This is a genomic window from Halomonas campaniensis, assembly GCF_014193375.1.
GTDB lineage: Bacteria > Pseudomonadota > Gammaproteobacteria > Pseudomonadales > Halomonadaceae > Halomonas > Halomonas campaniensis.
The window spans coordinates 1-48,227 of record NZ_JACHZF010000027.1 but is presented as its reverse complement, the minus strand read 5'-3'; the positions used below and the strand labels follow the sequence as shown (position 1 = coordinate 48,227).

Genomic DNA, 48,227 nt, shown 5'->3' with positions numbered 1-48,227 from the left:
GGTGACGACCTCGACACGCTGCTGCCCTGGCGCTGGAAAGACACGCTACCGGTCTAACTCACGCCGCAACAGATGGGGTTTGTGGAGCGCTTACGAACAACTCGTCTCCAAGGTCTGGAACTATGCCCATGTGTTGCGCGACCAGGGCGTCTCCTACGGCGACTACATCGAGCAGATCACCTATCTGCTGTTTCTCAAGATGGACGAGGAGCGGGTGGAGCTGCTGGGCGAGGAGACCTGCATCCCCAGCCAGTGGCGCTGGAGCAAGCTGGCGGAGAAAGATGGTGATGACCTGGAACTGCAGTATCGCCATACCCTGGAGGGCCTGGCCCGCGAGAGTGGTCTGATCGGCACCATCTTTCGCAAGTCCCAGAACAAGCTCTCCGACCCGGCCAAGCTCAAGCGGGTGGTCAGCCTGATCGACAAGGGAGGCCCCTGGGTCGGCCTGAAGGTCGACGTGAAGGGCGAGATCTACGAGGGGCTGCTGGAGCGCAACGCCTCTGAGGTGCGCTCCGGCGCCGGCCAGTACTTCACTCCGCGCCCGGTCATCGACGCCATCGTGAAGTGTGTTGACCCGCGGATCGACGAGACCGTGTGCGATCCGGCGTGTGGGACCGGGGGATTCCTGCTCTCCGCCTTCGAGCACATGAAGACCCAGAGCCAGGACCGCGAGAAACTGCGTCAGCTCAAGCACAACGCCCTGCATGGGGTGGATATTGTCGATGAGGTGGTGCGGCTGTGTGCCATGAACCTCTACCTGCACGGTATCGGCAACGGTGGCAGCCCCGTGCATCAAGGGGATGCTCTCTCCGGTGACGGTGGCAAACGCTTCGACGTGGTGCTGACCAACCCGCCCTTCGGCAAGAAGTCCAGCTACAAGGTGGTGGGGGAAGACGGCTCGGTGAGCACTGAGCACGAGAGCTACGAGCGCGAGGACTTCAAGTTCTCCACCTCGAACAAGCAGCTCAACTTCCTCCAGCACATCATGACCATCCTCGACACCCACGGCCGCACCGGCGTGGTACTGCCCGACAACGTGCTGTTCGAGGCCGGCCGGGCGGGCGAGGGCATCCGCAAGCGTCTGCTGGAGGGCTTCAACTTCCACACCCTGCTGCGCCTGCCTACCGGCATCTGGTACAGCCCCGGGGTGAAGGCCAACGTGTTGTTTTTCGACAAGCGTCCGGCCAGCCGGGAGGCGCAGACCAGGGAGCTGTGGGTCTACGACTACCGCACCAACGTCCACAAGACCCTGAAGACCAAGCGGCTGACCCACGCCGACCTCGATGACTTCGTGCGCTGCTACCGCGAACGCCAGGAGACCGAGCGCTTCCGCCGCTTTAGCTACGACGAGCTGATCCAGCGCGACAAGCTCAACCTGGATATCTTCTGGCTCAAGGACGACAGCCTGGAGGACATCGATAGCCTGCCGGAGCCGGACGTGCTGGCCACCGAGATCGTCGAGAACCTGGAGGCCGCCCTGGAGCAGTTTCGCAGCGTAAGTGCGGAGCTGGCCGGGGAGGACGAGCGCACATAAGTGTCCTGTCGCTTCATGCTCTCGATGCGCAGGTGATCAAGAACTCCGTCGGCGTTCTCAGGACCCTGCTATGCCCTCGCTGTAAGCTTGGGGTCGCCGACACCGCTCATCCGCATCGGAGCCTGGAGTCTGGCCAGGCTGAGAGATGTCCTATCCTGCGCATACCTCCCTCAAGTGTGCAATGCAGCATGAATTTTGGTAGAGTACCTAGCTTTCCACGGGATGACATGCAATTTCACCGGGCAAGCTCTGGTGCTATGAACGATGTCGATCATCGCGATAGAAGGCTAAAGCACCCCATGACAACCTCTTTCTCAGGGCTGATGACTCCGCCCTAGCGCTCCCCCCCCTTCTGGGCTCGCCCGCCGTCAACGAGGCGACACGCCCGATCCTCACGCTACGTCAAAGGCGTTACCTCTGACCCGATACGTGCGTGACTCCCACATTTCATTGCTTTGCTCTGCACCTATCTGGGTGTCGGGTGGCTGTGTGCGTCATCGCTATCGTGTCACGAGGCTGAACTGATTCATCCCCTGACTGGACCGCAGCATGTACGAAAAAATGAAATTGAGTTGGTTCTCCAATCTCAAGGGCGACACCCTGGCGGGCATCGTCGTCGCCCTGGCGCTGATCCCCGAGGCCATTGCCTTCTCCATCATCGCCGGGGTCGACCCCAAGGTCGGCCTCTACGCCTCCTTCGCGATCTGCGTGATCATCGCCTTTACCGGCGGGCGTTCGGGGATGGTCTCGGCGGCCACCGGCGCCATGGCGCTGCTGATGATCACCCTGGTCAAGGAGCACGGCCTGGAGTACCTGCTGGCTGCTACCCTGCTGACCGGGGTGCTGCAGATCATCGCCGGCTATCTCAGGCTCGCCGAGCTGATGCGCTTCGTGTCGCGCTCGGTGGTCACCGGCTTCGTCAATGCCCTGGCGATCCTGATCTTCATGGCCCAGCTGCCTGAGCTGACCGGGGTGACCTGGCACGTCTACGCCATGACGCTGGCCGGTCTGGCGATCATCTACGGCTTCCCCCTGGTACCGGTGATCGGCAAGACCATCCCCTCGCCGCTGGTCTGTATCGTGGTGCTGACCGCCGTCTACATGATGACCGGCATGGAGATCCGCAGCGTCGGTGACATGGGCGAGTTGCCCGATAGCCTGCCGGTGTTCCTGTGGCCCGAGGTGCCGCTCAACCTCGAGACGCTGATGATCATCTTCCCCACCGCGCTGATGCTGACCGTGGTGGGCCTGCTGGAGTCGATGATGACCGCCACCATCATCGACGACCTGACCGACACCCGCAGTGACAAGAACCGCGAGTGCAAGGGACAGGGCATCGCCAACATCGGTGCCGGCCTGCTCGGCGGCATGGCGGGCTGCGCGATGATTGGCCAGTCGGTGATCAACATCAAGTCCGGCGGTCGCCGTCGCATGTCGACCCTGATCGCCGGCGTGTCGCTGCTGCTGATGGTGGTGTTCCTGGCCGACTGGGTCTCCCAGATTCCCATGGCCGCGCTGGTGGCGGTGATGATCATGGTCGCCATCGGCACCTTCAGCTGGAGCTCCATCAAGGACCTCAAGAAGCACCCGATGAGCACCAACTTCGTCATGGTCGCCACCGTGGTGGTGACCGTGGGCACCCACAACCTGGCCATCGGCGTCTTCGTCGGCGTGCTGCTTGCGGCCATGTTCTTCGCCAACAAGGTGGGCAACATCCTCTACATCGGCAGCGAGGAGGCCGACGAGGGCAGCCGGCGCATCTACCGGGTGGTGGGTCAGGTGTTCTTCGCCTCCTCCGAGCGCTTCGGCGAGGCCTTCGACTTCAAGGAGACGGTGGAGAAGGTCACCATCGACCTCTCCCGTGCCCACTTCTGGGACATCACCGCCGTCCAGACCCTGGACCGGGTGGTGATCAAGTTCCGCCGCGAGGGCACCGAGGTGGAGATGATCGGCCTCAACGAGGCAAGCGCCACCATCGTCGACCGCTATGCGGTGCATGATGACCCCGAAGCCGTCGAGAAGCTGATGGGCGGTCACTGACGCATCGACGGTTGTTCCGTCCCGGTGGACTCGCCGGGGCGGGGCCGTCCGATGACCCGTCATACAGGAGATCTTCCCCCTGTCCGACCTCCCCGGCGCGATGCTGGACTGGTCCGATCCATCCCCACCTCCAACGCCAATGTTGATCACCATGCCCCACGACCAAGCGACCCTCGCCACGCCACGCCCTTCCTCCCCCCGATTGTTGCTGGGGGGCGCCTTCCGCAACTTCCTGGGCAACTCGCCGATCTGGTACAAGATCGCCATTCTTGCCTTTCTCGTCTTCAATGCTCTCTGCCACTGGTCCTTGGGAGAGCAGTCCGGGACCTTGTTGGGCTGGCTGTTGCTGGGCCAGTTTATCTTTACCTTGGCCATGGCCCTGAAGTGCTATCCGCTGTTGCCCGGGGGCCTGCTGGCTCTGCAGGCCGTTGCCCTCGGACTGACCTCTCCGGAGTCGGTGCTCGGCGAGGTGGAGCACAACCTGGCGGTGATCCTGCTGCTGATGTTCATGGTGGCGGGGATCTACTTCATGAAGAACCTGCTGCTCTTCACCTTCACCAAACTGCTGATCCATGTGCGTTCCAAGTACCTGCTGTCGCTGCTCTTCTCGGTGATGGCGGCGTTCCTCAGCGCCTTCCTGGATGCCTTGACGGTGACCGCGGTGATTATCGCCATCGCCGTGGGCTTCTACTCCGTCTATCACAAGGTGGCCTCCGGCAAGAGCTACGACCATAACCACGACCACAACGACGACGCCCCGGTGCGCGCCGAACTGCGCACCGAACTGGACGACTTCCGCGCCTTCCTGCGCTCGCTGCTGATGCACGGCGCCGTGGGCACCGCCTTGGGAGGCGTGGCCACCATGGTGGGCGAGCCCCAGAACCTGCTGATCGCCAAGGAGATGGAGTGGGGCTTTGCCGACTTCTACCTCAATATGCTGCCGGTAAGCCTGCCGGTGCTGGTGGCGGGGCTACTCACCTGCTTGGCCCTGGAGAAGCTGCAGTGGTTCGGCTACGGCGCCGCCATGCCCAAGACCATTCGCAAGATCCTCAAGGACTATGACCACTACAAGGCCAGCAAGCGCACCAATCGGGAACGTGCCCAACTGATCGCCCAGGCCCTGGTGGCCGTCTTCCTGGTGACGGCCCTGGCCCTGCATCTGGCCGAGGTGGGGCTGATCGGCCTGGCGGTGATCGTGCTGCTGACCAGCTTCAACGGCGTCAGCGACGAGCACCAGATTGGGAAGGCCTTCCAGGAGGCGCTGCCATTCACCGCCCTGCTGGTGGTCTTCTTCACCGTGGTCTCGGTGATCCATAGCCAGCACCTCTTCCAGCCCTTTATCGAGATGGTGCTGGCCCAGCCGGCAGAAGGGCAGGCGGGGCTCTTGTTCTTCGCCAACGGCCTGCTTTCGGCGATCTCCGATAATGTCTTCGTGGCCACCGTCTATATCAGCGAGCTCAAGGCGGCCTTCCTGCGCGGCGACCTGGGCGCCGAACAGTTCCGCTTGCTAGCCATCGCCGTCAATGCCGGCACCAACCTGCCCAGTGTGGCCACCCCCAACGGACAGGCCGCTTTCCTGTTTTTGCTCACCTCAGCTATCGCGCCGCTGCTGCGGCTTTCCTACGGCAGGATGGTGATCATGGCTTTCCCCTATGCGGTGGTGATGACCGTGGTCGGGTATTTGGGAGTGACCCACTTGGTAAGTTGAGACCGATGAACTCGAGGCTCCGCGCTTCTGTCGGCAAGCGGGAAGGGGCGAGAATCCAAAAGCCAATCAAAAGGATACATATAGAATGACAGAACAGGTAATGGCCGCCATCGACGGCTCACAGTTTTCCGAAGGGGTCTGCGACTACGCCGCCTGGGCGAGCCTGGCACTGAGCGCCCCGCTGACCTTCTTGCACGTGAACGACAACCATCTGCCGCCGGAGGAGCGAAACCTTTCCGGCAACTTGCTGGCCGGCGGTCGTGAGCGACTGCTCAAGGAGCTCGCCCAACTCGACGAGCAGCGCGCCAAGGTGGCCCAGGAACAGGGCCGGCTAATGATGAAGGCGTCTATCGAGCGGGCCGTCGAGGATGGCGTGAGAGATCCTTCCGGCCGCCAACGCAACGGCACCCTGGTGGAGACCCTGGAGGAGCTGGCCGACGAGATCCGCCTGCTGGTGGTGGGCAAGCGCGGCGAGACGGCCCACCAGGACAGCGGTCACCTGGGCTCCAACCTGGAGCGGGTGGTGCGCACCCTGCACCGGCCGATCCTGATGGTACCGGCCACCTACAAGCGGCCCGAGAAGGTGATGCTGGCCTTCGATGGCAGCAAGACCACCCGCAAAGGGGTGGAGATGCTGGCCAAGAGCCCGCTCTTCGAGGGTATTCCGGTACATGTCGTGATCGTCGGTGCCGAGACCGGCGACAACCGCTCCCAGCTTGAGTGGGCGCTCAAGGCCCTGCGTGATGAGGGCCATGAGGCCGAGGGCGCCATCCGCGCCGGCGAAGTGGAGGCGACGCTCCACGCCTACCAGGAGGACCACAGCATCGACTTGCTGGTAATGGGCGCCTACGGACATTCACATATCCGCCACCTGCTGGTAGGCAGTACCACCAGCGAGATGCTGCGCAAGTCACACATACCGGTGCTGCTGCTGCGTTGAAGTTCCCGAAACCGGCCCACCGCTCCTTTTGGTGTGTGCCGGTTTTTTTCTTTCCAGGCACGCCATTGCCCTGTATAGGACCCGAAAAATTGACGATCCTTCCGCCCTGATTCGCGCTTCCGTTATGCCCCACTCACACCGAGGACCCCTGATGTCATCACCTCTCCTGGCGAGAGGGCAGTACAAGGAAGCGACCCTTGAACAGCAATACCTTTGCTCATTCGGCATTTTTCGATGAAACCTCTTCCTCGCAGCGCTTCGTCGCTGAGCTGCTGGGGAAAGCAGATATCCGCATCAACGGCGACCGCCCCTGGGATATCAAGTTCAACGCCCACGGCGTCATCGACGAGGCACTGGCCCGCGGCAACCTGGGCCTGGGCGAAAGCTACATGAACGGTGACTGGGACGCCGAGCACCTGGACGAGTTTTTCTTCCGCCTGCTGCGCGCCCACCTCCCCGAACAGATCAACCCGCGCAAGCTGGTCTTTCATCACCTGCGCACCCGCCTGATCAACCTGCAGACCGCCAGCCGCGCCTTCGAGGTCGGCGAAGCCCATTATGACCTCGGCAACGACTTTTACGCCGCCATGCTCGATCCGCGCATGACCTACACCTGCGGCTACTGGAAGACGGCGGAGACCCTAGATCAGGCCCAGGAGGCCAAGCTCGACCTGATCTGCCGCAAATTAGAGCTCGAGCCTGGCATGCGCGTGCTCGACATCGGCTGCGGCTGGGGCAGCTTCATGGCTTATGCTGCCGAGCACTACGGCGTGGAGTGCGTGGGCCTTACCATCTCTCGCGAACAGGCCGACTTCGGCAAGAGCCTGATGCAACAGGGCCTGCCGGTGGAGTTCCGTCTCAAGGACTACCGCGACGAGACCGAGCGGTTCGACCGCATCGTCAGCATTGGCATGTTCGAGCACGTCGGTCGCAAGAACTATCGCACCTACATGGACGTCGCGAATCGTTGCCTCAAGGACGATGGCCTCTTCCTGCTGCACACCATCGGCAAGAACGTGCGCGATACCTCGCCGGACCCCTGGCTCGACAAGTACATCTTCCCCAATGGCGAGCTGCCGGCCCTGGGGCATGTCACTGATGCTGCCGAAGAATTGTTCGTGGTCGAGGACCTGCACAACTTCGGCGCGGACTACGACAGGACACTGATGGCTTGGCACGAGAACTTCGAGGCCGCCTGGCCCCAGTTCGCCGACACCTACGGTGAGCGCTTCTACCGCATGTGGCGCTACTACCTGCTGAGCTGTGCCGGTGCCTTCCGCGCCCGCGATATCCAGCTCTGGCAGTTCGTGCTTAGCAAGAAGGGCAAGCTTGGCGGCTATCGCCGCGTCAGCTGATAGTGCGTTACCACTCACTCACCTGGAATTCCCGATGAGCGACTACTCCCTCTTTACCTCCGAGTCCGTGTCCGAGGGGCATCCGGACAAGATCGCCGACCAGATCTCCGATGCGGTGCTCGACGCCATCATCGCCCGCGACAAGAACGCCCGGGTGGCCTGCGAGACCCTGGTCAAGACCGGCGTGGCCATCGTCGCCGGCGAGATCACCACCTCGGCCTGGGTCGACCTCGAGGCGCTGGTGCGCGAGGTGATCACCGGCATCGGCTACACCTCCTCGGACGTGGGCTTCGACGGCGAGACCTGTGGCGTGCTCAACCTGATCGGCAAGCAGAGCGTGGACATCGCCCAGGGGGTCGACCGCAGCCAGCCCGAGGACCAGGGCGCCGGCGATCAGGGCCTGATGTTCGGCTACGCCACCAACGAGACCGACTCCTACATGCCGGCGCCGATCCACTATGCGCACCGGCTGGTGGAGCGCCAGGCCGAGCTGCGCAAGCACGGCCTGCTGCCCTGGCTGCGTCCCGACGCCAAGAGCCAGCTGACCTTCCGCTACGACGCGGCAGGCAAGCCCTGCGCCGTGGATGCCGTGGTGCTCTCCACCCAGCACGACCCGGAGATCGACCAGGAAGAGCTGCGCAAGATGGTGCGCCGCGAGATCATCGAGCAGGTGATCCCCGCCGAGTGGCTGACCGCGACCACCAAGTACCACATCAACCCCACCGGCAAGTTCGTGATCGGCGGCCCGGTGGGCGACTGCGGCCTGACCGGGCGCAAGATCATCGTCGACACCTATGGCGGCACCGCCCGCCATGGCGGCGGCGCCTTCTCCGGCAAGGACCCCTCCAAGGTCGACCGCAGCGCCGCCTATGCCGGCCGCTACGTCGCCAAGAACCTGGTCGCCGCGGGACTCGCCGACAAGTGCGAGATCCAGGTCTCCTATGCCATCGGCGTGGCCGAGCCCACCTCGGTCTCGGTCAACACCTTCGGTACCGGCCGGGTGGACGACGCCCGCATCATCGAGCTGGTGCGCGAGCACTTCGACCTGCGGCCCAACGCCATCACTCGCATGCTCGACCTGCTGCATCCCATGTACCAGCTGACCGCGGCCTATGGCCACTTCGGTCGCGAGCCCTTCGAGACCAGCTACGCCTGGACCGACACCCAGGGCCAGGAGCATATCGAGACCTTCACGGCCTTCCCCTGGGAGGCCACCGACAAGGCCGCTGGCCTGCGCGACGCCGCCAGGCTCTGACCCCCGACGACACGGAGAAACAAGATGTCCCAGAAGCTCTACTGCATCGCCAACTTCAAACCCAAGCCCGGCCGCGAACAGGCAGTGTTCAAGGCCCTGCAGGCGCTCGAGCCCAATGCGCACCGCGAGGACGGCTGCCTCCAGTACACGGTGACCCGGCATATCGATCACCCCAACGCCCAGGGTGCCAGCTACCCCATCGTCTTCCACGAGATCTGGGCCAGCCGAGAAGCCTTCGAGGCGCACTGCAACCGTCGCGAGATCAAGGCGTTCTTCGCCAGCCAGGTCGAGGCTGATGACGGCGACGTGGATCATGCCAATGTCTGCGTCTACACCGACGAGCCCCACGACTACGACGCCCCGGAACTCTGAATCCGGCATAAATGGCACGGGCATGACCGCCCGTGCCCTTGCATACCACAGGAGATCCTCATGACCGAGCAGAAGATGAACGTCGAGAGCTTCAACCTGGACCATACCCAGGTGAAGGCGCCCTACGTGCGCCTGGCCGACATCAAGGCCGGCGAGAACGGCGATCGCATCCACAAGTACGATATGCGTATCTGCCAGCCCAACCAGGACCACATGGAGATGCCCGCCCTGCATTCCCTGGAACACCTGATGGCCGAGCTCTCGCGCAACCACTCCAACAAGGTGGTCGACATCAGCCCCATGGGCTGTCAGACCGGCTTCTACATCGCGATGATCAATCACGATGACTACGCGGGGGTGCTCGCGCTGCTAGAAGGCACGCTCAAGGACGTGCTCGAGGCCACTGAGGTCCCGGCCTGCAACGAGATGCAGTGCGGCTGGGCGGCGAGCCACAGCCTGGAAGGCGCCCAGGTTATCGCCCGCGGCTTCCTGGCTAAGCGGGACGAGTGGGACCAGGTCTTCGCGTAACTCACCTTCTCCACCCGCGCTACAAATTCATCATCAAAGCGGCTACGTTGATTGTTTCGGCCGGTGGATCGCAGCAGAGAGCCAATCCGCCGGCCCCCTTGCCTCGCTGAACGAGGGGATTGAGATGAATCATCCGGAACTCGATATCGAGAAGATCACCCGTCAGCTGGCGGACGCCAAGGCCCTGCTGATCGACCAGAGCTTCGAGAGCAAGGAGAGTCGTGCCACGGTGATGCTGGACCAGCAGTCAGTGGGCCGCCTGTCGCGCATGGATGCCCTGCAGGGCCAGGCCATGGCCAAGGCCGAGGAGGATCGTCGACAGCTGGCGATCCGTCGCATCGACGCGGCCTTGGCTCGCCTGGATCGGGGCACGTTCGGGGAGTGTATCGAGTGCGGTGAATGGATCGCCGTCAAGCGACTGGAGTGGGATCCCACCGTGCTGAAATGCATCGATTGTGCCGAGTGAGGAGAGATGCTGAAACTGACGCAGAATAACGTGACGATAGAGGTCATCCATCGGGAGGGCCTTGATGAAGAGTCCCTGGAGGCCGTGGTGGTGCCAGCCACCGAGGCGCAGCGGCGCAACCTTGGCACGGCAGCAGTGGGTCAGGCCTGGATGGCATGGTCACCCGGTGAGGCCACCCCCAAGATGATCAAGTTCATGCCTCCCTCCCGGGTGTCGGAGGAGGGATGGCGGGAACTCCTCAAGTGCTACCGGTTTGCCATCCGTGCTGCGGATATACACGAAGTCGCATCCCTGGCCTTACCGCTTCCGGAGGAGGTGGGGTTGCCTCCCCTCGAGGATGGCCTCGCAGCAAGGCTATGTCTGACGATCCTGAAGGAAGCCGGGGAGCACCATCACCTGAAGCATCTCCAACTGATTGCCAGCGGCCATGATGAGGCTGTGCTGTATGCCAATCGGCTCGTCGAGGAACAGGGCGCCCGTGCCCCCTGACTTGAACAGCCGTTCAAGGGTTTGTTATCGTAAACGCCTATTTCCCTGACCATCCAGATACCTTGCCGAGGTCGCTGGTAACTGCAAGAGGAGCAATCCGTTGACACAGTTACTCACCGACACCTTCCCCAGTCCGCCCTAGCGCGTTTCCCTCTATTTGCATCCTGTTCGTCGGCATCTCATGTGATGTCGGATCCTAGCGTTTGCCCGACTCCCGGTTTGCATAAACCGTGGGTCGAGAGAGGGAATAGCAATGAGCGGCCAAAGTGCCTTTCTCCCCGACGTTGGTGAGCTCTCCTCAGCGGATGGCTGGATCAGCGTTCACCACTACCTGCCACTCGATTCGCGCACGAGCCTGCTGGTGGTCTACCAGGACATGCACGACGCCGGCGTGACGTCGGCCTCCTTCGAGCGGGGACGTTTCCTGAGCCGAACCAATCGGGCCCTGGTACGAGGCGTTCGGGCCTGGCGTTTCCAGGAGGCATGATCCATGAACACTCTTGATCAATTGTCATCGTCGCGCGTCCAGCAGCTGCTGGAGCAGGGCTACTTGAGCATCGACCAGCAACGTCCCGCGCAGGGTGACTGTGTGGACTACGACCTGTTGTTCATGGGGCAGCGCGTATACGGGCATCGCACCCTGTCAGGGGTGGCGCTAGAGGCTGACCAGGCGCTCAATCCCATCGATGCCGTGCTGCTGATGGGGGCGGGGCCGGGCATCAGCTCGGTGTATTGGCGCCACCATGACCCGGTGCTCGCCGAGCAGGAGTCGGCTATCGCCAGGGAGCCCGCCTGGGATTAGCAACGCGTCGTTTCTCGTGTTGTTCAGAGACTCCCACTTCGCGTTCCCATCAGGTCAACCATGTCATCAAGCGCAACCCTCAAGACTGCCGCCTCTCTCCCGCAGGAGGTGGCGAGACGACGTACCTTCGCCATTATCTCGCACCCGGATGCCGGCAAGACGACGCTGACCGAAAAGCTGCTGATGTACGGCGGTGCCATCCGTTCGGCGGGTACCGTCAAGGGCAAGAAGAGCCAGCAGTTCGCGACCTCGGACTGGATGGAGGTCGAGAAGCAGCGTGGCATTTCGGTGGCCAGCTCCGTCATGCAGTTCGAGCATGACGGCTGCGTGATCAACCTGCTCGACACCCCCGGCCACCAGGACTTCTCGGAGGACACCTACCGGGTGCTTACTGCGGTGGATGCGGCGCTGATGGTCATCGATGCCGCCAAGGGTGTCGAAGCGCAGACCATCAAGCTGCTGGAGGTGTGCCGGCTACGCCGGACGCCGGTGATCACCTTCATCAACAAGATGGACCGCGAGGTACGTGACCCCCTGGAACTGATCGACGAGATCGAGGAGATCCTGGGCATGCCCTGCGCACCGATCACCTGGCCCATCGGCATGGGCAAGCAGTTCGCTGGTGTCTTTGATCTGGATAGCGAGCGAATGCTCAAGTTCACCCCGGGGGAGAGTCGTCCCGAGACCGACCTCGAGGTGCTGGAGGGAGAGGATCATCCCTACCTCGTGGAACACTTTCCGATTGCCCACGCCACCTTCAAAGAGGAGGTGGAGATCGTGCGCGAGGCGGCCGAATCCTTCGATCATGAGGCCTTCCTCGCCGGCGACCTCTCGCCGGTGTTCTTCGGCTCCGCGATCAACAACTTCGGCGTGCGCGACATCCTCCAGGCGCTGGTGTCCTGGGCGCCTCCGCCCCGCCAGCGCGAGGCTCGTCAGCGTACGGTACGGCCCGACGATGGTGCTTTTACCGGCATCGTGTTCAAGATCCAGGCCAACATGAATCCCCAGCATCGGGATCGCATTGCCTTCCTGAGGATCTGTTCCGGGGAGTACCGCCAGGGCCTCAAGGCCAGGCATGTTCGGAGCGGCAAGACGATCCGCCTCGATCACGCCATCACCTTCATGGCCCAGGAGCGGGCCCATCTCGCTTCCGCCTTTGCAGGCGACATCATCGGCATTCCCAACCATGGTCGCCTGCGGATTGGAGACGTGATCACCGAGGGCGAGGTGCTGGAACTCGAGGGCATCCCCCATTTCTCACCCGAGATCTTCCGCATGGCGCGGCTCAATGACCCGTTGCGGGCCAAGCAGCTCAACAAGGCACTGCTGGAGCTGGGTGAGGAGGGCACCATCCAGGTATTCGAGCCGCTGGAGAAGACGGGAATGATCCTGGGTGCCGTGGGGCAACTGCAGTTCGAGACCGTTGCCCACCGGTTGCAGACCGAATACGGGGTCGATGCTGCCTTCGAGAGTGTGCCGGTACACAAGGCGCTGTGGGTCAGCAGTGAGGATGCCGCCGTGATGAAGCGCTTTACCCAGGCCAATGCCAACCGCCTGGCCAGAGATGCCGCCGGGGCGCTGGCCTTCATGGCGCCCAACCGGTCGGTCCTCGATCTGACCATCGAGAAGTGGCCCGAGATCGACTTCAACAGCACCCGTGAGGTGGGCGCGACCTGATCCCCTTACCCCGAATACCGACCTGAACGGACCACGATGAACCAGAAAGCCGATACCCCCGAGCGAGCGGCCGAGCGGCGGCAGCTCGATCACACCCTGGAGCGCATCGAGGCCAACTTGGCAGAGCTCGAGGGGCGTCTTGCCGACTATGCCGAGGATATCCAGGCGCAGAAAGAGTACCTCTGGACGAGCCGCGACGAGATGGACCATATCGAGAAGATCTCGGCACGCGAGTCCATCGAGCAGGCGGTGATGACCGGCGACAACGCCCTGGCACGGCGCCGCAAGCTCGAGAAGCTACGGCATTCCCCTTACTTCGGGCGCTTCGACTTCGCCCGAGGCGGCAAGGCCGAGCCGGTTTACATCGGCATTCACCACTTCCACGACGACCTCGCTGGGGTGAGCCGCGTCCACGACTGGCGGGCGCCCATCGCCTCGCTGTTCTACGACTACGAGACCGGTCCCGCCACCTACGAGAGCCCCGAGGGGCCGGTGGCCGGCGAGATCTCCCTGAAGCGGCAGTTCCGCATCAAGGGCGGCGAGATCGAGCTGATGATCGACAGCGCGGTGCACGTGGTCGACGAGGTGCTCCAGGAGGAGCTGAGCCGCGCCTCCGATGAGGGCATGAAGAACATCGTTGCCACCATCCAGCGCGACCAGAACGCCATCATCCGCAATGACGAGGCCCAGGCGTTGGTCATCCAGGGAGTGGCCGGCTCCGGCAAGACCTCCATCGCCCTGCACCGCATCGCCTACCTGCTCTACCGCTTCAAGGACAGCCTGAGCTCCGAGGACATCCTGATCATCTCGCCCAACCAGGTGTTCTCCGACTACATTGCCAACGTGCTGCCGGAGCTCGGTGAGGAGACGGTCAATCAGGTCGGCATGGAGGAACTGGCCGATGAGCTGCTCGACGGCCAGTACCGCTTCGAGAGCTTCTTCGAGCAGACCACGGCGCTGCTGGAGAAGGACGACGAGGCCATGAAGGCGCGTCTTCGCTACAAGGCCTCGCCGGACTTCCTGACCGAGCTCGACCGCTATGCAGGTCACGTGGAGGCCAACCGCTTCGCCGCCGAGGACCTGTGGATCGCCCGGCGGCTGGTGCCCGCCTGGCTGCTCGAGGAGGTCTTCCGCAAGCATCGTCACCTGCCCACCAATGAACGCCTCAAGCAGGTGAGCTGGGAGATCGAGCGCAAGATCGGCAACCAGTACAACTACGACCTGGAACCCGAGGAGCGCAAGCAGCTCAAGGCGGCCGTCAAGACGATGCTCAGGCAGGCGACCCTGCGCGAGACCTACAAGGGCTTCTACGACTGGCTGGGACGGCCGGAGCTGTTCAGGACCGCCTCCCGGGGGCGGCTGGAGTACGCCGATGTCTTCCCGCTGATCTACCTGAAGATGCGACTGGAGGGCGTGCGCTCGCGCTGGCGCGAGGTCAAGCACCTGCTGATCGACGAGATGCAGGACTACACCCCGGTGCAGTATGCGGTGATCGGCCGACTCTTCTCGTGCAAGAAGACCATCCTCGGCGATGCCTTCCAGTCGGTGAATCCCTACAGCGCCTCGAAGGCCGAGGAGATACGCCGGGTACTGCGCCAGTCCTCCTGTGTGACCCTCAACAAGAGCTATCGCTCGAGCCTCGAGATCACCCGTTTTGCCCAGCGCATCTCGCCCAATCCCGAGCTGGAGGCGATCGAACGTCATGGCGAGGAGCCGGCGGTGCTCAAGGCCCGCACCCGCAAGGCGGAGCTCGCCACCATCGGCGAGCTGGCCCGCGACTTTGCTGCCTCCGAGCACAACACCCTGGGGATCGTCTGCAAGACCCAGAAGCAGGCAAGGAAGGTCTTCGAGGCGCTGGAGAGCGGCGAGCATGGCGACTTCGAGCGGCTGCAGCTGCTCGGCGAGACGAGCAGCGCCTTTGGCCAGGGTATCGTGGTGTGCACCGCCCACATGGCCAAGGGCCTGGAGTTCGACCGGGTCATCGTGCCCGAGGTCACGGCGAAGAACTATGCCACCGACATGGAGCGCAACCTGCTCTACGTGGCCTGCACCCGGGCCATGCACCGCCTGGCGCTGACCCATGCCGGCCCCCTGACATCCTTCCTGGATTCCGCCTGAGGGGCGGTCTCCATTTCATGCAACACACCACCCACCACGAGGACCCTCAGGTGAGTCAAACGATAGCGGTATTGAAAGGTGACGGCATTGGCCCCGAGATCATGGAGGCCACCCTGCGCGTGCTGGATGCGCTCGACTGCGACCTGACCTACGAGTTTCATGATGCCGGCCTTGCCGCCCTGGACAAGCATGGCACCCTGGTACCCCCCGAGACGCTAGCGGCGATCGAGACGCACCGCGTGGCCCTCAAGGGGCCGCTGACCACCCCGATCGGCAAGGGGTTCTCCTCCATCAACGTGCAGCTGCGCCGCCACTTCGACCTCTATGCCAACGTGCGTCCGGCGATCAGTTTTCCCGGTACCCGCTCGCGCTATGACAACATCGACCTGATCACGGTGCGCGAGAACACCGAAGGCGCCTATCTCGCCGAAGGCCAGAGCCTCTCTGAGGATGGCGAGACCGCCCTGTCGAGCATTCGAGTGACCCGCAGCGGCTCCGGGCGTATCGTGCGCTACGCCTTCGAGCTGGCTCGCCAGAAAGGTCGCCAGAAGGTCACCGCGGTGCACAAGGCCAATATCATCAAGACCAGCTCTGGCCTGTTCCTGGAGGTTGCCCGCGAGGTGGCCAGGGACTATCCCGAGATCGAGCTCGAGGAGATGATCGTCGACAACGCCTGCATGCAGCTGGTGATGAATCCCAACCAGTTCGATGTCATCGTCACCACCAATCTGTTCGGTGACATCCTCTCCGATCTGTGTGCTGGCCTGGTCGGTGGTCTGGGCCTGGCCCCGGGGTCCAACATCGGCAGTGAGGTGGCCATCTTCGAGGCGGTGCACGGCTCGGCGCCGGACATCGCCGGCAAGAAGATCGCCAACCCCTGTGCCCTGCTGCTGGCGGCGGCCGACATGCTCGACCATCTGGGGATGGTGGAGAAGGGGGCGAAGATCCGGGGGAGCATCCGCGAGGTACTGGAGAATGACCGCGAGCAGGTCACGCCGGACATGGGCGGCAGCGGTAATACCGACACTTTCGCCGATGCTTTGGTCAAGGTAGTTCGAAGATAGAATGTCTTAGAATGGGGCACGCTTGCTGGCGTCTTTCGCCCGATTTTCCTGCATCGACTGCAAGGGCCCCTGGCCTTTCGAGAACTCGCGCATGACCCATCGACTCCTGCATCGGTGGCGCTGGCTTGGCGCCTGGACCCTGGCCAACCTGCTGCTTGCCTGGGTTATCTCGCTGCGCTATGTCGGCTACATCCAGCCTGAGAGGGCCGAGCAGTGGAGCTACCTGTTGATGGTGTTCCTCGGCCATCTCTCGCTGCTGGTATGGCTGGGAGCCCTGCCGCTGTTCCTTCTGGCCACACTGTTGCGAGGCATCGGGCTATGGCTGGTAACCACCCTGTGGGCGAGTGGCCTGCAGCTGCTGCTGCTGCTTGATACCTTCGTCTACGCTCAGTATCGCTTCCACCTGAGTGGCTTCATCCTCGACCTGCTGCTCAACGCCGGGGGAGACGTGTTCAGCTTCTCATGGGTCGCCTGGACACTGGCCGTCGGTGGCGTGCTGGGCATGTTGGCGGTACAGGGCGGTCTCGGGCTGATGTTCAAGCGACGTCCACCTTCACGGCCTGTGGGCGCAACGCTGGTAGTGAGCTTGTTGGCCCTGCTGGGGGTGCACGGCTGGCATGCCTGGGCGGATGCCCACTATGACCGCGACATCACCGGCATGACGCGCCATGTGCCGGTCTTCTATCCGGCCACTGCCAAGCGTTTCTTCGTCAAGCAGGGATGGGTCGATCCCCAGGCAGTGCGCGATCGGGTAGATCTCGAGGCGACGGAGGGTGAGGCGCAGGACCTGGTCTACCCCTTCGCACCGCTGAGCTGCTCGCCGCCAGTGTCTCCCGACAACCTGCTGCTGGTGGTGCTGGATACCCTGCGTCACGACATGCTCACTCCCGAAGTGATGCCGAATCTTTACCGGTACGCCAACCAACCCGGTTGGTTCAGGGCGCGTGAACATATCAGTGGCGGCAACTCCACCAAGGCTGGCGTCTTCAGCCTCTTCTATGGCCTGCCCGTCACCTACTGGGATGCCTTCAGTGCGAGCCAGACGCCACCGGTGCTGATGGAGCGATTCGAGGCTGCCGATTACCGCTTTCAGGTTCTCTCTTCTGCGACGCTGGTGAGCCCTGCCTTCGACCGTAATGTTTTCGCCGGCCTCAAGGATATCTCGCTGGAGCCAGCACAGGGCGAGCCCTGGGAGCGCGACCAGCAAATCACCGATGACTGGCTAGCCTGGTTGGACAAAGAAGATGCAAGGTCGGATGATCGGCCGTTCTTCGGTTTCCTGTTCTATGACGCCGTGCACGGTTACAGCCATCCGCCTGACTTCCAACGGTTCACGCCCTATTGGGAGCATATCAACCACATGAGCCTGGGGCCTGACTTCGATCCCGAACCTTACCGGAACCGCTATCGCACGGCGGCGCGCTATGTGGACCAGCAATTGGGACGCGTACTTGAGGATCTGGAGCGCCGTGGGCGGCTTGAGGATACTGCGGTGGTGATTACCTCAGACCATGGTGAGTCCTTCAACGAACATGGCAAGAACTACTGGGGACATGGCAGCAACTTCACGCCGGAGCAGGTCCAGGTTCCGCTGGTGATGCATTTGCCGGGACGGTCCGGTGGTGTGCTGGAGCGGCGAACGCACCACGCCGATATTGCACCTACGCTGCTCGAGGAACTGCTCGACTGTGAGTCGGCTCCTCAACGCTACACCCTGGGGCAAAGCCTGTTGGACGTCGAACCCCATCGCGACTGGATGCTCTCGGGCAGCTACATGGGTTATGGCATCCTGATGCCCGACTATCAGGTGGCCGTGCACCCCACAGGGGCCTTCGAAGTCTACGACTACCGCATGAACGAACTCGACGAGATCGAGCCCCAGGCCAGAGTGTCGAACGAAGTACTCAGGGCGCTGTCGAGGTTCTATCGTTAAGGGCACCAGCCATGGAGCATTGCCGGCTTCAGCACACGGAGTAGATCAGCTATGACCCACGCGACCATTCTTCAGCAGGGCACCATTCACTGCTTCCCCGCTGGCCTGCGGGATCAGAAAGGTGACCTGGTCAATGCCGAGGTGTCGGCGGTGGTGTACGACGGCAAGCGATTGATCCTGGCCAGCGACAAGCCGATACCGGGCGAACAACGCTCCGCGGTCTTTGCCTTGCCGATGACCTCACAGGGCCCCGATGACAGCGAGCTTGAGTACTTCACGACACCTCTGATCAAACAGGCCGTCAAGTACGAGGACTTCGCCCTCACCGCTGATGGCCGTCATGTCCTGGCCACCACCGGCTTTGATCGCATCGATGACGTCAGCCATGACCTCAACGCCTACAATCACCTGCTGATCTGGCCGCTGGGCGAACCCGACAAGGTGCAGGTGGTGGATCCGGATCCGCGTGACGGTGTAGCGGGGTCACTGGAGCTGCGCCGCAAGCTCGACCATGCGATCGGCTTCCCGTACTACAAGATCGAGGGGCTGGCGGCGATACCCGGTGAGCGTGGCGATGGCCTGCTGGTGTTCGGAATCCGAGAGCAGGGGCAGTCCCATGATGACTTCGCCTATGTCAGCCGGCTGGTAGGGGCGCACTATGAGATCAGCGATCAGGGCAATCTGGTACTGATCGACGAGATGCATGACCTCTACGCCTTCGAACCGGGCGATCACGAGAGCGTGCGCTTTGAATGTGGCCTCTCGAGCCTGGAATACGATCCCTATCATGCCCGGCTCTATCTGCTGACCAGCTTCGAGACCGAGCAGGACGGTGTCCCCCATATCGGGGGTTACCTGTGGGTGATGGGGCTCGAAGATTTACCTTCGGGTCGACAACCCACGCTGGTGACCACAGCAGAGGGAAGCCCCCTTGAATTCGAGCACAAGGCTGAGGGGCTCGCGGTGCTCGATCATGAGCGGCTCTTCGTCGCCTACGACAATGACCGTCACATGCATCTGGGAAGTGTCGACGAACGAGACGAACGACATGCCTGCGAAGCGCCCTATAGCCTGCTTCATGTCTCCTGACTTCGGCGGTAAGGCATTTTTCTGGGTTTGACGAAAAGGGCCTTGTACCACCCCATCATCAATCCGGCCCGGTATCGACGTCACTGTCGCCCGTTCCGGGAGAAGGTGCGGGGGCGTCCTCACTAGTTCCCGGCCACCAGGCGGGGCCCCGTGCACTCAGTTCTGACCGCACGAGACGTTTGAGCAGACGGCCCCGGTAGCACAGCATTTGCCACTCGGCGCCCAGTCGGCTGCGTATCCTGTCCCATCCGCCATCGTCGGCGTGGGTAAAGGGGCCACCTTGAGCAATGACCTGCCGATACACGGCAAGGCACCGCTCGGCACAATGGGCTTCATCATAGGTCGCGGCCGTCACCAGTGCAGACTCGCAAAGAGGAAGACGGCGCCGAGGTTCCTGCAGACTCACAAGAGCATCGACCATCGCCTCGCCATCGTCACCGTCAAGCAGACGGCCGTTGTCGCCATCGATCACCACCTCACGGATGCCGGGGGCCGACACCGCGACGACCGGCAGGCCGGCGGCCATGGCTTCGGCCACCACCATCCCCTGGGTCTCGCTGTGGGAGGCAAAGGCAAAGACATCCATGGCATGGTAGGCGTCGATCATTGCCTGCTCCTTCAGTCGGCCGGTGAAGTGCAGGCGGTCGGAAACGCCCCGTGAGTCGGCAATGATCGCCATGCTGGATTGAGCCTCACCTTGACCCACCACGAGGAAATGAGCCGTCGGGCAAGCCTGGAGGGCTTGGCTAACCGCCTCGGCAAGAAAAGCCAGATTCTTCTCGTGAGCCAGGCGACCTACGTGCCCAATCACGTAGGCCTGTTGAGGGATCCCGAGACGCTCACGCCAGTAGCACCGATTCCCCTGGGCAAACCGTGCCGTTGCGACGCCACTGGGCACCACGCTGATGGCTGGGTTGCCCTCGCGCTCGAGAAGCAGCTGACGAATGCTCTCGCTGGGGACGATCACGGCATCGCACAGCCAGGTGTACTGCGTCGCCAGGGAGGTAGCGAAGCGCTGCATCCGTGGCGAGTCCCCTGGCACATAGTGGGTGTAGTGTTCGTAGAGGGTGTGGTGCGTGAATACCAGCGGCAGTCCATAGGTCTCGGCGGCGCGACAGGCTGTATCGCCCAGCAGGAAGGGGTGATGGGAATGCACGATATCGGGCTCGAAGGCCTCGATGGCGTCATACAGCTGTCCGGGAATCGGCACCGGCAAGGAAAAGTCGCTGCCATTGAAGTTCTGAACGGCGGCGACTCGGATCACGCCCTCTTCCTCTTTCGGCTGGCCCTCCAGTTTCGGCGCTACCAGCAATACCCTGTGCTCTTGCCCCTGCAACTGTCGCTTTAGGCGCTGCACTGACTCGCTGACGCCACCGACAATCGGCAGGAAAGTGTTGGTGAACATCAGGATATTCACATGGGTGCTCCAAGGTGGGTCTGCGGCGCGATTCTGACGGCCTCACTCAGGATCCTCCAGTCCTGCCTTCATACCAACTTATCGGGATCCGGAACTTCACTGTAGTGACCTGGTCAGGGAGGGGCTTGGCACAAGGCCCTAAGCCGCAGGGCGGCATACCGTTCTATAGCAAGGAGTAGCCTAGATATGAAATATTTAAAATCAGCATGTTATGCAACGATCTTGGTTGTCGCCGGAGGGCTGGCCAGCGCTGCCATGGGCGCAGACGCGGCGACCTATGGCTGGGTGGAGACCGCCACCGTCGAACCCTGGGGGGCCGAGGTCAAGGTAAAACTGGACACCGGTGCGCTCACTTCCTCGATGCAAGCCGAAGAGATCGAGACATTCGAACGTGACGGCGAGGAGTGGGTGCGCTTCACCGTCGAAGTCGAGGATGAGGACACGGATGAGGTAGTATCACGCACCTTCGAACGTGAGGTATTTCGTAACCTGTTGGTCAGTGGCGCCGGTGGGGAGGATCGTCGCCCCGTGGTACTGATGACGATCTGCATGGGCCAGACCCTCCATGAGGAGCAGTTCAGCCTGGAGGATCGCGATGACATGAACTATCCCGTGCTGCTCGGGCGTCGCACTATCCAGAGCCTGGGGGAGGTCGATGTCACGCGCACCTTCGTGCATGACCCCGACTGTGATGAGAATAGCCAACTGATTCGCCACGCCGACCATGATTACGACGAAGACATCGGCATCTGACGGGACGCTGTCATGCCACTCGCGACCATTGAGGAGACGCTGTGCTGTTACCAATTCTGGCCATCATCCTGGGGATCATGCTGCTCCTGTGGAGTGCCGACCGCTTCGTTGAGGGCGCCGCGGCGGTGGCCGGACATCTCGGACTGCCATCTCTGGTAATTGGCATGGTGATCGTCGGGTTCGGCACCTCGGCACCGGAGATCGTGGTATCCATTATGGCGGCCCTGGATGGCAACCCCGACCTGGCCCTCGGCAATGCGCTAGGATCCAACATCTACAACATTGGCCTGATCATTGGAGTGACGGCACTGATCGTGCCGATCGCCGTCCACTCGACGATCATTCGCCGTGAACTGCCGCTGCTGCTGCTGTTTGGGGCCGTGGCCGGGGCACTCTTCTGGAACGGACAGCTCAGCCGACTGGAATCCCTGCTACTGCTGCTCGGGTTCTTCGGTCTCATGGGCTGGACGATCTGGACGGCACTGCGTGGCAAGGGTGACCCGCTGGCCGCGGAGACCGAGCAGGAGCTCGCCTCGCATGCCATGACGCTCGGCAGGGCCATCGTCTGGCTGGTGGTCGGCCTGACGCTGCTACTGGTGAGCTCGCGGATGCTGGTGTGGGGGGCCGTCTCCGTGGCGAGTGCCTTGGGCGTGAGCGACCTCATCATCGGCCTGACCATCGTGGCCCTCGGTACCTCCCTGCCCGAGCTGGCGTCATCGATCGCCGCGGTACGCAAGGGAGAACACGATATCGCCATGGGCAACGTCGTGGGTTCCTGTATGTTCAACCTGCTGGCGGTGGTAGGCATTGCCGGTGTCATCGCGCCGATGGAGGCCCTTTCAGTAGATATCATGCTGCGTGACTGGCCGGTGATGATGGCCATGGTTGTGAGCCTGTTCGTCATGGGCTATGGGTTCCGCGGCGAAGGGCGCATCAATCGCATCGAGGCCAGCGCCCTGCTGCTGGGCCTGGTGGTCTACAACGGCTGGCTGGTCAATGCCGTGCTGACGGTCTGAGCGAAGCCGTCGCAGGCCAGGGTTGGTTTCGGGTAAGGAACTTTGCCACGTGGTCGCTGTATCAAGGGCGCTGTCATGTTTCATGCACTCGAAAGACAGGAGCCCATCGTGATACCCAAGCGCCATTCGCTCTCCTGGCTGATGAGCCTGGCCCTGCTGTTGCTTGTGGCAACGCCAGCCCTTGCCGAGTCACGACTGCCGGATTTCACGGAGCTGGTCGACAAGGCCGCGCCGGCCGTGGTCAACATCTCCACCTCCCGCGATGTCGAAAGGTCCATGACGTCCTCTCGGCAATTTGGTGGGCAGGAGGTGCCGGAGATCTTCCGCCACTTCTTCGGCGACCGCATCCCGATGCCACCTGATGGCGCACCCAACCGAGGTGATACGCCACGCCAGTCATTGGGGTCCGGCTTCATCTTCGATGAAGACGGCTACATCATGACCAACGCCCACGTGGTCAAGGAGGCCGACGAGATCCTGGTGCGCCTCAACGACCGCCGTGAGCTCGAGGCGGAGCTGGTCGGTGCCGATGAAAAGACCGACGTGGCGGTCCTCAAGGTCGAGGCGGACAATCTTCCTACCCTCGAGCTCGGTGAATCCACCGACCTCAAGGTCGGCCAGTGGGTCGCCGCCATCGGCTCCCCCTTCGGCTTCGATCACTCTGTGACGTCCGGGATCATCAGCGCCATCAACCGCACGCTGCCGCAGGACGTCTACGTCCCCTTCATCCAGACCGACGTGGCGATCAACCCGGGCAACTCGGGCGGGCCGCTCTTCAACCTGGATGGCGAGGTCGTGGGCATCAACTCCCAGATCCTGACTCGTAGCGGCGGCTACATGGGCCTTTCCTTCGCCATCCCCATCGACGTGGCACTGGATGTCGCCAACCAGCTTCGCGAAGAGGGTTACGTGAGCCGCGGCTGGCTCGGCGTCAGCATCCAGCCGGTGTCCAAGGACCTCGCGGAATCCTTCGGCATGGAGCAGGCCGAGGGTGCCTTGGTCGCCGAACTCGACCCCAGCGGCCCCGCGGCGGACAGTGGCCTTCAGGCAGGAGACGTCATCCTCGAAGTGAACGGCCAGGAAGTGGACCGCTCCACGACCCTGCCGCGCCTGATCGGTGAGACTGCGCCTGGCGAAGACGTTGAGCTCTCTGTGTTGCGCGATGGCCAGCGCGAGACCATTACGGTGGAAGTCGGCGAGTGGCCGAATGCCGGCCCCGAGCAATCCGATGGCGACTCGGTTCGACTCGGCATCGTGGTCCAGCCATTAACCGAGATGGAGAAGCGCCGGCTCGGTCTCGAGCACGGGGTGCGCATCGCCAAGGTCGACCCGACCGGCCACGCCGCTGCCGCCGGTATCCGCCCCGGCGATGTGCTGGTCAGATTGGGCCAGCAGCCGGTAGAGGGTCCACAACAGCTGAAGGAGATGCTGACCAGCCTGCCGGATGACCGAGCAGTGCCTGTGCTGCTCAACCGAGAGGGCCGTGCTTACTTTGTGGCCCTGCAACTGGGCCATGATGACTGATCACAGCTGAAGTGCATCTCTGCCAGTAGCGCCTCGGCGACGCGTTTCGCCGAGGCGCATTGTCATACCTTCTTGGTGTCGAATACTCTCCCGGCACCTTGCAGCTAGACATCAGTTTGTTCGGCCATGATCAACGCATCGTCGACTTCTATTCCAAGATATCTGACAGTGCTCTCCAGTTTCGTATGGCCAAGGAGAAGTTGCACCGCTCTCAAGTTTTTGGTTTGACGGTAGATGATCGTGGCTTTCGTTCTCCGGAGTGAGTGAGTCCCATAAGAAGATGAGTCCAAACCAATGGATGTCACCCAGTTCTTTACTATCCGAGCATACTGACGGGTAGATAAATGAAGCTGTCTCGATTTTCGACTCGGAAATAAAAAATCATCCATTCCAAGGCTTTCGTTCTTGATCCACTGGCGTAGTGCGCTACGAGTCTTTTCGGTTATCTCGAATTGGACCGGTCTTTGGGTCTTTCTCTGCATTACGATGGCTCGGGAAGATATCATATCTCCGTGAGAGACGTCTCGGACATGCAATGCGACCAAATCGCAGGCTCTTAGCTTGCTATCAATGGCTAGTTAAAACAGCGCCAAGTCACGTTGTCTATTATTGATTTGAAGCCTGACACGAATAGCCCAAACGTCTTTCAATCGGAGTGGGTGCTTTTGGCCAACCAGCTTGCCCTTGTTCCACGGGGAGTGATGTTTTTCAGAGGGAGTGTTCATGGGGCGCTCTCCTAGGGTCAAATCTCTAGGATGGCCCAAAATGCTTCTGTCATTATTAATTAAGGGTAATGGATGTTTTTAGAATTCCTATTTTAGGGAATTATGATTGTCCGCTTTTGGCCGAAAGCAGCCGGCCTGCCAACTACTGGCAGGCCGGCTACGAGAGTATTAGTCCTCAGTCCTGACGAGCCAGCTTTCTACGGTCTCGGCACCGTACTCCTCCTTCCACGCCTTCAGCGTCTTCTGGTTGCCGCCGCGGGTCTCGACGACTTCGCCAGTGTTCGGGTTCTTGTAGATCTTCAGCTTGCGCTTGGCGCGGCCGGTGCTCTTGGCGCTGCTGGAGCTCTTGTCAGCGGTATGCGTTGGATCCAGAAGCTTGATGACGTCAGCGGCTGACTTGTCGAACTCGCGCATCAGGTCTTCGAGGTGATTTTTGAAATCTAGCTCGGTCTTCAGGCGGTCGTCGTTCTTCAGCCTGTCGAGCTCTTCCTGGAGCTGCTTGAGCTGCTGTTCCTTCTGCATGTAGGTGTTGAGAATGGACATGAACTTCCTCGTGGTGGGTGAGTGTTGGGGAATATTATGGTGGTGGTTAGGGAATGATTCAATGTTTCTTGTCATTTAAAATGATGAGTTGGGTTGCGATATTGATAACCCGATGGGGTGGCCTTTGGTGACGACCCCAGAAAACACCTCTCAACGGAATTAACATTTCTTGCTGTCTCTCTGGATGTACCTGGCAATGCTATGCCAGTTCCTTGATCTATTGGAGTGGCACGCATGGAGAGACACCACCCACGCCGCTGGCTGGCTGCCTTTAGCCTATCTGCCTGCCTGGTAGGCCCCGTACTCGCTGAGCCAGCCATCGAAGTCTTTACCACCGCCGGAGAACCGGTGATCAATGTGCCGTCTGGTGCAGCGGTCATCGAACTCGATGTGCCTGGACGACTGGATGCCCTGCTGTCTCAGCAGTTGCCCGCAGATCCTGACGTTGCTGCAGCCTTGATGCGCGAGCGCATGACCACGCCCGCGTGGCAGGAAACTGCTGACCGCTATGCCGATAGCTATCTCGGGCTGGCCAGGGCCTGGCAGCTGGGTGTCGAGAAAGTGCCCGCCGTGGTGATCGATGGTCGCCATGTGATTTACGGCCAGCCGGACGTCGCGCAGGCATTGAACGAAGCCGATCGCCTGCTGAGTCAGGAGAGCCGCCCATGATGCGCTACAGGACCTTGGGCGCTCTGTTGATTGGCGCTGTGCTGAGCCTGGGCGTAATTGAGAGGCCCGCCCAGGCGCTAACAACACCAGAGATTGTGGCGTCGTCGATTTCTACTCAATGCCTGGACTATCAGGTCATCGGTATCTGCGTCTGGCTCAACTGTTCCTGGTCGGGCTGCTCGATACGCACCTCGGTGCAGGTGCGCCATTACATCCCCGAGTTGGTGGTCTCCAGTTACGAGAACACTGGCGACAACCCCTGGTGGGAAGTGGCCACCCTCTCGCCACCCTTGGGTAAGGCCTTGGCCGGCGGGCAGAGCACCTCGGATGCCAACCGGGCTCGGCACGAGCACCTGCGCTTCAAGAACGTGGACGCCATCGGACACCCGGCCGGCGGTGCCTTCAGCAGCTTCGCCAGCGCCTTCGGCATGTCGTGCGCTGGGGCAGCGACACCCTTCCAGCCCTACCACCTCTCGACCCTGGACGCCCTGGCGTGGCGCAGCGGGATTCCCGAGTCGCTCTACCCGGAGGCGCTCACGCCCGGCATGCGTGAGCTGGGCCAGCCCGGCGACCTGTGGGGCAACGTCTATCCGCGCAGCGGCTTCCTGACCCAGGTGCATGATTACAAGACCGCGGCGACCACTGCCCAGCGCTCTGCCGACATCGTCACCCGCACGGGTCAGCCTCACGTCTACACGCCGCTGGTGGCGGAAAGCCGCGACGGCTACTGGCCGCCCGGGCCGGTCAAGGAGGGTGACCCCTCTACTCATCGCTGGCAGCGCCTGACGCCCGGCATGAGCAAATCCTGTCGGGTGTGGCCGGACCGTGGAGTCACCGACACTTACGGTGACCGCCTGGATACCGGCGGTGACTACGCCTGGTCGTTGTGGCTCCCCTATCGTTGCTGCAAGCGTCGCGGCCAGACCCTGCTGTATGCAGTCCCCTGAAGGAGAGAAGCCGATGAAAGGAATTCGTATGCGACGCTTCGCCCTTGCGCCGCTGGCCGGCGCCCTGGTGGTGGGGCTGCTGTCTACCCATGCTGCCCAGGCTCAGGCGCAATCCGCCGATGCCCTTTACTACCAGATCGGCGGCGCTTCCCCCTTCAGTGTCTCCGCCGGACGGGGCTACAACCCCAACAGCCGTGGAATCGGCATCAGCTGGAACATGAATGCCACCTGCGGCAACTTCGATATCGGCGCCACGGTCTCCAACCAGCTCAACGGCATCACCAACGGCTTCCAGAACCTGATGGGGACGGTGGTTCAGAACGCCCAGAGTGCGGTGGCCTCGTTGCCTGCCATGGTCATCCAGCGGGCCAACCCGGGGCTCTATGACCTGCTGAGCAACGGCGTGCTGCAGGGGCGGGTGGACTTCGACCGGGCGTCGATGTCCTGCCGCAAGATGTCCGAGCGCATGGCCGATATGGTCACTGGCCAGGGGTGGCAGCAGGTGGCCGCGGCGGAGAGCTGGCAGAGCGCGGCCCAGTCCAACGCCGATGTCGTCGCGGCGCAGGAGCAGGTCGATCAGTCCGGTGGCAACCAGGGCGTGACTTGGGTGGGGGGCCAGCGCCGCGGTGGCCAGAGTCAGGCGCCGATTCGTGTGGTCGAGGACACTGCACGCGCTGGCTACAACCTGCTGCATGGGCGTACCGATACCACCAGCACGGCACCCATCGCCGGAGGCGGTGGTGGCTGGGGGTCGGTGGCCACCAACGAAGGCAGCTGGATCGGCGGCGGCGGGCTAGCCGGCACTTCCGGTGGGAGCGGTGGCGGCTCGGGGCCAGGCAGCGGGACGGGAAGCTGCCTGGGCGGCATGTGCACGGTCTGGCAGAGCCCTGAGGAGGCCGCCGAGTGGACCCAGACGGTGATCGGTGAACAGTCGATTCGCACCTGCGACGGCTGCGAGCGAAGCGAAACCCAGGCCGGCACGGGGCTGGTGCGCGAGCTGGAGCGTGAGCAGCAGGAGGTCTACGGCAAGCTCCTGAGTCTGGTCGACGGCAGCGAGCCGCTGACGCCGGAGAACCTGCGCCAGGTCTCCGCCGGTGACGGCCTTACCGTGTCCCGTGGGGTGATCGAGTCCCTGCGCACCGATCCCGAGGCCTCGCTGCTGATCCATCGTCTGAGTGGCGAGATGGCACTGGCCCGGACGCTGACCAAGGCGCTGTGGGCGCGCCGGCTGCTGCTGGCCGGCAGCAGTGACCCGGGCATCGCCGACAACGAGCAGGGCATGTCGGCGCTGGACCGCAAGCTGGTGGCTCTGGATCGGGATATTGAGTCGCTGCGCTCCGAGATGGAGATCCGCCAGGCGCTGGGCAACAGTGCTGCCGGCATCGCCCTGGAACGGGCCTCCCGGCGCAGTCAGGGTGCCTCCCAGGGTGAGACCTTCCGCCCGGATGCGGCCCTGGATGGCCGCGGCCGCCCAGCCGGCGAGGGGGGCAGCGACTGATGGCTCGACGCGCTTTCTCCTGGATGAATCCGGCCCGCTGGCCGTCGCTGCTGGTCGCCATGGTGGTGCTGGTCGTCATGTTCCTGCTGAGCGGTGCCATTCTGGTCATCAGCGTGCGGCTGCTGGGTGGGTTCGAGGCCCACCATAGCGCCTGGCAGGCCACCTGGCCGTGGCTGCTGGCCTGGCGGCTGAGCCTCTATGCCGCCCTGGCCCTGGTCTGGTGGCGCAAGTTGCGCCCCCGGGCGGTGGCACGGCTGCGCCAGGATCATTACGACGGCCGACAGGCGCTCGCCAAGCTCCGGCGGCTCGAGGTGATGGCCCTGGGCATCCTGGGCCTTATCGAGGTCACCAACCTGATCAACCGGCTGGGAGGTGCCTGATGGGAGGCCTGCTCACCGCGCCGCTGGTGGTGTTCGACTACTTCTCGAACGCCATGACGCTACTCGGCTGGATCATCAACAACGCCATCTGGAACGTCATGGTCGGTACCGGCATCGCCGCGGTGCCGTTCATTACCCTGGTGCTCTCCGAATGGTTCAAGGCCCGGCAGGAGGGCGACGAGGCCGGGACCAAGGGCATCTTGACGGTTAACCGCATCGAGACCCGACTCTACGCCATGATCCTGGCTTACGCCTTCACTTGCCTGCCGTTGCTGCAAGTGCAACTGGCCACCGCCGAAATCGACGAGAACCGCTCGCTGGAGTGTGGTACTCGCCAGTTCGCCTCTGGTGGCTGGTCCGAGGGAGCCTTCGGTGCGACCGAGAATAGTATCGGTGGCCGTCTGGCACGGCTGCCGCTGTGGTGGGCGGGCGTGCATGCGGTATCGCATGGGGTCACAGCGGCGGCCGTTCACGCTATTCCCTGCTCGACGGACTTCGAGTCCATCCGCATGGAGCTGGACCTGCACAGTATCGAAAACCCGGGGCTGCAACAGGAGGTGGGAGAGTTCCAGCGCCAGTGTTTCGGCCCGGCGCGAAACCGGCTGCTGCAGGAGGGCGGCAGCGTCGAGGCGACCCGTGCCATGGACGTGGACTGGATTGGCTCGACCTACTTCCAGACCACCCCCGGCTACTACGACAGCTTCTACGCCGGGCGGCCTATCACTGGATTCCCCTACGATGCCAGCCGGGATGTCTCCCGGCCCAACACCGGCCCGGGGATGCCGGGCTATCCCTCCTGCCAGGAGTGGTGGTCAGCCGAGAGCGTTGGCTTGAGGGCCCGGCTGCATGATGAGGTGAGCACGGGGTTCTGGAACGACTTCCGCAGCGTCTTCACCGGCAGTGACGCCGAGGACTACGTGATACGGCGCCTGGTCAGCCCCCGCTCGGGGGCGGCTAGTGGCAACTTAGACCAGGCGGTGGTGGGTTTCCGCGGCTTGGATGGTGGCAGCAGCTTCTGGGATGCCACCGTTACTGCCGGCTCCGCCATCGGTGGCACCCTGTCGGTCCTGCCCTTCCAGGCCGGCATGGACATGCTCAAGCAGGCGTTGCCCATGGTGCAAGGTATCCTGGTGATGGCGATTATCATCTGTCTGCCGTTCGTGATGGTCATCTCCAGCTACAGCTTCAAGGTTGCCGGCATGGCTACCTTTGGGCTCTTCGCCATGTGGTTCCTGACCTTCTGGTGGGAGCTCGCTCGCTGGATCAATTCGAACCTGGTGGACCTGCTCTACCGCAGTGACGCCGCCAAGCTCAGCTGGCTCTCCGCCGCCAACAACCTGTACGACCGCATGGTGTTGCAGTTTGTGGAGGGGATGATGTTTTTGGTGCTGCCAACGTTATGGGTAGGAGTGCTGAGTTGGGCAGGCTTGAAGGCTGGCGGTGCGATATCGAACAGCATTGGAGATGGCGGGGGCAAGAAAGCTCAAGGTGCAGGCGAAAAGGGCGGAGATAAGGCTCAGTCGGCACGATGAGGCCTATCCTCAATCCATTCTGTTACCGTCTTTTCCGTAGTAGCCGTAGCCGCTGCCAAAGTCCCCCCAGCCAAGATCCTGGTCCTGATTATTTTCCGCTGGCGGCTGGGAGGAGTGGTGGAGCATCCCCTGAGCCACACTGCCAGCCACCACCACCGCTCCGCCAGCCACCTTGCCGGCTCCACGAGCAATGCGCCGCCACCCCTCCTGGGTGGTGGCCGTTTGGGCAGTGGACCTGGCCACGCCAGCGGCGGAGTCGCGCAGCAATCGCAGTGACTCTGTCGTACTCGCCTGGGTGTGCCAGCCGTCAGACCAGCCTTCCTGCTGCCCACCGTCGAGAGCCTTCCGAGCTGCCTGGCGGCCAGCACTGGCGGCTTGGGTCAGAAGCGATTTCAGCGCCATGGGCGTCCCTCCCTGGGTACATCAGCCCCTTAGCATAGACACTTGAAGGGCGAGCCTCCACCGGGCGGAGCTCACAAAGGTGCGAGGGCAAAGGGTGAAAAGCCGAAAGGCCGGAAGGGAAGGGGGCTCAAGGGGAAGGGGCTTGCCCCGAAAGGCTGAGTAAAGTGAGTACAGCAAAGGGAAAGGGCAAAGGGTTGCTGCCGGCGCAGGTCGTTTCTCAATGGGTCGTGGCGCCGCCTGCTTGAAGCGGCGCTGCAGAAAGAAACCGCAGCTTTTGCAGAAAGCCTTCTATCTAATATTACTGATTCTGCTGTTCTTGCAGTATGCACTTCCCACAAGTCGCCACGCCTGTGCAGAATGAAGCGCTGTCTGCATCTACCGAGAAGGAGGTCGCATGGGATTTTGCTTCCAGTGCCGTATCACCCGCGAGCAGTGGCGCAGGATCCACTTCGACAGGCTGGACCAGGCGGATCCGGTAGCGGCCATGGAGGCTTTCATCCTGCGCCGCGACATGACCAAGACCGGCATCTTCCGCGAGATCGAGCCGTTCACGCTGGTATAGGGGCTGCTCTACTCCCCCAGCGACTTCAACAGCGCATCCCGGGCATCCAGGTAGAACTGGATGTCCACCTTGGTGGCCATCTCGTCGGAGAGGTCGAACAACAGCTTGCGGCAGGTGACGGGCATCAGGATGGCCGTGGCGCCTTTCTCCACGGCAATTTCCACCAACGTCACCGGGTTGTGGATCGGCTCGATGGAGCCGCCGAGGTTGATCTCGCCCACTACGATCAGGCCGCCACGCAGGCTGCGCTTGAGTAGGGATGAGCTCATGGCGATCAGCGCAGCGACCCCCAGCTTGGTGCCGGACTTGGCGGCATCGAAGGCGCGCAGCTGAACGGTGAACTCGTGATGGCGTGGCTCCTTGTCGCCGACCAGCTGGCCGGCGCGCGTGTAGAGGTTCTGCTCGGCGTAGCCGATGCTTTCGCGGAAGGCGGGAGGCACCGGCTTGTTGAGGATCTTCACCCCCGAGCCGGGGCCTTCGTTGACCTCGATGCGGAACACGCCCGGATGCTCCTCCTGGCCATTGCTGGCCTGGCCGCCGGGGCTGATGCTCCACACCTGGCCGGGCTCCAGGGGATCGTTGCCGATGCTGTTGTCGCTCTGCAGCTCCGGAGTGGCGACGAACTTCTCCACGCCGTCTTCGCCCATGGTGTAGCTGAAGTGGGTGTTGCGGAATTCGGCGGCGCCGATGCGTTTCTGCTGCTCCTTGACCCGCCGGCGTGCCTCCATGGCGATATGGATCGCCCACTCCAGATCGTCATCGCTGGGTGAGAGGTCATCGCCTGGGTAAAGCAGTTTCAGCAGCCCGCTGGCGGTCTTGTTGACCGCGTTGGTGTCGCGACCGGAGAGGGCGCCGCCGAAGAAGACCCGTCCCTGCCACTGGGAGACGCGGCTCTGGCTACGCAACTGGCTCCAGCACTCCGACAGGAAGTCGCTGACCAGGCCGAAGTGATCGGTGAGCAGCTCCTTGCTGACCTTGGGCACGTCCCAGCCGGGGAGAAAGGCATGGATGCGGTCCATGAAGGCGGTATCGTGGCGCATTTCCTCCGGCAACGGCCCAAACAGGTGCCCTATGCGCTGCTGGTGTTCCACGTCCACATCGAAGTTGCCCACCAGTACGATGGAGCCATCGGCGCGGATACTCTCCTTGCCACGTGAGAACTCGCCGCTCTCCATGTAGCCCTTCATGATGTTGACGCCGTCCTTGTTGTCGAACGAGATGCCAGACACCTCGTCGAAGCAGACCACGTCGTACTGGCACACCAGGCCGCGCTGGCCGTTGGCGTTGTTGACGAACATCTTGGCCACGGTGGCCTTGCCGCCGGAGATCAGGTGGGCGTAGGGAGAGACCTGCTGGAAGAGGTGGCTCTTGCCGGTGCCTCGGGGCCCGAGCTCGACCACGTTATAGTTGCGCTCCACGAAGGGCACCATGCGCAGCAGCATGGCGTCCTTCTGCCTCTCGGTGAGGCCGGCAGGCTCGATGCCGGTAGAGCGCAGCAAGAAGGCCTTCCACTCCTCGGTGGTAAAGTGACGTCGGGCAGCGGCCAGCTCGTCGAGCACGTCACGCTTGGAGAGCTGAATTTCGCGCAGGGCGCGGATGCCGAAGGGTCGCCCGCCTTGCTCCTGGGCGATGCTGGCATCGTATTCCAGAGTCAGTTCGGCGTAGAAGCCGCCGGTCAGCATGCGTTCATGTTCGCTGACCAGGTCATCCGGGATCCGCACGTCGGTCAGGCGCAGGCTGGGCAGGCTGGCCATGTAGGTGTCGTTCTTGGTATCCAGACGGGCCTGGATCAGGTCGATGATCTTGATCTCGCCCTTCTCGCGAGCGCGAGCCTTGAACAGCTCCTCCTCGCCGGCCTTGATGGTGCGCGACTTCAGCTGCCGCTGGACCACCTCTAGCCCTTCCTCGATCTCTTCTGGATCAGTGCTGGCACAGTAGCGGCCAAGCAAGAACTCCACCACGTAGGTGGGCACCGGGAACTGCCGGGCGAAGGTGCGCACCAGATCCTTGCGCACCAGGTAGCCATCCAGCAGCTCGGCCGCCTTGCGATCCAGTTCATCGAGTTCCATGACGTCTCCGTGTATCTGTTCTCAAGGGGGCCTCCATCAATGGCTATTCACTGCCGCCGATGGTGGTGGAGCGCTGGGCGAGCACCTGGCCGGCGGCGTCCAACACCACGGCATAGGCGCTTTCTCCTTCAAGGTCATCGTCCTCGACCACCACCGAGGCCTTGCCACCCACCTTGAACGGCTTGGGCGAGAGCACCAGGCTACTGGCCGGGTCTCCGGCATGGCGACGAACATCGAGCATCAGGTCGTCGCTGTCGCCTTCCACTACCAGGGTACAGCGCAGCCCCTTCCACACCAGGTCATCGATCAGCACCGAGGGCTTGGGGCCGGCACTGCCGGTCACCACCAGTTCCGGCGTGACGCACTCTTGCAGGCTGAGGCCTCCATGGGTGTAGGTCTCACCCGCCTTGAAGCAGTGGATGCTCTCTGCCAGAGCAAAGTGTACCTGTTCGTTCCAGTACCAGGGGAAGCGTGCTGCGTCTGTATGGGCTCCCGTCTTGAGGGCGGCACAGCGCCCCCATTTGGTCTCAACCAGGCTGGCCGGCAGCTCGGTCTTGGGTAGTTCGCCCGGCAGCAGCAGCCAGCCGTGATCGGTCACCACGCGCACCTGGGACCAGCCCTGAGCCAACAGCGCCTGGATGCGCTCTGCCACCTCGGCCAGCATGTCATCCACATGCTGTGCCAGCTTCCAGCCTCGCTCATGGCCAGCGTGATCGATATCGCCGAACTCGCACCAGGCTGGCCGGGAGGTGTCCAGAGTTTCCTTGTGCAGCTGCTCCACCTGGCGACGCTCCAACACCTGCCAGCCGTTATCGCGCAGCAGTTTCTGGAAGATGTGGCGGGTGATGGGGGTGAACTGATAACCGTCCGGTTCCTCCTGAATGGCGTTGTTCCCCAGGATGGGCGCTACGGCGTACTTGCCGGTACCGGTCACGCTGGGCAGTGCCGACCAGGTACTGTGCTCGGCAACGTCCAGTCCGCGGCTGACCAGTCTCTGGGATAGCCGTTTGCCACAGTCCATGCGCAGGCCATCCACGAAGAGCACGCATTCGCCTGGCTGGGCATGAGGCGATGCTTCGCCGCGTTTCAAGCCATCAACCCCCGGTTGCCATACTTTCTGGAGGTGGCGGGCGGCCTCATCGGCCCAGCGCAGGTAGATCGCGCGTATTGCCGTGAAGATCGCCTCCTGTTCACGTTGGCCATTCACCTGGTTCAGTGACCTCAGCAGGGCGTCGTCTGCCTTCCAGCCCTCGTCCAGATACGCCTGGCGCATATCCTCTGTCTGGCCACCTGCCAGGCTGCGTCGGGTTACCCGGGCCAGCTCAGCGAGGGGAACCAACGCCATGGCCAGAGGGCTTTCATCCAGCTCGGCCCATACCCAACCGCGGCGATGGCTGTGCTCCTGCTCAAGGGCTTCCAAACGCTCTCTCGCCTCATGAGCCGGAAGCTGGCCCAGTGCACACAGGTCGTGATAGAGGCGCTCCTCCTCCTGCCGGTTGAGCTGCGGCCATACGGCCATGTCGTCAGGCTCGGGGAACAGGCCGAGATCCGGAGGCGTGAGCTGAGCCAGCTGCTCGATCAACTGTGGGTAGCGGCGAGGAGCCTCACAGAAACGCGCCCAGACTGTTTTCCAGTTGCCCTGGCGCTGAGTGAAGCGCTCCAGGGCATCCAGCACGCTCTGTTTCTCCGGGTGAATGCCATAGCGCGAGTGGCACACCTGACAGAAGGCCTGCCATTCATGCTCAGGCCAGCTGGAGCGCATGGCGTCTGGCTGGTTGAGCCAGTCCAACAGGTCACGCACCGGGTCGCCCCCGGTGAGAAGGGTATTGAAGGCCTCGGCATCCAGGTGGCGGCCTTGAAGATCAGCGAGCGACTCCCGGAGCAACCGGGGAAGGGCGGCGAGCAGCGCCTGTCGTGTGGCAGCGTCACCGGCCACGTCCAGGCCCAGCCCGCCCTGCTGGGACGAGAGGAACGCCCGCGGCGTCCAGTCCTTGGCGTTGACCTGAGACCAGAGTGTGCCGCGGTACTGCAGCTCGGCCAGCGGCTTCAAGGCTTCCGGGCACTCGCTGACGGCACGCAGGTCCTGGCGGCCCACACCGGGTAGGTAGAGGATAGGAGGAGTCTCATCGTCCAGTTCGATGCCTTCCACGGTGCCGGCGATGGCACAGCGCACCCAGATCGCTGGGCCGCGACGCTGCTCCGGGGCGTAGTCGCCCAGCACCAGAAGCTCAGGCAGCTCAGCCTGGACCTGGGCAATCACCGGCTCCCATAGCCGCTCGCGGTCAGGCCACAGGATGCAGGCGGGAGCCGCCTGCACATCCGGGTTGTAGGCAGCGGCGCTGCGTAAGCAATTTACAAGGTGATAAGTAATACTCATGCATCACCCTTCTTGTTCACAGAGAATCAGTCCATGCTGTGTTGCAAGGTCTTCATTCATGACAGCTACTGATGTCGGGGAAAATGACCAAGTTTTTAGAGTGGGACGAAGTGCAAGAGCAAGCGCTTCCTGCAACGGCGGCAACCATCCCTCTTCATGTCCTTTAATCACTAATATAAACCGCGCGCCCGCGTTTGAGAAATCAAGTTCTTGTATTTTTCTAGGGAGTTCAGGCTCTGCTTTTTCATGGCGTTTCAGGCAGGACGCTAAGCTCAGAGAAAAAGCATTAATCAGCTTTTCACGAATTTCCTCTATAAAATCATCGAAATTAGGCTGGGTTTCTGGTCTAGGAGAACTTGATTTAGCCTCAACTACCCAAAGAGAAGGCGCCTCCCCTTTATCAGCTTTGATCAAGATAAACTCTGCGATTTTTACACCGTTCTCAATGGATTTGTAAGTGTCGCTTTTCTCAATGTAGAAGCATTGCCCTTCAGGGTATGGGCCAAAGGTCATTCCAGATTCTTTAATAGCTTGTGTTGTCATTTTAGTGCTAGCCCCACTTCTTCCTTGTAGAGCTGAATGGATTCGTTGATAATTTCATTTTCTGGCATGCCATTTTTGAGATTATCAGTTGTCCATTCCCCTTGGTTTTCGCTAATAATAGGTATTGAAACTCCCTTTTCCTGAGCAATAAGGAAAAGCTTCTTTACAACGAAGTAAGAGTGACTGGCCATAAAGAACTGAATCCCTCTTTCTGCTAAAAGAGAGACAATGTCTAGAAGCTGAGAGATGGCCTTGGGGTGAAGTGCCGACTCAGGCTCGTCGATAAAAATAAGTGAGCTAGTATCTAGGTATCGGTTGCCAAGAAGTGTGTCAAGGATTGATATTTTTTTGATCCCTTCAGCTGTAACGCCAATGGGAAATTTTTGATTTCCTTTTTTGAAAGTCCACTTCCCCGTGTTGGAGTCAAAATCTATTTTTCCGCCCAGCATACCTTCTAGACTTTGTCTAGATTTTGAGAACTCCTTGTAATTATTCCCTTTTGTTGTTGATCGGCGCAATGCGCGAGCGAGGTCAAGGTATGTGTCATCGAAACCAAATGACTTGTCTTCTTCTCTGGATTTGAGAATTACTTTGTGGAGCGAAAGAACCTCTTTTGCAGGAAGAAATATCGAGTTACTTTTCCTAGGGGGGACGTCGTTTTGTTGTACGTGGATTTGTTTTGTAGTGTCCTTTCCGAAGCTGTAAGAAAACTTCTTCTCGTCAAAGCAGCACGAGAAAGACAAAGGATGTTCTGTCGATTTGGTTACCAAATCTCCAATCTTTTCCGGTTGGAATGTCCAAAAGAGCTTATCGGCTAGAATTTCTGATGCTGACTTTTGAACGTCACCACGCCTGTGCTCTTCAAGAGTTCGCACCGTGGTATACAGTGATTTTAATAGGAAGGTTTTTCCTGTGCCGTTCCCGCCGATCACTAGATTGATCGGCCCAAGGTTAGGCCATTTTAAACTTTCAAGTGGCCCAAAGTTATTCAGCTCAACATTATTAAACATCCTTTTTCTCCTGTGCCTTCCGCTTCGCCGCCAGCGTGAGGTGGTAGTCGTTGATCCTTGCCCCCTTGGCTTCGCCCAGCTGGGGGCCGAGGTGATACCAAGGGGCGGACTCTACGTCCTTGCCGCGGTCCTTCTTCCAGTGGATATTGGGCTTGTGGACGAGTACACCGGCGCCTTTCTTTTTGACATCGGGGACGGACAGGAAGGGGCGGATATTGAGGCGCACGCCGTCATCGAGGTCGGGATTCCAGCCAATGGGTTGCTCTTCCAACGGCTTCCAGCGCACGAAAATGTCGTAGGGATCCTCGCCTTCGAGGATCAGCTCCAGGCTGTTCTGCAACGCCTCTGCGGCGGCAAGGCGGCCTTCGGCTCCTTCGATGCCCTCATTGATCTGTTTCTTTTGCTGATAGATCCAGTCGCCCAGATAGGTGTAGGTGAGCGTTTCTAGCGTCTTGTAGTCAAGCTTGTGGTAGTTCACCAGTGCGGAGAAACCGTCTTTGAGGCCGTCCCAAACATGCCAAATGAAGGGACGGTTCTGGAACAGCTTGCAGTGCTGGGCGAAAAACTTGTCGCGTAGCCAGCTCTCCAGGTTCTTGCCGGCGTGGCCGACGCTCTCTAGCAGCTTGCCGCGGGTGGTGGAGGACCACTGGTCGCCGTAGGCCTCGGCCAGCAGCGCCTCAAGACGATCCACGGCGCGGCGTTCACCACGCACGGCGGGCAGGCAGACGATGCCGTCGCGATCGGCATGGCCCAGCAGTCCCTCACTATGCTTGGCCCAATCGCGCTGCGCCTCGGCGAGTTCCATTTCAGCGTCCAGCTCAGCCGGCCATCGATAACCCAGCAGCCGGGCAACGGCTACCTGCAGCACGGACTCGTCGGTTCGCAGCGGGCCTTGAGCGGCCCTATTCGCTTCGTCGTCCCAGATCACCGAGCCGCAGGGGTGGCCATGAAAAATCCATTGCGTTGGGTCTACCGCGTATGGTTTTGCTACTAACTTAATATTTTTTGAAGATTTCCTCCATTCGTCAAAATCAACTAAAGCCTTCTCGAAATAACGAGGCTCAACGCTAATTTTTTTGTTAAAAGACCTAACTGAAGACACAAATTCTTTAGAAGAGCAATACTGCCATAACGCCCCTAAATCACTTGGATCATTAGGCACAAGAACACCTATATTTGCAGAGTACTTTTCTCCATTATAGATAGTGGCATGCAACCCTCCCATCAAGTTAACAGCAACACCTTTTCTCCCCCAGTTAGGCTTACCTCGCCGCCAGCTTTGAATAGCGTGATTAAGGTGCTTTAACTGCTCTGCAATACGAGAAATTACTCCGCACTCGCTTTCCCACAGGATGACTTGCTCACGGCCGCCATACGGAGTTGTTTTTTCAGTATCAGATTGGAAATAATCCCACCTTTCACTTGGCACCTCAACTTCCCAGAAAAATCTATTAAACCAATTCACTTCTCCTGTCGATAATCCGCGTAATGCTTCTGCATAGTCGCCAACAGGTTTTTCGTTTGACTTTTTTGCAAAGTTTATTACTGTGGAAGAAGACCCTACAATCTCTTTCTGATCCACCATGACAACATTTTGCTTTTTTATGCTCTCGGCCTTATAATCAGCACCCATTCCATTATCAGCGTCAATAGTGCAGAAAGCATCAAGCTTGTCAGCTTTACTTACCACTCCAAGCATTGCTTGCACGACTTCACCTGAAATGGTGTCAAAAGCACCAGCTCCCAACCTTGCCAAAATTCTCAATGAATAGCTTTCAAGAATCTCATTCCTGAAATGTCTTTCGCGATTTTGGAACGTCCAACCAGAAGTCGTAACAAAGCAGCATAAGCCATGCTCTTCAGCAAGCTCAAATAGCCGCTTCATGAAAACAAAAGCCAAGTCGTTTTTAGCATTCTTATAATTACTTTCAATAAAACTGCGCAAAGAAGGATTAACCCTATTTATTGACAGATAAGGGACGTTAGTTGCAGTTATTGAATACCTTCCACTTAATATGGTCGCAGCTTTGTATATCCCTCTAGCAACTACACCCAACTCACTTTTTTCATAGCTATCTTTGCCTTCAATAGCTTTCTCTAAAAGCGGCTCAACATCTTCCCATTTAAATTCAAAAAGAGAACCTTTTCGCAAACTTCTTTCTGGCTTTATCAGGCTACCCAAAACAGAAGAGCTTTTAAACTGATTATAAAGCTCTTCAAGTGCCATTTTAAGGTTTACATCATCTCCGGCCAACTCCAGCCATTCTTGTTTATTAACACTAATTGACAACCCAGAACATGCCAGATGCAGCTCAGGCAACTTACGGTAGCCCCCGGCATCCGGGTAGCGCCAGGCGGTGAGGGCCAGCGCAAAGGCAGCCAGCTCCACGCAGCGCTGGTCGATCTCTAGGCCGTGGAGGTTGTCGCGCAGCACCGCATCCACGGAGTCGCGGGCGCTGAGGCCCTCCAGCTCCATGCGCATGGGCACCAGCATCAGCAGGGCGGCGACGAGGAAGTGGCCGCTGCCGCAGCAGGGGTCCAGGGTCTTGAGCTCGGCGAGGCTCTGGGGCCAGGCGTCGAAGGTGCCGGCGGCGGGCGTCCAGTGGCCGGTTTCCTCGTCCTTAACGAAGCGCAGGTACTCCAGCCGCACGCCGGGCAGGCTGGCCTTGTCGCGCAGCTCCTGCTCGCTCTCGGCATTGGCCAGATCGGTTTCCGACAGGCGGCGGGCGGCCCACCAGGCGCCCAGGCTGTTATCCAGCAGGAAGCTGACCATATAGGGCTCGGTGAAAAGCTGGGTGACGGCGGGCAGCTCGTCGGCGCCGATCTTCACCTCGGAGCGGTTGATGCGCTCCTTGTTGTCGGTCTGCCAGAACTGGTAGACCCAGCCCAGGCTGTCGCTGGCGTGGAAGACCTCCACCGGCAGGCCGGCCAAGAGCTCCTCCAGCTCGCGCTGGTACTCGGCGGCCAGGGTGAGTTCGAATACGGGGCTGTCGACGCGGAACACCTGGGGCAGCATGGTGCTGGCCAGCCGTGCGGCCAAGGCCCAGCCGCTGGCATGGCCCTCCTCTTCCGCCAGCTCCTCGCACTCCTCCAGAGTGACGGCCACGCCGTCGTACATCAGCAGCTCGTTTTCGGCCAGGAAGCGGGCGAACAGCATGCGGTGCCAATGCTCGTAGGCGATCTCGCCGATCAACCGGGTGACCGCCTGAGCGCCCTCCTTGAGCGGGTCACCTAGGCTGCGGGCGTGGGCGCGCAGCCGGCGGCGCAGGGCGCGCTGGTCGTCGCTCAGGTAGCTGGGCGGGGTCTCCTCGCCGACGCCGAGCTGCTCCAGGGCAGCCTGGGCGGCCTGTTCGGCCACTGGCCTTGCCTTGCGCACGGTGCGGTCGAGCCGGTTGCGGAGTGTCTTGTCGAGTGGCTGCATGTGTCTGTTTTCCATTCCTCGCCCGGTAGGGGTCCGTTAATCGAGGTGCTATTGGTTCTGAACCAATTCCTGAGCCAATTTCAGATAGAATTGGCTCGCTGCGTGGTTCGAATCAATCCCTGGCCAATTCTGGTTCGCTAGCGTGCCAGCGTGCCGCTGGGCCTTTGCCTTCCAGGCGTGCCAGCCCCTGCTGGCGGAGCTCATTGAGATGTCGCTTGGCGGCACTGCGGTTGAGGCCGGTCAGCTCCATCAGCTGGCTGATGGAGCAGGGGCCTTGCTGCAGCAGCTCAAGGAGTGTTTCGCGCTGGGTTTCCGGGTCCTGCGCCGTGAGCGGGGCTGACTGGAACGCCCCTGCCAGCCGCCAGAGCTGCCCCTCACCTTCGCCGGTGGCGCTGGCCAGGTGTCGCTTGGCGAGAGCCTTCAGCACCTCTTCGACTCGCCGCTTACTTAGCTGGGACTCCCAGGCGATGGTGTCTCGGTCGGCAAGCGGGTGCCGGCGAAGCGCATGGACCACCAGAAGCTGGTCGGTGGTCAGCGGGGGATCGTCCAGTTGGGCGATGCGGTGGCGGAACTCAGCATCCAGCGAGGAGCGCAGGAAGGTGACGGTGATCGACTCGCCGAGCTCGCGAATCAGGGGTGGGTGCTTGCCTTCGACGAGAAACGCATCGAACATCCGCGCGACCCCGAGGTTGCTGCGATTGACCAGCCTGAGGCGGGTCAGCGCCTCGACCAGGCATGGATTGCGCGCCGCCGGTGGATGATGAAGGATGTTGTCGGGGCGGATGCCGGCGATGAACCCACCCCCGTTGCTGATCTCTACCTTGTCGGCGTACCACTTCACCATGACGGGGCCGTGCAGACGGTAATCGGTGTGGCAGAAGGCGTTCATCAACGCCTCGCGCAGCGCTATCTCGGGATAGTCGCGGTACTCGAAGTGGTACATGCCGCGCTCGACGGTACTGATGGGGTTATAGGCCCGCGAGAGCTCTTCTAGCCGGGCGATGGCGGACGGGATGGCACTGACTCGATCTTCCCGATTGTCGTAGTGGGTATCTGAACGCATGGCGAGAAACAGCCAGTAGAATCCCGGAAACACTTCGCGAAGGGTGGCTTCGTTGCCACACAGCAGGATCGCGGCGCGCGTCAGCTTGCCCTTCCTGAGCACACCCAGCGCCTCCAGCAGCTTGCGGTCATCCATGCGCAGCAAGTCACCGGGAGCATCCTGCTCCTTGGCCATCTGGCGCAGAGATTCCAGCGCCACGTTGGAGATGGCGTCCTGGAACGTGACCGAAACGCTCTCAGCGGTGTAGTCGGTCTCTCCGGTCTCGACGCCGATCTTGCGCCGTAGCGTGCCGGTGAGCGGCTGGCAGTCCTTGCCGATGCGCACGGTGCCACCGCCTTTGGTGTCGGTGTGGGGCGGCATCCCCGGATGCACCTGCATGATCAGCACCCGGCCGGTGCCCTCCGGCACATGGAGCTCCTCGAATACCGGGGTAATGTGGGGGTCGGTCTGATCATAGACGGCCCGCTTAAGCACATTGATGTCGACTTCTGGCGGAACGCCCAGCACGGCCTGCTCGCGTCCGGATGTACGATCCGCCACGCCGAACACCACGCTGCCGCCACCGCCGTTAGCCATGCAGATGGCCATATCGACGACCTTCTTTACGGCCTTGTCGCGGCTCTTGGTGTCCCACTGCTTGAAGTCCAAGTCCTGGTCTTCCAAGTCATCCGCGACGCAGTGCTCCAGCTCATCCAGCAGTGCCTCGATTTCACGGCGTGATCTCATGATCTTTTGCTAGCTCCTACTGGGTGATCACCGGCCCGTCCTGCAGGGCCTCGCGCAGCTCACGACGAACGTCCTCCAGCCAGGCGACGATATCGGCCTCGCTCTTGAGGGTGCGGCGCGGCAGGTTGACGAACTGTACCTCGGGCTCCATCTCCTCGGCGGCCTTGACCAGCACCTCGTCGAAGCGGCTCGGCAGCGCGGCGATGCGATCGGCCAGGGCGTCGGGGCGCACGTGGCTGAGGGTCTCCAGCACCTGGTCGGTGCCGCCGAGGGTGATCTCGGGCGCATCGTGGGCGGTCAAGCGCTTGGCGGCCAGCAGGTCGTGGCGCTGATCCGGCGAGAGCTGCTGCCAGTTGTCATCCGCCTCCAGGCGCTGCATTCCGGCGGCATGCTCGTCCGCATAGCGCTGCTGCAGGTCGTTGAAGGTGTCACGGAACTGCTGGGTGAGGTTGGCCAGCAGGGGCTGGACGGGATCCGGGTCGTCCAGCAGCGAGCGGTGCTCGCGGATCTGGCTGACCTGGGCCAGCAACGGCTCGGCGTCGGGCAGGCTCCTGGCGTGGTCGGCCAGGCGCTTGAGTGTGCCCCAGGCGGGACGCCGCTGCTGGATCTTTTCGGCGGTGGCCTGCCATTCGTCGATGGCGGTAAGCAGCTCACCCTGGTTGCTGACGATGGCCTTGAGCTGGTCGTTACCGCTGCTGGTACGCACGGCTTCCAGGGCATCCAGACGGGGAGCCTCCGGAGCCGGCGGTTCGCCACTTGCCTGTTCGGCCAGGGTTCGGAGCTTGTCGGCGAAATCCGGCGCCTTGGCGGACTCCTCGCCAGACTTGGCCTGCACGCCGAGCTTCTGCATCACCTTGCGGATCTTGATGCGCTCCCCCGCGGAGATGGTCGTGGCCTCCACGCGGAACTCGGTCTTACCGATGGCGCGACGCTCCAGCTCCTGGGGAGAGGTGCCATCGGTGGTGCGGATCTGGCCGGCGACCAGTAGTACCTGCACGGCGCCATCGATGGCGTCCTGGGACCAGCCGTAATCGCCGTGCTCGAAGTGGTCGCGTATCTCGCTACCCTTCTTGCCGCCGCCGAGGAAACTCAGAACAGCCTTGCATACCGGATGGGCCTGGGGCTCGCCCTCGTAGCCCACGGCCTTGAGGGCGTCGGGAGCGCCCTGCTTGGCCTTGGCGTAGACCCTGTCCCAGCCGGCATGGTCGGCCTGATGAAACTTGGGATGCAGGCGCGCCAGGGCATTCTCGGCGCCTTCCTGAATGGCCTCACGCAGGGAGGCACCGACGATCTCGTTACCGCCGCCCTGGAATACCTGGGCGCCGTTGAAGGCTTCGTCGAGCAGTTCGCGAATGCGCCGCTGGGCGGCATCGCGGGTAGTCTGCATGGCGGCTCGCGCCTCTTCCCCTTCAGGGGTGCCGGGCGTACCGCGGGTCTCCAGGGTAGCGCTGGCGGCCTTGAACTCGATCAGCTGGTTGCGTAGCTCGTCAGCGGAGCGCTTGGGGATGAACACGAACAGGGTGGGGGATTCCGACCCCGCCTGGCGGGCATCGGCACGCACCTGGCTGATGTCATCCGACCAGCCGTTGCGCACCCAGACGTAGAGCTTCTCGGCGGCATCCTTGGGCAGCGTCATGTCGAAGACCGGCGAGAGCGGACGCGGCACCTTGGATTCGCCGTGGTTCACCGTGAGGTTGCCGACCTGCTTGGCGAAGTGCTGGCGGATCAGGTCGTCGCGCTCGGTCTCGATCTGGTGCGTGGCGTTGCCCAGGGTGCTCTTGTGGGCGAGGAAGGCGTCGTTCCAGGCGGCGCTCTCCTCGGTCTGGATACGGTACTCGTCGCCCACCTTGATGATGAACTCGCACTCATCGAGAAGATCCGGCAGGCGACTGCGCAGCGAGCTGCTACCGGCCTTGAGGTCATCGACCAGCAGGTCGGCGATGTTGGCCAGGGTAGGATGCAGGCCGAGCTCGGTGTTGGTACTGGCGACCTTGTTGATCAGGAACACCACGGCACAGGCTCGCGCCATCAGCTGCTCGTCTTCACTGCCGTTACGCCACTGCTGGGTGGCGTCGTGGAGCTTACGCGGCAGCATGCGAAACTGCAGCAGCTTGTCGGTGGCGTCGAAATAGAGGTAGTCACCGGGGATGATGTTGCCCAGCGGGGCGTCCAGGTTGGTCTGGATCGCCTTGTGGATCATGCTGAGCTGGTTGCGCAGCTGGCTGTCGGTACCGGTCTGGTCGAGCACACGCAGGGCGGCGTCCCAGAAGCGACGACGCACCGGCAGGATGGGGTAGTCCTGGGCGAAGTGGCGGGTGTCCTCCTGGCGGTGGGCGATGGAGGTCTCGGCCAGGTGACGGGAGATCTCGCCGAGATTGCTCTCCATCACCTCGGCAACAGGTGTCTTGGCCTCGGGCTTCTTGGCCAGTACCACCTGGCGGATAACGGCGTCGACGTCGGCATCGGAGAGCTCGATGCGAGTGGTGAAGCGGCCCTGCAGGCGTGCCAGGTTGCTGGTACCGGTGATGGCGGTCTGGCCGGTGCCGATGAACATCAGCCGGCTGCCGATCTCCTTGCAGCAGGCTTCCACCGCTTCCTGTACGTCGATGGAGCGCTGCCCGTCGGTACCGATGTACTGCTGCACCTCGTCCAGCACCACCAGGGTGAGCGGCATCTTGCCGTCCTGGCTCAGCGCCTGGCGGATGGCCTTGAGCATCTCGTCGCTGCTGATGTCGTTGACGTGGGGGTAGAGGTGGCTGAGGGTCTCGGCGCAGGACTCCACGCTGCTGAAGATCCTCGGCTTGGCCTGCACCAGAGCCTCGTGCAGTGACTCGGCGACGTAGAAGTTGTCGAGCTCCTCCTGCCAGTCGTCGCCGCGGCTGACGACGTCCTCGCGTACCTGCTCAAGGATGCCCTCGTCGCGCAGCCACATCACGAAGCGGGCGACAGGGTACTGTTGGGGTAGACCGGCGGCGCGGAAGATCACCGAGAGTAGCGCTAGGCGAACGCTCTTATCGCGGGAGCTTGCCCCCAAGGTGCCGGAGGCGGCGAACAGGCCGCCATGGCGTTTGCCCTGGGTGGAGAGCTCCATGAACAGGTCCTGGATCTCCTGGGGCAGGTGGACGAGGCCACGGGCGGTGGCACCATCGTCGAGGGTGACGTCTTCCCACAGGTTGCGCAGCATCTTGGCCATGTGGGATTTGCCCGAACCGAAGAAGCCGCTGATCCACACGCCGGGCTGCTGGGAGGCACCGCCGCTCAGATTGCGCAGGTAGGTGTCCAGAATATCCTGCATGCCTCTGGCGTACTGGCCGTCGCAGACGAAGGTCTCCAGCTCGTAGCGCAGTACCTTCTGGGCGCGGTCGCTTCTGTCGTCGTTGACGTAGGCGACGCCCTCGTTGACCAGGCGCTGCTGGGATGGGTCCTTGGCGTAGATATCGCGGTTGCGCATGCGTCCTTTCCCCTGCGGTAGCGAAGTTCGAATTGGTGCTTGGCGGTGGCTCAGCGGGCCCCGTCTGCAGTAATCGGTGTGGCCAGGTAGTTCCAGCCGTCATAGCCGTCCAGCAGCCGGTAGTTGTTGTTCTCGAAGCTGCCCGGGAATAGCACAGCCAAGCGACCGCTGACGTGGGGAGCCAGGCGGTCCACCACCTCCTTGACCTTCAGCAGGCCAAACAGGCTGCCGACGCCATACAAGGTGACGACGTGGTTGTCGCCAACACCCTGGGCGGATAGCTCCGCGGTGAAGCGGGCCTCCAGCCAGTCCAGATAGCGATGTATCACCGTAGCCAGCTTGGCCGGAGACCTGAAGTACCCTTTGGCATATTTCTGCTCGGCCATCCACAGGGCGAAGGTATCGGTCAGGTCGAACGCCAACCACTCATGGTCGTTCTGACGGGTCACGAGCTCGAATTCCCCCAGGTTGGCACGCAGGCGAAGTTCCTCGGTTTCCGGGTAGACGCAGAAGACGACACGTTGGGCCGCCGCGGCGTCGTCGCGCCAAGGCAGGGCGATGAAGCGGCCGTAGGAGTCGATCAGGCGCTTAACCTTGCTCATGGAAGATCTCCTGCTGGGTGGCAGTGTCGGTCTCAGCGGGCTTCAAGACTTGGGTGACCAGCGGGGCCAAGGCAGGGAAGTCGACATCGATCACGTTGTCGACCCGGCGCATCACCATCCAGCCCTTGGAAGAGGCCTGGGCTGCCAGTTCCAGCAGGCGATCATGGCTGGCGTCCAGCAGCTTGCACCAGGGGCTCTGCAGCAGCAGCTCACCGCGGCCGCCCTGCAGCCAGGCAAGGTAGAGGGCATAGGCGACAGCAGCTGTCGCAGGTTCCAGGTGAACCCGCACTCTCTTGAAGGGGCCTTGCAGATAACCCACCTGGACCAGGCTGCTGTTCACCCGCTGGGCGATGGATTCGCGAGTGACAGTGCTGAAGCGCCCTGGCCAGTGCTGCTCGATGGCCTCTTCGACCGATTCGCGGGTGATCGAGGCGCCCAGCGGCTTGGCGAGAATGGCGGGAGCGAGATCTCGGAGGAGAGAATCACGGGCAGCCGCCGCCAATAGGGCGAGCTGAGGACGTGCGCCCTCGTCCCGCGACCAGAAGTAGCGCAGGCCGGCGTGAATAGGATTGGCAGGGTCGAGCCCATAGAGGTCGGCCAGGTGGCTGGCCGTCAGCTGGCGTGTACGACCGGAGCGCTTGGCGAGGCAGTTGGCATCGCGAATGGCGGCCTGGTACGCATCCTTGTCCGCTTCAGCTGGGACATGGTCGAACAGGGTGCTCAACTCGCTGAGCATCAGGGTGCGGGCTGTGTGGGTACTGCCCTGCTGGGTCATGAAGCCCAGCCGCTTGAGGGTGGCCTGATCACGCATCGGTCTTGTTGCCCTCGCTGGCACCGCCATTGCGAACCCAGTCGTCCACCTCATCGCGCTTGAACTTCCATAACCGCCCGATGCGGTGGGCAGGCATCGCCCGCTCGGAGATCCAGCGATAGACGGTGTCGCGTTTTACGCCAAGGTACTCGCCGATCTCATCGACGGAGAGCCAACGATCTTCCATGTTTCCACCAGTGCAGCGGGCTTTGACTGACTTTAGCAGAGTTTAAGGTGGGTTTGTGCCTGCTACGTCCTTGAGTTGCCTTCCGCAAGCAGAGGCTCAGTGATGTACCCTGACGCCACCGCTTCTGCCACGCCGAGCCACTCATGAGCCAGTCCACCTATCGCCACTATCCCAGCTTCACCCGCCGCTATGTGCGCTCGGTGATGAAGATGATGGGCTTGCCCAAGTAAGCGGCCGTTCTGGCGCGTCGTATCCCGAGGCGGCTTGATCTCCTACGCTGATTCCGTCATTCACCGACGGAGAATCAGTTCCCATGTCGAAGCGACGTCACTCTCGCTATCCTGCCTGGCAATGGCAGGCCTGGATTGACGAGCAGTCCCGCAGCGGCCAGTCCCAGCAAGTGTTCTGTGAACAGAAGGGCCTGTCCAAGAGTTCGTTCCAGCACTGGAAACGCCGGCTGGCTTCAGGAACGCCAGTGACGCCTCCCACTTCCGCTACCAGGTCGGCGCTCTTCGCGCCGGTCTCGGTGCCTGAGGAGGATGCCATCGATGACGAGCCCCGCGGCTGGGAGATCGAGCTCGACCTGGGTGATGGTGTCTGCCTGCGTTTTCGCCGGGGGGCATGATGCG

At 61.8% G+C, this 48,227-nt stretch carries 41 protein-coding genes; 27 read left to right on the top strand and 14 right to left on the bottom strand.

The window, feature by feature from the left end; translation table 11 throughout:
* Positions 1-79: 79 nt before the first annotated feature.
* From BDK63_RS15765 to BDK63_RS15685, 17 genes are all read left to right on the top strand, one after another.
* Positions 80-1,534 carry a type I restriction-modification system subunit M gene (locus tag BDK63_RS15765; protein WP_183333653.1) on the top strand — a complete coding sequence of 485 codons (1,455 nt, stop codon included), beginning with the start codon at positions 80-82 and terminating at the stop codon, positions 1,532-1,534.
* A 549-nt stretch (positions 1,535-2,083) separates the two neighbouring features.
* Positions 2,084-3,574: a SulP family inorganic anion transporter gene (locus BDK63_RS15760; RefSeq protein ID WP_183333651.1), complete on the top strand. Its 1,491-nt coding sequence runs from the start codon at positions 2,084-2,086 to the stop codon at positions 3,572-3,574.
* 151 nt (positions 3,575-3,725) lie between these two features.
* Positions 3,726-5,282 (top strand): sodium/proton antiporter NhaB, encoded by a 1,557-nt coding sequence (gene nhaB / locus BDK63_RS15755; RefSeq protein ID WP_183333649.1) that lies wholly within the window; start codon positions 3,726-3,728, stop codon positions 5,280-5,282.
* Between the two features lie 85 nt (positions 5,283-5,367).
* Positions 5,368-6,222, top strand: coding sequence for a universal stress protein (locus BDK63_RS15750; RefSeq protein ID WP_183333647.1), 855 nt, complete (start codon positions 5,368-5,370; stop codon positions 6,220-6,222).
* A 197-nt stretch (positions 6,223-6,419) separates the two neighbouring features.
* Positions 6,420-7,577, top strand: coding sequence for a cyclopropane fatty acyl phospholipid synthase (gene cfa / locus BDK63_RS15745; protein WP_183333645.1), 1,158 nt, complete (start codon positions 6,420-6,422; stop codon positions 7,575-7,577).
* Positions 7,578-7,611: 34 nt separating this feature from the next.
* Positions 7,612-8,832, top strand: a complete 1,221-nt coding sequence (gene metK / locus BDK63_RS15740; protein WP_183333643.1) for a methionine adenosyltransferase — start codon at positions 7,612-7,614, stop codon at positions 8,830-8,832.
* Between the two features lie 24 nt (positions 8,833-8,856).
* Positions 8,857-9,204 carry a putative quinol monooxygenase gene (locus tag BDK63_RS15735; RefSeq protein ID WP_027960478.1) on the top strand — a complete coding sequence of 116 codons (348 nt, stop codon included), beginning with the start codon at positions 8,857-8,859 and terminating at the stop codon, positions 9,202-9,204.
* Between the two features lie 60 nt (positions 9,205-9,264).
* Positions 9,265-9,732, top strand: coding sequence for an S-ribosylhomocysteine lyase (locus BDK63_RS15730; protein WP_183333641.1), 468 nt, complete (start codon positions 9,265-9,267; stop codon positions 9,730-9,732).
* A 124-nt stretch (positions 9,733-9,856) separates the two neighbouring features.
* The gene (locus BDK63_RS15725) at positions 9,857-10,198 is read left to right on the top strand and encodes a TraR/DksA family transcriptional regulator (RefSeq protein WP_183333639.1); all 342 of its coding nucleotides are present in this window, start codon (positions 9,857-9,859) and stop codon (positions 10,196-10,198) included.
* 6 nt (positions 10,199-10,204) lie between these two features.
* A complete protein-coding gene (locus tag BDK63_RS15720; RefSeq protein WP_183333637.1) occupies positions 10,205-10,687 on the top strand; it encodes a hypothetical protein in 483 nt (160 codons plus the stop codon).
* Positions 10,688-10,940: 253 nt separating this feature from the next.
* On the top strand, positions 10,941-11,174 hold the full coding sequence (locus tag BDK63_RS15715) for a hypothetical protein (RefSeq protein WP_183333635.1): 234 nt from the start codon (positions 10,941-10,943) through the stop codon (positions 11,172-11,174).
* 3 nt (positions 11,175-11,177) lie between these two features.
* A complete protein-coding gene (locus tag BDK63_RS15710) occupies positions 11,178-11,489 on the top strand; it encodes a hypothetical protein (protein ID WP_183333633.1) in 312 nt (103 codons plus the stop codon).
* Between the two features lie 60 nt (positions 11,490-11,549).
* A complete protein-coding gene (locus tag BDK63_RS15705; protein WP_183333631.1) occupies positions 11,550-13,166 on the top strand; it encodes a peptide chain release factor 3 in 1,617 nt (538 codons plus the stop codon).
* Positions 13,167-13,202: 36 nt separating this feature from the next.
* Positions 13,203-15,284 (top strand): HelD family protein, encoded by a 2,082-nt coding sequence (locus tag BDK63_RS15700; RefSeq protein ID WP_183333629.1) that lies wholly within the window; start codon positions 13,203-13,205, stop codon positions 15,282-15,284.
* Positions 15,285-15,334: 50 nt separating this feature from the next.
* Complete coding sequence (locus tag BDK63_RS15695) at positions 15,335-16,348, top strand: isocitrate dehydrogenase (protein ID WP_183333627.1); 1,014 nt, start codon at positions 15,335-15,337, stop codon at positions 16,346-16,348.
* Between the two features lie 91 nt (positions 16,349-16,439).
* Entirely contained in the window at positions 16,440-18,281 is a 1,842-nt protein-coding gene (locus BDK63_RS15690) for a DUF3413 domain-containing protein (protein WP_183333626.1), read from the top strand.
* A 51-nt stretch (positions 18,282-18,332) separates the two neighbouring features.
* Positions 18,333-19,370: a hypothetical protein gene (locus BDK63_RS15685; RefSeq protein WP_183333625.1), complete on the top strand. Its 1,038-nt coding sequence runs from the start codon at positions 18,333-18,335 to the stop codon at positions 19,368-19,370.
* A gap of 58 nt (positions 19,371-19,428) precedes the next feature.
* Here the strand turns inward: BDK63_RS15685 and BDK63_RS15680 are convergent, their stop codons facing one another.
* Complete coding sequence (locus BDK63_RS15680; RefSeq protein ID WP_343065332.1) at positions 19,429-20,787, bottom strand: glycosyltransferase; 1,359 nt, start codon at positions 20,785-20,787, stop codon at positions 19,429-19,431.
* Positions 20,788-20,973: 186 nt separating this feature from the next.
* Between BDK63_RS15680 and rloA3 the strand changes: the two genes are divergently transcribed.
* The 3 genes from rloA3 to BDK63_RS15665 all read left to right on the top strand — a co-directional run bounded on the left by rloA3 (position 20,974) and on the right by BDK63_RS15665 (position 24,080).
* A complete protein-coding gene (gene rloA3 / locus BDK63_RS15675; protein ID WP_106232398.1) occupies positions 20,974-21,540 on the top strand; it encodes a retropepsin-like aspartic peptidase RloA3 in 567 nt (188 codons plus the stop codon).
* Positions 21,541-21,581: 41 nt separating this feature from the next.
* Positions 21,582-22,556, top strand: a complete 975-nt coding sequence (locus tag BDK63_RS15670) for a calcium/sodium antiporter (protein WP_183333624.1) — start codon at positions 21,582-21,584, stop codon at positions 22,554-22,556.
* Positions 22,557-22,697: 141 nt separating this feature from the next.
* The gene (locus BDK63_RS15665) at positions 22,698-24,080 is read left to right on the top strand and encodes a DegQ family serine endoprotease (protein ID WP_246386210.1); all 1,383 of its coding nucleotides are present in this window, start codon (positions 22,698-22,700) and stop codon (positions 24,078-24,080) included.
* Positions 24,081-24,184: 104 nt separating this feature from the next.
* Here the strand turns inward: BDK63_RS15665 and BDK63_RS18705 are convergent, their stop codons facing one another.
* Both BDK63_RS18705 and BDK63_RS15655 read right to left on the bottom strand, forming a co-directional pair.
* On the bottom strand, positions 24,185-24,652 hold the full coding sequence (locus BDK63_RS18705) for a tyrosine-type recombinase/integrase (protein WP_343065333.1): 468 nt from the start codon (positions 24,650-24,652) through the stop codon (positions 24,185-24,187).
* Positions 24,653-24,973: 321 nt separating this feature from the next.
* Positions 24,974-25,348: a histone-like nucleoid-structuring protein, MvaT/MvaU family gene (locus tag BDK63_RS15655; RefSeq protein WP_095623360.1), complete on the bottom strand. Its 375-nt coding sequence runs from the start codon at positions 25,346-25,348 to the stop codon at positions 24,974-24,976.
* Between the two features lie 234 nt (positions 25,349-25,582).
* Between BDK63_RS15655 and BDK63_RS15650 the strand changes: the two genes are divergently transcribed.
* Genes BDK63_RS15650 through BDK63_RS15630 form a run of 5 tightly spaced genes read left to right on the top strand, consistent with a single transcriptional unit; the run spans position 25,583 to position 30,374 of the window.
* Complete coding sequence (locus tag BDK63_RS15650; protein ID WP_095623359.1) at positions 25,583-26,017, top strand: TIGR03757 family integrating conjugative element protein; 435 nt, start codon at positions 25,583-25,585, stop codon at positions 26,015-26,017.
* Positions 26,014-26,964 (top strand): TIGR03756 family integrating conjugative element protein, encoded by a 951-nt coding sequence (locus BDK63_RS15645; protein ID WP_425485963.1) that lies wholly within the window; start codon positions 26,014-26,016, stop codon positions 26,962-26,964. The genes BDK63_RS15650 and BDK63_RS15645 overlap by 4 nt, the downstream gene beginning before the upstream one ends.
* A 13-nt stretch (positions 26,965-26,977) precedes the next feature.
* Entirely contained in the window at positions 26,978-28,462 is a 1,485-nt protein-coding gene (locus BDK63_RS15640; RefSeq protein ID WP_246386204.1) for an integrating conjugative element protein, read from the top strand.
* Complete coding sequence (locus BDK63_RS15635; protein ID WP_183333622.1) at positions 28,462-28,842, top strand: hypothetical protein; 381 nt, start codon at positions 28,462-28,464, stop codon at positions 28,840-28,842. Before BDK63_RS15640 ends, BDK63_RS15635 begins: the two co-directional genes overlap by 1 nt.
* The gene (locus tag BDK63_RS15630; RefSeq protein ID WP_183333621.1) at positions 28,842-30,374 is read left to right on the top strand and encodes a conjugal transfer protein TraG N-terminal domain-containing protein; all 1,533 of its coding nucleotides are present in this window, start codon (positions 28,842-28,844) and stop codon (positions 30,372-30,374) included. Before BDK63_RS15635 ends, BDK63_RS15630 begins: the two co-directional genes overlap by 1 nt.
* Before the next feature lie 9 nt (positions 30,375-30,383).
* On the opposite strand, the gene BDK63_RS15625 is transcribed toward BDK63_RS15630, so the two are convergent.
* Positions 30,384-30,776: a hypothetical protein gene (locus BDK63_RS15625; protein ID WP_183333620.1), complete on the bottom strand. Its 393-nt coding sequence runs from the start codon at positions 30,774-30,776 to the stop codon at positions 30,384-30,386.
* 394 nt (positions 30,777-31,170) lie between these two features.
* On the opposite strand from BDK63_RS15625, the gene BDK63_RS15620 reads away from it, so the two are divergent.
* Positions 31,171-31,338 (top strand): hypothetical protein, encoded by a 168-nt coding sequence (locus BDK63_RS15620; protein ID WP_245598314.1) that lies wholly within the window; start codon positions 31,171-31,173, stop codon positions 31,336-31,338.
* An 8-nt stretch (positions 31,339-31,346) separates the two neighbouring features.
* On the opposite strand, the gene brxL is transcribed toward BDK63_RS15620, so the two are convergent.
* The 10 genes from brxL to mads1 form a co-directional block, all read right to left on the bottom strand.
* The gene (gene brxL, locus BDK63_RS15615; RefSeq protein WP_183333618.1) at positions 31,347-33,407 is read right to left on the bottom strand and encodes a protease Lon-related BREX system protein BrxL; all 2,061 of its coding nucleotides are present in this window, start codon (positions 33,405-33,407) and stop codon (positions 31,347-31,349) included.
* A gap of 43 nt (positions 33,408-33,450) precedes the next feature.
* Positions 33,451-35,784 carry a BREX-1 system phosphatase PglZ type B gene (gene pglZ, locus BDK63_RS15610; RefSeq protein WP_183333616.1) on the bottom strand — a complete coding sequence of 778 codons (2,334 nt, stop codon included), beginning with the start codon at positions 35,782-35,784 and terminating at the stop codon, positions 33,451-33,453.
* 3 nt (positions 35,785-35,787) lie between these two features.
* Complete coding sequence (locus BDK63_RS15605) at positions 35,788-36,327, bottom strand: hypothetical protein (protein ID WP_183333614.1); 540 nt, start codon at positions 36,325-36,327, stop codon at positions 35,788-35,790.
* Positions 36,324-37,337: an AAA family ATPase gene (locus tag BDK63_RS15600; protein ID WP_183333612.1), complete on the bottom strand. Its 1,014-nt coding sequence runs from the start codon at positions 37,335-37,337 to the stop codon at positions 36,324-36,326. The genes BDK63_RS15605 and BDK63_RS15600 overlap by 4 nt, the downstream gene beginning before the upstream one ends.
* Entirely contained in the window at positions 37,330-40,758 is a 3,429-nt protein-coding gene (locus BDK63_RS15595; RefSeq protein WP_183333610.1) for an Eco57I restriction-modification methylase domain-containing protein, read from the bottom strand. Before BDK63_RS15595 ends, BDK63_RS15600 begins: the two co-directional genes overlap by 8 nt.
* A 112-nt stretch (positions 40,759-40,870) precedes the next feature.
* The gene (locus tag BDK63_RS15590) at positions 40,871-42,547 is read right to left on the bottom strand and encodes an RNA-binding domain-containing protein (RefSeq protein WP_183333608.1); all 1,677 of its coding nucleotides are present in this window, start codon (positions 42,545-42,547) and stop codon (positions 40,871-40,873) included.
* Between the two features lie 16 nt (positions 42,548-42,563).
* Positions 42,564-45,998, bottom strand: coding sequence for a BREX system P-loop protein BrxC (gene brxC / locus BDK63_RS15585; RefSeq protein ID WP_183333607.1), 3,435 nt, complete (start codon positions 45,996-45,998; stop codon positions 42,564-42,566).
* Positions 45,999-46,048: 50 nt separating this feature from the next.
* Positions 46,049-46,600 (bottom strand): BREX protein BrxB domain-containing protein, encoded by a 552-nt coding sequence (locus BDK63_RS15580; protein ID WP_183333605.1) that lies wholly within the window; start codon positions 46,598-46,600, stop codon positions 46,049-46,051.
* Positions 46,587-47,411 (bottom strand): hypothetical protein, encoded by an 825-nt coding sequence (locus BDK63_RS15575; protein ID WP_183333603.1) that lies wholly within the window; start codon positions 47,409-47,411, stop codon positions 46,587-46,589. The genes BDK63_RS15580 and BDK63_RS15575 overlap by 14 nt, the downstream gene beginning before the upstream one ends.
* Complete coding sequence (gene mads1, locus BDK63_RS15570; RefSeq protein ID WP_027962110.1) at positions 47,404-47,598, bottom strand: methylation-associated defense system helix-turn-helix domain-containing protein MAD1; 195 nt, start codon at positions 47,596-47,598, stop codon at positions 47,404-47,406. Before mads1 ends, BDK63_RS15575 begins: the two co-directional genes overlap by 8 nt.
* Before the next feature lie 313 nt (positions 47,599-47,911).
* Between mads1 and tnpA the strand changes: the two genes are divergently transcribed.
* A complete protein-coding gene (tnpA, locus tag BDK63_RS15565) occupies positions 47,912-48,223 on the top strand; it encodes an IS66 family insertion sequence element accessory protein TnpA (RefSeq protein ID WP_183333601.1) in 312 nt (103 codons plus the stop codon).
* The last annotated feature ends 4 nt before the right edge of the window (positions 48,224-48,227 follow it).

Bases quoted from the DNA above. Each gene is read 5' to 3' on its own strand.
- BDK63_RS15760 (WP_183333651.1), top strand. From the start codon at position 2,084: ATGTACGAAAAAATGAAATTGAGTTGGTTCTCCAATCTCAAGGGCGAC.
- BDK63_RS15580 (WP_183333605.1), bottom strand. From the start codon at position 46,600: ATGAGCAAGGTTAAGCGCCTGATCGACTCCTACGGCCGCTTCATCGCC.
- BDK63_RS15705 (WP_183333631.1), top strand. From the start codon at position 11,550: ATGTCATCAAGCGCAACCCTCAAGACTGCCGCCTCTCTCCCGCAGGAG.
- BDK63_RS15730 (WP_183333641.1), top strand. From the start codon at position 9,265: ATGACCGAGCAGAAGATGAACGTCGAGAGCTTCAACCTGGACCATACC.
- BDK63_RS15710 (WP_183333633.1), top strand. From the start codon at position 11,178: ATGAACACTCTTGATCAATTGTCATCGTCGCGCGTCCAGCAGCTGCTG.
- BDK63_RS15715 (WP_183333635.1), top strand. From the start codon at position 10,941: ATGAGCGGCCAAAGTGCCTTTCTCCCCGACGTTGGTGAGCTCTCCTCA.
- BDK63_RS15685 (WP_183333625.1), top strand. From the start codon at position 18,333: ATGACCCACGCGACCATTCTTCAGCAGGGCACCATTCACTGCTTCCCC.
- BDK63_RS15725 (WP_183333639.1), top strand. From the start codon at position 9,857: ATGAATCATCCGGAACTCGATATCGAGAAGATCACCCGTCAGCTGGCG.
- BDK63_RS15575 (WP_183333603.1), bottom strand. From the start codon at position 47,411: ATGCGTGATCAGGCCACCCTCAAGCGGCTGGGCTTCATGACCCAGCAG.
- rloA3 (WP_106232398.1), top strand. From the start codon at position 20,974: ATGAAATATTTAAAATCAGCATGTTATGCAACGATCTTGGTTGTCGCC.
- BDK63_RS15635 (WP_183333622.1), top strand. From the start codon at position 28,462: ATGGCTCGACGCGCTTTCTCCTGGATGAATCCGGCCCGCTGGCCGTCG.
- BDK63_RS15700 (WP_183333629.1), top strand. From the start codon at position 13,203: ATGAACCAGAAAGCCGATACCCCCGAGCGAGCGGCCGAGCGGCGGCAG.
- BDK63_RS15605 (WP_183333614.1), bottom strand. From the start codon at position 36,327: ATGACAACACAAGCTATTAAAGAATCTGGAATGACCTTTGGCCCATAC.
- brxL (WP_183333618.1), bottom strand. From the start codon at position 33,407: ATGGAACTCGATGAACTGGATCGCAAGGCGGCCGAGCTGCTGGATGGC.
- pglZ (WP_183333616.1), bottom strand. From the start codon at position 35,784: ATGAGTATTACTTATCACCTTGTAAATTGCTTACGCAGCGCCGCTGCC.
- brxC (WP_183333607.1), bottom strand. From the start codon at position 45,998: ATGCGCAACCGCGATATCTACGCCAAGGACCCATCCCAGCAGCGCCTG.
- mads1 (WP_027962110.1), bottom strand. From the start codon at position 47,598: ATGGAAGATCGTTGGCTCTCCGTCGATGAGATCGGCGAGTACCTTGGC.
- tnpA (WP_183333601.1), top strand. From the start codon at position 47,912: ATGTCGAAGCGACGTCACTCTCGCTATCCTGCCTGGCAATGGCAGGCC.
- BDK63_RS15640 (WP_246386204.1), top strand. From the start codon at position 26,978: ATGAAAGGAATTCGTATGCGACGCTTCGCCCTTGCGCCGCTGGCCGGC.
- BDK63_RS15620 (WP_245598314.1), top strand. From the start codon at position 31,171: ATGGGATTTTGCTTCCAGTGCCGTATCACCCGCGAGCAGTGGCGCAGG.
- BDK63_RS15630 (WP_183333621.1), top strand. From the start codon at position 28,842: ATGGGAGGCCTGCTCACCGCGCCGCTGGTGGTGTTCGACTACTTCTCG.
- BDK63_RS15590 (WP_183333608.1), bottom strand. From the start codon at position 42,547: ATGAGATCACGCCGTGAAATCGAGGCACTGCTGGATGAGCTGGAGCAC.
- BDK63_RS15595 (WP_183333610.1), bottom strand. From the start codon at position 40,758: ATGCAGCCACTCGACAAGACACTCCGCAACCGGCTCGACCGCACCGTG.
- BDK63_RS15645 (WP_425485963.1), top strand. From the start codon at position 26,014: ATGATGCGCTACAGGACCTTGGGCGCTCTGTTGATTGGCGCTGTGCTG.
- metK (WP_183333643.1), top strand. From the start codon at position 7,612: ATGAGCGACTACTCCCTCTTTACCTCCGAGTCCGTGTCCGAGGGGCAT.
- BDK63_RS15665 (WP_246386210.1), top strand. From the start codon at position 22,698: ATGAGCCTGGCCCTGCTGTTGCTTGTGGCAACGCCAGCCCTTGCCGAG.
- BDK63_RS15690 (WP_183333626.1), top strand. From the start codon at position 16,440: ATGACCCATCGACTCCTGCATCGGTGGCGCTGGCTTGGCGCCTGGACC.
- BDK63_RS15650 (WP_095623359.1), top strand. From the start codon at position 25,583: ATGGAGAGACACCACCCACGCCGCTGGCTGGCTGCCTTTAGCCTATCT.
- BDK63_RS15750 (WP_183333647.1), top strand. From the start codon at position 5,368: ATGACAGAACAGGTAATGGCCGCCATCGACGGCTCACAGTTTTCCGAA.
- BDK63_RS15720 (WP_183333637.1), top strand. From the start codon at position 10,205: ATGCTGAAACTGACGCAGAATAACGTGACGATAGAGGTCATCCATCGG.
- BDK63_RS15655 (WP_095623360.1), bottom strand. From the start codon at position 25,348: ATGTCCATTCTCAACACCTACATGCAGAAGGAACAGCAGCTCAAGCAG.
- nhaB (WP_183333649.1), top strand. From the start codon at position 3,726: ATGCCCCACGACCAAGCGACCCTCGCCACGCCACGCCCTTCCTCCCCC.
- BDK63_RS15625 (WP_183333620.1), bottom strand. From the start codon at position 30,776: ATGGCGCTGAAATCGCTTCTGACCCAAGCCGCCAGTGCTGGCCGCCAG.
- BDK63_RS15600 (WP_183333612.1), bottom strand. From the start codon at position 37,337: ATGTTTAATAATGTTGAGCTGAATAACTTTGGGCCACTTGAAAGTTTA.
- BDK63_RS15735 (WP_027960478.1), top strand. From the start codon at position 8,857: ATGTCCCAGAAGCTCTACTGCATCGCCAACTTCAAACCCAAGCCCGGC.